The following is a 57,671-nucleotide window of genomic DNA, read 5'->3' as shown; positions in this document are numbered from 1 at the left end:
AAGTCTGCTTTAGCTGATCAGGATATCTATCGATATGCTCATCAAACTGTTATTGAAATTAATGAAATGAAACCACAGTTCGAAGATCTGGATTCTTCACTAGATGATAGTGCTGCTGACTATATTGCTGAGGCAATGATGATGGTGGCGCAGGGTGCAGGATATTTAGATCTTGAGATGGAAGAGCTGGTTATGAATCGAGAGTGGTGATTACTCTCGATTCTCAATATTTTCAAATGCATCTAATAAATGACAAGATGCCTTTGAATGAATTTCGTTTATTTCTTTAATTTTTAACACTAAAACACCATTCTCTTGATAATCGGCATCTGCTAATAAACTGATCCAATAAGTTTCTCGTTTTTGTTGTAATGCTTTGAATTTATCTATGATCTGCTCAGGTGCTTTAATTAAGTAATCATCTTTGGTAATAGAGCAGCGTGAAAAGTACCAGTTGTCATCTTTGAAAGAAATAGTGCCAGAAAAAAGATCTGTAGCGTAAACCTTGGATATAGAAAGGATGCTACACAGAAGTAATAATATTCTTATCATAAAATTCATTTTAATTAGGCATAAAAAAACCAGCTTACGCTGGATTCTTTGTAACACCAAATTCAATATTTGAAAATGGTGCCCGGGGCCGGACTCGAACCGGCACGCTTTGTGGGCGGGGGATTTTAAATCCCCTGTGTCTACCTATTTCACCACCCGGGCATGTGCGCAATAATAGATGACAAGACGGCGATTGGCAAGAGAAAATCGGATAGTTTGCTTTATTTTCAATCAGTTCGTACATGTATTTAAAAATAAGATCTACTTAAGTCATAATTTCTTCATCAAATTGAGATCAGTTGTTCATCTTATCTACTTAAGTTTAAGGCACTCATTGCTTAAAACTTAGGTAGTTGTATGTCAGAGAAAATTTCACGCCGAGAATTAATTCAAAAAAGTCTATTCGGTTTTGGGGCGCTGTCTTTGCCCGTAGCTTTTACGGGTTGTAATGATGGCTCAGATGATGAAAGTGCAGAGGTACAAGCAGATTTTTTACATGGAGTTGCGAGCGGTGACCCTTTGCAAGATAAAGTGATTTTATGGACGCGATTAACACCAGTAGATCTTGGTGCACGCCTTAAAGTTACTTGGGAAATTGCCACTGATAATCAATTTAAGCAGAATTTAAAGACGGGGATGGTTGAAACGACCAAGACTGACGACTTTACGGTGAAGGTGGATGCAGTAGGACTACAGGCGAATACCATTTATTATTATCGTTTCCGTTTTGGGAATAAAATTTCATCTGTCGGTCAAACTAAAACATTACCAATAACTACTAATAAAGTTACTTTTGCCGTATGTTCTTGCTCGAACTATCCGGCAGGTTACTTTTATGTTTACCGTGAAATGGCAAAGCAGAATGTCGATGTCATTATTCATTTAGGTGATTATATTTATGAGTATGGGGCAGATGGCTATGCGGCGGAAGATGCAGCAAAACTTGGTCGAACCTTACCAGCAGATAATAATAAAGAAATTATCAAACTAGATGATTATCGCAAACGTTATGCACTTTATCGTCAAGATAAAGACTTGCAAGCAGCTCACCAGCGTCATCCTTTTATTGTAATTTGGGATGACCATGAGTTAGCAAATGATACTTGGCGTGATGGGGCCGAAAATCATCAAAGTGATGAAGGGTCTTTTTCTGATCGTAAATTAGCTGCTTTACAAGCTTATTTTGAATGGATGCCTATTCGACCAGTTACTAGCACAGATCATTTAAATATTTATCGACAGTTTAATTTTGGTTCATTGGTTGAGCTGACGATGTTGGATACGCGTATTATTGCGCGTGATAAACAGCTTGAATATGCTGATTATATGACAGCTGCTGGTTTGAATGCTCAAAAGTTTCAGACCGACTTAACTGATCCAAAGCGTACTTTAATGGGCTATACACAAAGGGATTGGTTGGTTGATAAATTGAAGCAATCTACAGCAACATGGAATGTGATTGGTCAGCAAGTTCTAATGAGTAAGATGTGGATTCCTGCCGAGTTATTGTTGTCTTTAGGGCAAATTACTTCAGGTGGGGCTTCGGCTGAAACCTTGGCTAAAATGAATGCGCAAATTACAGAGCTAGTCACCTTGAAATTGCGATTAGAACAGGGTGATCCAACATTAACTGCTCAAGAGAAAACGCGAGTCACAACAGTAGTGCCATATAACCTCGATGCTTGGGATGGTTATTATGCTGAACGTGAAACCGTATATGAAAACTTAGCGAGTTTGAATAAGAAAGTTATTGTTCTGGCAGGCGACACTCATAATGCATGGGCATCTTATTTGTATAGCCAAAAAGGTCAATATGTTGGGGTTGAATTGGCGACGAGTTCAGTTTCTTCACCAGGCCTCGAAAAATATTTAAGTATTCCAATGGCTCAACTACAGCAGTTTGAATTTGCCTTTACTACGCTTATTGATGAATTAGCTTATTGTAATTTAAATCAGCGGGGCTATTTATTGGTTATGCTGGATCAAACACAGGTGCAGTCGAACTGGATTTTTGTAGATTCAATTAAAAATGCAGAATATAAAGTAGATACAAGTCGACAATATCAATTGGTATTAGATATGAATTTGACACCTGAAAAAGATAAGCAAAAAACCGCTTAGATATATTGGGTAGGGTAAGGGGTGCTAAGTAGCATCCTTTATTTTTTATAGGCATAAAAAAACCAGCTTACGCTGGATTCTTTATGGCACCATTTTCAATATTAGAAAATGGTGCCCGGGGCCGGACTCGAACCGGCACGCTTTGTGGGCGGGGGATTTTAAATCCCCTGTGTCTACCTATTTCACCACCCGGGCTTTACCAAATTTGGAGGCGGAGGTCGGAATCGAACCGGCGTCCACGGAGTTGCAGTCCGCTGCATGACCACTCTGCCACCCCGCCTACATTTGGTGATGCACATATTAGCAACCTTTACAGAAAAAACAATACTGTTTTTAGTGAAGATGAACATAAAAGCAACATCTAGAATAAAATTGTCCAAATAATCATGTATTATTGGCATATTAAATTCATGTCTACCTTGGAGATGTGCTGTGGCATTGGTTTTAGACGGTCGCGCATTAGCAAAGCAAATTGAAGAAAATTTGTCGGTACGTGTTGAAGCTTTAAAAGCTAAAACAGGTCGTACCCCGATTTTGGCGACTATTTTGGTTGGGGATGATGGCGCATCTGCAACTTATGTACGCATGAAAGGAAATGCCTGCCGTCGAGTAGGGATGGATTCTTTAAAAATTGAATTATCACAAGAAACTACAACAGAACAATTATTAGCTGAAATCGAAAAGCTAAATGCCAATCCAGATGTTCACGGTATTCTTTTACAACATCCAGTACCTGCACAGATTGATGAACGCGCATGTTTTGATGCGATTTCGTTAGCTAAAGACGTAGATGGCGTGACTTGCCTCGGTTTTGGCCGTATGGCAATGGGTGAAGCTGCATATGGTTCAGCAACTCCAGCTGGCATTATGACTATCCTAAAAGAGAACAACATTGAAATTGCGGGCAAACATGCAGTTGTGGTTGGTCGTTCAGCAATTTTAGGTAAACCAATGGCAATGATGCTTTTGCAAGCCAATGCAACGGTAACGATTTGTCATTCACGCACACAAAACTTACCTGAGCTTGTGAAACAGGCTGACATTATTGTTGGTGCTGTAGGTAAGGCGGAACTTATTCAAAAAGATTGGATTAAACAAGGTGCAGTGGTTGTCGATGCTGGTTTCCATCCTCGTGATGGCGGTGGTGTAGGTGACATCCAGCTACAAGGTATCGAAGAAATTGCTTCTGCATATACACCAGTACCAGGTGGTGTAGGTCCAATGACAATTACAACTTTGATTCGTCAAACTGTAGAAGCTGCTGAAAAAGCTTTAGGTTAATTTAATTAACGTTAGGCTGTTATTGATACGCGTAACCGTCATCCGCAATTGTTTGAGGCAGAAATACATTGAAAAATTAATGTTTCTGCGATGCTTTCGATTCTAGAGAGTATCTGCCGAGTTTTGCGGATGACAATGGTTTTGCCTACTTTTCCCGAAAGAAAAGTAGGTCCAACCGAAGGTTATTCTAAAAATTCAAATCATAATGGAATGACTCTGTTATGCTTGTTATAAAAATGAATTAAAAGAAATCTGATGAGCTGCACCTTTCAATTTACCAAAGCCCCTGAACATTTACTTCAAGCCTTGCATGAAGTCATCCCTCATTGTGAATTAATAGCACAGCAGTTGCCGGAAACACCTATTTCTTTATGGTTGATTCCGCCAGTTTTTCCAACTGATCGCTTAGATGATGAGGTGATTCGCCGTATCTGGAATGACACGCCGTATTGGATCTTTTGTTGGGCATCTGGTTTGGCGATGGCGCAGTGGATACTTGCAGAGCCGCATCATGTTAAAGATAAAGTAGTATTAGATTTTGGTGCGGGTTCTGGCGTGGTCGCTATAGCTGCAAAAATGGCTGGAGCAAAACGGGTAATCTGCTGTGATATTGATCAGGTTAGTCTAAATGCTTGCCGTGAAAATGCATTGCTTAATGGTGTAGAGCTGGAATATTTAGACGATTTATATAAAGCAGAGCAAGTTGATATTTTATTGGCAGCCGATGTGTTATATGACCAGTGCAACCGTTTCTTCTTAGATGAATTTTTAAAGTTTGCGCCAGAAGTCTGGGTCGCAGATAGCCGTGTTAAAAACTTTAGCCATCCTAAATATCAAAAGATTGATGAAAGAAGTGCATCAACATGGCCAGACCTTGATGAAGCTAAAGAATTTAGAAATGTAAGTTTTTATAAGACGCTGTAAAAACAGCGTCTTTTTTTTATATTATGAGCAGGTATAACGAACGACTTTTAGCGTACTCGGGCGTGCTTCAAGCGCTTGACGAGTCGCATAATCTTCACCATTATTTAAGCTCGGTGTATTAGATAAACCAAATGAGGCACGAGTTTCACCCAATTGAACACCATAATGTTCTTGTTGAGCCGGATTTGAAATCTCATTAATGCTAAGAACTGACAATTTATAAACTTTTTGAGCACCCAATACATTTTGACAAGCACGTTGCAATTTACGTTCATCTAATTGCTGATTGGTACGGCTAGCCAATGTATAAGCTAAAGTTGCGGAAGTTTTTGTTTGGTTTTCAATCTGATAGCCAGTTGAACCATTATATTGTCGAGGGGTGGTCTGGCAAGCAGTTAAAATAAACATGCTGCTTAATGCCAAACATAAAATACTTCTATTCATCAGTATCATCCTTATATTCTTATCTCTAGTATCTCATAAACACAACGATTGTTGGGGCTTAATCGCACGATTTAAGCTAACATCGGCTGGCGATATTAGCGCTTATTGGTAAAATATTAATGTTCTTTAATTTTTGAATGATGTTTAGTATCTTTCATAAAAATATAAATAATGAGTGAAATGAAGATCATAATAGTTACATAAATAAAGTACCAAGATTCATGACCAGCCTCTTTAAAACTCAAAGCAAAGAACTCTGCTGTACCGCCAAACAAGGTATTGGCAATCGCGTAGGGTAAAGCTACCCCTAAAGCCCGAATATGAGCAGGGAAAAGTTCAGCTTTAACCACGGCATTAATTGATGTATATCCCGTTACCATGACTAGACCTGCCAAACATAACCAGAAAGCAGTCCAATAATTATGTGTGGTTGCAAGGGTATTAAATAAAATATAAGTAAATAAAACCCCAGTTACACCAAAAGTGATCATGAGTGGTTTACGTCCGATACGGTCTGACAAAGCACCAGCTACAGGTTGTAAGCACATGAAAATAAATAGCGCTAAAGTGGTAATTTGAGTGGCTTCGGGTTTTGTAAATCCGGAAGTATTCACTAAATATTTTTGTAGGTAAGTGGTGTAAGTATAAAAAGCTAAAGTTCCGCCAGCTGTTAAAAATAATACTGTAAAAGCTTCTTTTGGGTAGTGCTTGAATAAAGCAAACATGCCTGATTGTGGCTGGTCTTTTTCAGCTTGAGCATTTTTAAAAGATTGTGTTTCTAATAAGCCACGACGAATACGGAACACAACAATGGCAAGTAAAGCACCAATAAAGAATGGAATGCGCCATCCCCAATCATGCAACTGTTGTTCAGTTAATACGATTTGTAATATTAAAAGAACACATAGAGCCGTCAATTGTCCTGCAATTAAGGTTACATATTGAAAGCTTGAAAAAAAACCACGCCGATTTCTTTCAGCCATTTCACTTAAATAGGTAGCGCTTGCACCATATTCACCGCCTACACTTAAACCTTGAATTAAACGTGCGACAACCAAAAGTAGTGGAGCGAATACGCCAATGCTTTCATAGGAAGGGGTGACTGCAATGAGTAGAGAACCCACACACATTAAAGTGACGGAAAGCGTAAGACCTGCTTTACGCCCTTTACGGTCTGAATAGATTCCCATAATCCATGCACCGATTGGGCGCATTAAGAAACCTACAGCAAAAATAGCGGCTGCTTGTAGCAACTGTGCAGTTTGGCTACCTTTTGGGAAAAAAGCATGAGCAAAATAGAGGGTAAATGCGGCATATACATACCAGTCGTACCATTCGACAAGGTTACCAGCAGAACCACCTAAAATTGATTTTAGGCGAGTTTTTGTATCTAAATGAGGTTGTGGAGTTGTTGCTGTAGAGGGTTGATCAACCATGGGTCGCTCCATGTTTCGCTTGGGTTGAATGCTAAAAAAGAGAGAATTTATTCCGTTTTTACATATTATCCAGAGGAGTATTTCACTTTATTTTTTTTATGTCTGTAAAACAATGTTTATTATTTAAGCAAAGGGATAGGTTGAATATTTATGTGATTTCAAATTAGACAATTCGCATGTTCTTATAGCTAAATTTTGACTTACTGCACATTATTTTCCCATAAAGATAAGAAAATTGATCAAGAATGACCAATGTTTAGTTTAAGAAGCAATATATGCGTTAAAAACAATGATATATTCCAAAGAAAATTTTGAATAATGCAGTTAGACATGATGTTTTATCGTCATGAGCTAGTGTGTGTAAATAATGAAAGGGACGTTCAGATGTCAAATTGCCCGAAAAAATATATTGTCGCTTTCGATCAGGGAACAACAAGCTCAAGAGCAATTGTTTTAGATCGTGATGCTAACGTTGTAAGTATTGCTCAAAAAGAATTTACCCAGATTTATCCTCAACCAGGTTGGGTGGAGCATGATCCTATGGAAATTTGGGCGACACAAAGTGCGGTATGGGTAGAGGCATTGGCTCAAGCTGGCATTAAGAGTGAGCAAGTTGCAGCAATTGGGATTACAAACCAGCGAGAAACCACAATTGTATGGGATGAGAAAACAGGAAAACCTATTTACAATGCAATTGTTTGGCAAAGCCGTCAAACGACAGAGATATGTAATCAATTACAAAAGGCGGGTTGGCAAGATCACGTCCGTAAAGTGACAGGTTTAGTAATTGACCCTTATTTTTCTGCCACCAAAATAAAATGGATTCTAGACCATGTAGAAGGAAGCCGTGAACGGGCCGAGCGAGGGGAGTTATTATTTGGTACGGTCGATACATGGTTAATCTGGAAATTAACCAATGGCGCAGCCCATGTCACTGATTTCACCAATGCTTCGCGAACAATGCTTTTTGATATTGAAAAGCTTGAATGGGATGAGAAACTTTTACAAGCTTTAGATATTCCTAAAGCAATGCTACCAGAGGTACGTAGTTCATCGGAGGTGTATGGTTATACACATACAATTAGTGGGCAAGAGGTTGGAATTCCAATTGCAGGTATAGCAGGGGATCAACAAGCTGCACTGTTTGGGCAAATGTGCGTAGAACCTGGACAAGCAAAAAATACTTATGGTACAGGCTGTTTTCTTTTAATGAACACGGGTAAAAAGATTGTCCGTTCAGAGCATGGCTTACTGACGACGATTGCTTGTGGTGCAAATGGTGAAGTGAACTATGCCTTAGAGGGCGCCGTGTTTAATGGAGGCTCTTGTGTACAGTGGCTTCGTGATGAGCTGAAGGTGATTAATAACGCTAAAGACTCGGAGCTTTATGCAACACGTGTAAAGGACAGTAATGGCGTATATGTAGTACCTGCCTTTACAGGTTTAGGTGCTCCATATTGGGACCCGACCGCTCGCGGAGCAATTTTTGGACTCACTCGTGGAGCGAGTATAGAGCATATTATTCGTGCAACTTTAGAGTCAATTGCTTACCAGACAAGAGACGTACTTGACGCGATGCAGCAAGATGCAGAAGAAGAGCTTCGAACACTCCGAGTTGATGGGGGAGTAACTGCTAATAATTTCTTAATGCAATTTCAGGCTGATATTTTAGCCACTCCAGTTGAAAGACCCACCATGAAAGAAACAACGGCTTTAGGTGCTGCTTTCCTTGCTGGACTGGCAACAGGTTTCTGGCAAGATTTAAATGAATTAAGGAATAAGTCTGCAATAGAAAAAGTTTTCGAGCCACGTACCAGTCTTGAAGAAACTGAAGTTATGTATAAGGGATGGTTGAAGGCAGTTCAACGTAGTCAAAATTGGGCAGAGGATTGATTTCCTTTAAACTAATTAAATCGTAGAGTAATCAATGACGAGCTAACCTGATAGGTATTTAAAATTGATTATTCTGCTTTTTTGATTGTTGTTTCATCAATTTGATGTTTTAATTTTTAATAACATAAACAATAAAAAGAAAATGAGAAATGACAGTACAAGCTAATGATTATTCAAAAATATATGATATTGCTGTGATTGGTGGCGGTATTAATGGTGTCGGTATTGCTAATGATGCGGCAGGCCGCGGATTATCCGTATTTTTATGTGAAAAAGACGATTTAGCTAGTCATACCTCATCTGCGAGCAGTAAATTAATTCACGGTGGTTTACGCTATTTAGAACATAAAGAATTTCGGTTGGTTAGAGAAGCTTTAGCAGAGCGTGAAGTCTTGTTGGCTAAAGCCCCTCATATTATTAAACCAATGCGTTTTATTATGCCTCATCGACCACATTTACGTCCTGCATGGTTAATTCGGGCAGGCCTATTTTTTTATGATCATTTAGGAAAACGAGAAAAATTATTAGGATCAAATCTCATTTATTTCAAAGAAGATAGTCCCTTAAAACCAGCTATAACCCGTGGCTTTGAATATTCTGACTGTACTGTAGATGATGCACGTCTTGTCGTATTAAACGCACTACAAGCGAAAGAGAACGGGGCCAAAGTTGTAACACGAACACGATGTATTAAGGCTTATAGACAACAAGAATTGTGGCATCTGGAATTACAAAGCGGGACTGAGTCTTATCAAATACGAGCAAAAGCTTTAGTGAATGCAGCAGGCCCTTGGGTCGAAGAAATTATTAGTGAAAACCTACAATTAAAATCGCCATATCAAATTCGGCTGATACAAGGAAGTCATATTGTTGTGCCTAAACTCTATGATTGTCATAAAGCTTTTATCATGCAAAATGAAGATCGACGGATTGTGTTTGCTATTCCTTATTTAGAAAAATACACATTAATTGGTACCACAGATCAGGAATATACAGGTGATCCACAAAAGGTGGAGATTACAGAAGTAGAAATTGATTACCTTTTAGCAGTGACAAATTCACATTTTAAAAAGCAGCTCACCCGCGCAGATATTGTAAGTCAGTTTTCTGGAGTGCGAGCTTTATGTGATGATGAGTCAGATAATCCTTCAGCAGTGACCCGTGACTATACTGTGGCGTTGCAAGTGGAAGATAAAACCACTCCATTACTGTCCGTATTTGGTGGAAAGATTACGACCTACCGAAAATTAGCGGAATCTGCTTTGGAGCAACTTAGCCCATTTTTCATAGAGATGGGAGAGGAGTGGACCGCAAATGAAGTATTACCTGGCGCAGAGAATTGGACCACACTTGAAGATTTAGTTATAAGAATTCAAAACCAAGTGGAAGGGGTAACTGAGCAGCTTGCTACGCGCTGGGCAAATGCGTATGGCTCTAGAGTTTGGAATATTTTGCATGAGCAAAAAACTCTTGAGCAGTTAGGACAAGATTTTGGTCACGGTTTATTTGAATCTGAAGTTCAGTATTTATGTGAAAATGAATGGGCAAATACGGCAGAAGATATATTGTGGCGTAGAACTAAGCTAGGTTTGGCATTTGATGAAAAACAAGTAAAAAATTTGGAAAGCTATTTGACTGGACGTCGACAAAAAGATGATGCCGCATAATAAAAAAGGTCGCATATAGCGACCTTTTTTATATTTAGCAATTAGAAGCCAGTTTTTACAGCTTCAAGTAAAGCTGTTTGACGTTCTTTTAATGCTTTTGGTAAGCGTTCACCAAGTTTATTGAATAACTCAGTGTGGCTTTCAATTTCAGTAACCCACTGATCTTTATTTTGAGCTGTGATAAGGTCAAATTCTTCTTTAGAGAAATCAGTACCTTCCCAGTTCAAGTCATCGTAAGTTGGAACAAGACCAATTGGTGTTTCAACAGCGTTTGCACGACCTTCACAGCGGTCAATGATCCACTCAAGAACACGCATGTTTTGACCAAAACCAGGCCATACGAAGTTGCCTTCAGCATCACGACGGAACCAGTTTACGTTGAAGATTTTTGGTAATTTATTACCAGCAGCTTCAGCTTTTGTACTTACTTCTTCACCAAGGCTTAACCAGTGATCGAAGTAGTCAGCCATGTTGTAGCCAGCAAATGGAAGCATCGCGAATGGGTCACGACGAACGATACCTTGTTGACCAACAGCAGCAGCAGTGGTTTCTGAACCCATAGTTGCAGCTTTATAAACGCCATCAACCCAATCAAAAGCTTCAGATACTAAAGGAACCGTATCTGCACGGCGACCACCGAAGATAAATGCAGAAATCGGAACACCTGCTGGATTTTCCCAGTCAGCATCGATAGAAGGGCATTGACCAGCAGCAACAGTGAAGCGCGCATTTGGATGAGCAGCTTTTTCACCATTTACGTGAGGTTGACCTTTCCAGTTAGTTAAGTTAGTTGGAATTTCTTTAGAAAGACCTTCCCACCATACTTCACCATCATTAGTCACCGCAACGTTTGTATAGATAACATCTTTGTGAAGAGTTGCCATACAGTTAGGGTTAGTTTTGGTATTTGTACCAGGAGCAACACCAAAGAAACCAGCTTCTGGATTGATTGCGTATAGACGACCATCTTCACCTGGTTTGATCCAAGCAATATCGTCACCTACAGTCTCAATTTTCCAGCCTTCATAGCCTGCTGGTGGAATTAACATTGCGAAGTTTGTTTTACCACATGCAGATGGGAATGCTGCAGCGATATAGTGTTTTTCACCTTGTGGGTTAGTTACACCAAGAATAAGCATATGTTCAGCTAACCAACCTTGTTCGCGTCCCATAACAGAAGCAATACGAAGTGCTAAACACTTCTTACCAAGTAATGCGTTACCGCCATAACCAGAACCATAAGACCAGATTTCACGAGTTTCTGGGTAATGAACGATGTATTTTTCAGGGTTGCAAGGCCATGCAACGTCTTTTTGCCCTTCAGCGAGTGGAGCACCTACGGTATGAATACAAGGAATAAATTCGCCGTCTGTACCTAACACGTCATAAACTGCTTTACCCATACGTGCCATTTTGCGCATGCTAACAGCAACGTAAGGAGAGTCAGTTAACTCAATGCCGATATGAGCAATATGGCTTCCAAGTGGACCCATAGAGAAAGGCACAACGTACATTGTACGACCTTCCATTGACCCTTCAAACAAACCATTTAACTTTTCACGCATAACAGCTGGTTCTTCCCAGTTGTTTGTCGCACCAGCATCTTCTTTCTTTTGAGAGCAAATGTAGGTACGATCTTCAACACGCGCAACATCAGATGGATCAGAATTTGCAAGATAAGAACCAGGATGTTTTTCTTGGTTTAATTTCTGCATGGTGCCGTTAGCGATCATCAAGTCGATTAGACGTTGATACTCTTCTTCGCTTCCGTCACACCATTCGATTTTTGCTGGTTTGGTTAAGTTTGCAATTTCTTCAACCCATGCGATAAGCTTAGGATGACGAACGAATTCTGGTGCGTTCACTGTGGTCATGGTGAGGCCTATTCAAAATATGTACAACAATGTACAAGTCATTCATTGAGGTACAATGAAAGATCAAATAAAAAAGTGGCTGTATTAAAGCATAAAATCATAAAAAAAATAAGACTAAAGAATAAGAAATAGATATTTTGATTTTTTAGTTTTTTTTATTAAAATCATCGGCTTATTGTTTTTTGGTGTATTTTATCCTTTACATTTTTATGTTGTATGTGTGTTATTTATATTATTTATTTATTTTAAAATCAATAACTTGATGTTTAAATTTTTCTTGAGAATTATTATTGATTAAACAAATGATCATCATTCGAAATTTACATAAAGAGACTTTTATTAGGCGATTTTCTATACAAAATATAGGGTAAATCCTCTCTAAGATAATAAAAATGCGGACTTTAAAACCCCTCTCTATCATCTATAACCAGAAATCAGGTTTTCATGCTTCGAAACATGAAGATATGTATGAACAATTAATGACTGTACTTACTGAATTTGGTTTTGAAATACAAGTTTTTGAATTAGCAGAGGGCGTCACCTTTGATGATTTGATGAATAAAGTTATCCATCGGCATAGTCAAAGTGCAAATTTAGGCGTTGTTGTTGCAGCTGGTGGGGATGGGACGTTAAATGCAGTCGCTTCAAAACTTCGACATACCAATATCCCTATGGGAATTTTACCTTTGGGGACTTTTAATTATGTCGCTAAAGTTTTAGATATTCCTTTAGATTTGTTAGAAGCTGCTGAAGTCATCGCTACAGGTACACCACGTTCTGTACATATTGCGACGATTAACGATCATATTTATTTGAACAATGCGAGCTTAGGCCTTTATCCATTGTTTATAAAAAAACGCGAGCTCTACAATAAATACTTAGGTCGTTTGCCTTTACATGCCTATACCTCGGCTTTGGACGTTTTATTAAGAGAAAATAAATCAATGAAACTCTCCGTCACGGTTGATGGTAAGAAATATCCAGTCAAAACACCTCTAATTTTCTTTGGTAATAATCAATTGCAACTATGTGATATGAAACTAAGAATTGCGGATTGTGCTGCACAAGGGCGAGTCGCTGGAGTGGTCATTACAAAAAGTGATAGGCTTAGTTTATTAAACATGTTGTGGCAGTGGATTCAAGGCAAAGTAGAAGAGGCACAAGATGTTTATAGTTTTTGTGCAGACCATGTGATGGTAGATTGTGCAAAAAGATCAAAACTTACCGTGGCTTTAGATGGTGAAATATTAGAGATGAAAACACCATTAAATTTCACTGTAGAAAAGAATGCTTTAAATATTATGGTGCCAAATGTTACTACATCTGTCTGATTTGCATTTTGGAACAGAAATTGAGGCCTGTTTAGATGCGATTCGGCTTTTTTGTACCCAACATAGACCTGAAGTTATTGTTGTGAGTGGAGATATTACTCAGCGTGCCCGATATCAACAGTTTTATAATTGTCGCCAATTTTTAGATAGTCTTAATATTCCTTATCTTATTGTACCGGGTAATCACGATATTCCTTTGTATCATGTCTGGAATCGTTTTTTTTCTCCATTTACTCGCTATCAATATTTTTTTGGTCAGCTTGAGCCAACTTTAGAAACTGAGCATTTTTATATCGTTGGCGTGAATAGTATACGCCGCCGTTATCATACACGTGGGCATATTTCTATTGAGCAAATTCAAACTACATATGAGCGATTACAGCAAGGACCCGCGAATAAAATCAAATTAGTGGTTTTTCATCAGCCTTTTTATACTCCGCCTGATGACGAGCATGGTATTAAAGATTGTCCTGTATTAGGAAAAATGGCACTCGAAAAATGGAGCACAACAGGGCTATTCGGTATGTTACATGGGCATCTACATAAAACGGCTGTATATGATTTAACGCAGATCTATCATTTAGAAATAGATCATCCTATTTATGACATTCATGCAGGGACAGCGACATCTAGCCGTTTGCATTATCATGTTCCGAATAGTTTTAATGTCATTTCAAATGAGGGGAAAATTGATCATTATTGGTTTAATTACGATTTAAAGATTTTTCAATTAATTTAATTTATAAAAATTCTATAAGACATTTAACTTAAGAGTAGATTGATAAAATTTTATCCATTACAATGCCTAAGCTTTAAATTCTATATATGGGGAATAGAAAAACATTCTAAATGTTTTATCATTTTAAAATAATATTAATGGATACATAAAAATTTTTAACTATATAAAAAGCCGTAATTTTTATGCAGCTATAATAAGGGTTTAGTGTTTTATGATCTTTAATAATATTTTATAAAAATGAGTGTCTATTTTACTTAATATTTTAGAAAAACTTAATAATTATTTAAAATTTCATGGTGGAAAAATGGTACAAGTATCATTAATGGCAAATACTGCTTCAAAAAATAATACAGTTGATATTAATGTAGGCCAGACAAAAACTATTGTAGTAGATCCTAAAGAAATCGCAAAAATTGATATAAGTCCAGAAAAAATTGCCTCAATAACAAGAGAGGGAAATAATGCAATTATTCATCTAAAAGATGGAACTGAAATTGTTTTAGAAAACTATTTTATTAGCGAAAATCCGCAAATTCTTTTAAATGAAGGGCAGAGTTATTGGACTGCTAGTTTAGGTGAAGATGCTACCGGACAGACTACTGTTAATTATTTAGAAGTAAAAGATGCAGCAAAGTTTATAGACTCATCATCTTCTGTACCTCTCTGGACTGGGGTGGTCAGTGTTTTGGCTGGTGCAGGAACTATTGCTTTATTGTCACGGAAAGATCCTAAAGACACGACCCCTCCTGAGCCAGATAATTTGATTCTCAAAAATCTTTTGGACTCAGGTGCCTCAACAACGGACCAGATCACTCAAGATAAAAACTTCAATTTAAAGATTGAAGGGCAGGAAAGTGGCACCCGAGTAACGTATTTGGTTTCTACTGATGAAGGAAAGACTTGGCAAGAAACGACAGTAGCTCAAAAAGATTTAGCTGACGGAAGTTATTTTTACAAAGCTGTAGTGACAGACCGAGCTGGAAATGCTTCGGAAACTGCTATACAAAAAGTCATTGTGGATACTACAGCGCCGCAAGCAGGTGAATTGACTTTATCTGATTTAAGCGATACAGGTGCCTCAACAACGGACCAGATCACTCAAGATAAAAACTTCAATTTAAAGATTGAAGGGCAGGAAAGTGGCACCCGAGTAACGTATTTGGTTTCTACTGATGAAGGAAAGACTTGGCAAGAAACGACAGTAGCTCAAAAAGATTTAGCTGACGGAAGTTATTTTTACAAAGCTGTAGTGACAGACCGAGCTGGAAATGCTTCGGAAACTGCTATACAAAAAGTCATTGTGGATACTACAGCGCCGAAAGCAGGTGAACTGACTTTATCTGATTTGTCCGATACAGGTGTTTCGGCAACAGACCAGATCACACAAGATAAAACTTTTAACTTAATAATTAGCGGACAAGAAGTGAATAGCCAAATCACTTACTGGATATCGAAAGATGAAGGGAAGACTTGGCAGGAAACAATAGTAGCTCAGAAAGATTTGATTGATGGAAGTTATCTTTATAAAGCTGTGGTGACAGACGTTGCAGGGAATACATCAGAAACTGCTGTCCAAAAAGTAGTTGTTGATACAACGGCGCCGAAAGCAGGTGAACTAACTTTATCTGATTTGTCCGATACAGGTGTTTCAGCAGCAGACCAAATCACACAAGATAATAGTTTTACTTTGAAGTTAGCCCAACCGGTTGTTATCGGCGAACAAGCAGCTTTACTAGATCATTATGAAATTTCTAAAGATGACGGAAAGACTTGGCAGGAAACAACAGCTGATCAAAAAGATTTAGCTGATGGTGTTTACCAATATAAAACTGTAGTGACAGATCTTGCAGGTAATACATCTGAAACCGCTGTACAAAAAGTGGTGGTAGATAATTCTTTAAATATTCAAGAAAGTACAGTAACTGTTAAATCAATTACTGAAGATAATAAGATAAGTCTAGTTGAAAAAGATCAGATTATTTCGATAAAACTAGAAATCGATAATTTACCAACAGATTTAAACAGCGCGTTGACTACAGTAAATACTACCTTAAATGATGTTCTTTATAACTTTCATTTTGATGAGCTAACCCAAGAATGGGTTGCTGAAATTCCAGCAGAGTTCTTGTGGTCAGAAGAATCGCAAACCAATATATCAATTGATATTAGCCTTACTGATCAAGCTGGCAATACAGCGATTATTAAACAGATTCAAAATTATAATGTAGATCATACTCCGAATTCACCAATACTAGATTCTCTAACTTTTAATAATATAGATGGAGCTATCATTTCGGGTAGCGCATATAAAGGAAGTAAAGTCGATATCTACAATAAAAATGGTGATTGGCTTGCAAGTACAATAACTAATGATGAGGGTAAATTTACTCTACAAGACCTTTCAATTAGTTCAAATGAAGAAGTTTATGCAGTTGCTACTTATAATGGATACAGCAGCGAAAATTCATCAATTGGACTAGTTACTGAAGTTCCAGCTCTTAGTATTTTACGAATTAGTCCAGAAGGTGTGATCACTGGTTATGCGACAGAAGGTAGTCATTTTATTGTAAAAGATCAGAATGGAAATATTCTACAAGAGTTTAACTCTATTGCATTTGAGGGCTCAGGTATTACGCCTTTTAGTGTAATGGAATTAGGTGAAGTCAGACCATTTACTTTATCCCTTGACCAACCTTTGAAGGAAGGTACTCAAATTATTATCTCTACAGATAAAGATAATGTTTCAGGCCATCCGCAATATATTACCGCAGACTATACGCCCGCAGTATTTTTAGAAACTCCACAATTTGATATCAGTGGCGAAACTTTATCAGTACATGTCAATGAACCTAACAGCCTTATTCTTGTGTTTTCCGGAACAGGAAATCTAATCGCTAACGGTGTTACAGATGAACAAGGCTTTGCAAGTTTACCTGTGTTCCAATTTTTAAAAGAAGGTGAGTCGGTTACCGTACAAGTAGTAGATAAAAATCAAAATACGAGTGAAGCCCTAATCGAAGTTCCAAACTTTGCTTATATTCCACATGTTGAACGTATTACACAAGAAGGCTTAATTTCTGGTTTTGCTGAAGATAATAGTACGGTAATTATGCGTGATGCTGAGGGAAATGAATTAGGAAAAGTTACAATAGGTGATGACAATAGTGGGAATGAATTTAGTCATTTTAGCTTGAGTGTAAACCGACCTTTAATTGATGGAGAGCAAATTTCCGTTCAAATTATTGATAATAAAGGTTTGATAAGCCCTGAGCAGAATATTGTTGTAGATCTGACTCCTCCACCTGTTCCAACAGATTTAAATTTCAATGATGCTGGCGATTTAGTTTATGGTCATGCAGAACCTTTCTCTGAAATTTTGGTTAAAGATGGACAAGGAAACATTCTTAATAAATGGTTTTGGAATAACTGGACCGACGAGAGTGGAAGTTTCTCGATAGAATTAGGTATGTTTTTAACCAATGCTGAGACAGTTTATGTCACGGCTACAGATGTAAATGGAAATGTAAGTTTAGCTGCTCAGATGCAGGCGCCTAACTATGCTTTTGCCCCATATGTAGATAGCTTTACTTCAGACGGAGTGATAAGTGGGCAAGCTGAAAATAATAGTACTCTCATTGTTAAAGATGCCAAAGGTGAAGTCGTAGCTGAAATTAAAGTCGGTGAAGATAACGGCTGGAATGGATCAAGTTATTTTAAACTCCAGCTTGACCGCCCTCTTGTTGATGGTGAGCAGTTGTTCTTATCAATTAAGGATGCTCGTGGACAAATAAGCACCGATACTGTAATTACCGCTGATACAGTTCCTCCTACACCAGCCAGTAATTTAGTTTTCTCAGAAGACGGTTCATATCTTACGGGTGTAGCAGAACTGAATACTACGATTCAGGTTTTTGATCATAATGGTCAGCCATTGAATATATGGAATAATACCGTCAACTCGGACGGTACATTTACTGTTTTCTTAGGTAGCAATAATTTACATGGAGAGGCGTTCACGGTCACTGTTAAAGACCAAGCTGGAAATGTGAGTGAAGCTGTTTCAATAAACGCTCCACTTGATGATATTGCGCCGAATCCAATTAAAAATATTTTACTTGATGCAAACGGTCAAAACTTTACAGCACAAGCAGAAGCAAATAGTCAGATCGAAGTTTTTGACTCATTGGGTAATCAGACGGGTTGGGGCTCTACAGATAGTGCTGGTAATGTCTCAGGCTTTTTCAATCAAATCTATTTACATGGTGAAGAGCTTACTTTTGTTGTTATAGATCGAGTTGGTAACCGCAGTGTCGAATTTAAGCAAAATGCTTTAATTGATACCATTGCACCAAATCCGATTGAAAATATCATCTTCAATGAAGATGGCCAAAGCTTTACAGCTCAGGCAGAAGCTGGAAGCTCTATTGAAATATTAGATCAGGCTGGAAATAAGATTACTACTAGTTATACCGATAGCTTAGGTAATGTATTTGGTTATTTCCTGCAAGTTTACTTACATGGTGAGGAACTTACTTTTGTTGTAGTTGACCGAGCGGGTAACCGTAGTACAGAAGTTAAGCAGAATGCTTTGATTGATGATATTGCACCAAATCCGATTGAAAATATTGTACTTGACTCAAACGGTCAAAACTTTACAGCACAAGCGGAAGCAAATACTCAAGTTGAAGTTAGAAATGCTGCAGGTGAGGTCGTAGGTTCTGGTTATGTAGATGACGCTGGTAATGTGTCAGGTTATTTATATCAAGTCTTTTTACATGGAGAAGAACTCACTTTTGTTGTCGTTGACCGAGCGGGTAACCGCAGTGCAGAGATCAAGCAAAACGCTTTAACTGATGATGTTGCACCAAATGCAATTGAAAATATTGTACTTGATGCGAACGGACAGAACTTTACAGCTCAGGCAGAAGCAAATACTCAAATTGAAATCAAAAATGCTGCTGGTGAAGTCATAGGATATGGTTCAACCGATAGTATGGGCAATGTTTCAGGCTACTTATATCAGGTTCATTTACATGGAGAAGAAATTACTTTTGTTGTAATTGACCGAGCTGGTAACCGCAGTGCAGAGGTTAAACAAAATGCTTTAAATGATGACATTGCTCCGAATGCGATTGAAAACATCATTTTCAATGAAAATGGTCAAAACTTTACAGCGCAAGCAGAAGCAAATAGCCAAGTTGAAGTTAAAAATGCTGCGGGTGAGGTTGTAGGTTCAGGTTATGTAGATAGTGCTGGTAATGTCTCAGGATACTTGAATCAAATTTACTTAAAAGGTGAGGAACTTACTTTTGTTGTGATTGATCAAGCTGGTAATCGCAGTGTTGAAGTAAAACAAACAGCCTTTCTTGATAATACTGCACCAGAAAATGCGACTAATTTAGTATTTAGTGAAGATGGCTCATATCTAACTGGTATGGCTGAGCCAAATGCTACGATTCAAATGTTTGATCAGAATGGTCAATTTGTCACCCAGTGGAATAAGAATGTTAATTGGGATGGAACATTTAGCATCCATTTAGACAGCAACTACTTGCATGGTGAAGAGTTTAAAGTAGTTGTAGTTGATCTGGTAGGTAATATGAGTGGTGGGGTTACTATAAAAGCACCGCTTGATGATATTGCTCCTGTAGCTGCAAGTAATCTAGTATTCAATGAAGATGGCTCATCCCTTTCTGGTGTAGCTGAGTTAAATACCACCATCCAGATTTTTGATCAAAATGGTCAACAAATAAATACATGGGTTAATAGCATAAATGCTGATGGTGAATTCACTATTTCCTTTGCTACTTACAATTTACGAGGGGAAGAATTTACAGTCATTGTTAAAGACCGAGCAGGAAATGTGAGTGATGCTGTTTCGATTAAGGCTCCATTTGATGATATTGCGCCAAATCCAATTAAAAACATTTTACTTGATGCAAATGGTCAAAACTTTACAGCATTAGCAGAAGTAAATAGTCAGATCGAAGTTTTTGACTCATTTGGTAATCAGATAGGTTGGGGGGCTACAGATAGTGTTGGTAATGTCTCGGGCTCTTTCAATCAGACCTATTTACATGGAGAAGAACTCACTTTCGTCGTCATGGATCGAGTAGGTAATCGTAGTGGAGATGTCAAGAAAAATGCTTTAATTGATGATATTGCGCCCAATCCAATTGAAAATATTGTGCTTGATATCAATGGTCAAAGCTTTACAGCCCAAGCTGAAGCGAATAGTTTTATTGGCGTCAAAAATGTTGCGGGGGAGTTTGTCGGTTATGGTTATGTCGATAGCACTGGTAATGTGACAGGTCACTTCAATCAGGTTCATTTAAAAGGTGAGGAACTCACTTTTATTGTTATAGATAAAGCAGGTAATCAAAGTGTTGAAGTTAAGCAAAATGCTTTGATTGATAATGTTGCGCCCAATCCAATTGAAAATATCATCTTCGACCAAAATGGTCAGGACTTTACAGCACAAGCAGAAGCAGATAGTCGAATCGAAGTTAAAAATGCTGCAAGTGAGGTTGTAGGTGCTGGTTATGTAGATGCTGCTGGTAATGTGTCAGGTTATTTGAATCAGATTTACTTACATGGTGAGGAACTTACTTTTGTCGTTGTAGATAGAGCTGGTAATCGCAGTGAGGAAGTGAAACGAAATGCTTTAAATGATGGCATTGTACCCAATCCAATCGAAAATCTTCTCCTCAACGAAAATGGTCAAAACTTTACAGCACAAGCAGAAGCAAATACTCGGATTGAAGTCAAAAATGCTATTGGTGAGGTCATAGGGTCTGGTTCAGCTGATCACACCGGCCATGTGTCAGGCTATTTTAATCAAGTCTATTTACATGGAGAAGAGCTTACTTTTGTTGTAATTGATCGAGCAAGTAATCAAAGTATTGAGGTTAAGAAAAATGCTTTAATTGATGATGTTGCACCATCAGTAGCTGTGAATTTTACTTTAACTTCAGACGGATTCTTTTCTGGTCAGGCTGAGCCAAATGCAACGATTGAAATTATTGATCAATATGGTGCAGTTATTACAAAAACTTATGTTGGAAATGATGGAATTTTTAATCTACAGATAGATCTAAGCCAATATCAAACACAAAATTTAAGTATTGTTGTCAAAGATAAAGCTGGTAATCGCAGTGAAGTTACTCATGAATTAGTACCAGTATTTACCAACTCACCAATTGCTGCAACAGAGCTAAAACTGGATGTGGATGGTCATATTTTGACAGGTAAAGCAACGGCTGGAATGATGATGGCTGTTACATCCACCGATGGTCAAAGTCTTAATTGGGTGGGGAACAGTATAGTTAATGAAGATGGTAATTTTAATATTCAGTTAAATGACTATTATCTACAAGGGCAGGTATTACTAGTTCGAGTTTATGATCAGAATACCAATCAATTTAGCATAATCACTGAAATTACTGCGCCTTTAGACAATACTGCTCCAGTGATTGATGAAGTGGTGATTAGGAATGACGGTTATGGCATTACTGGACAAACTGATCCAAAAGTAATTATTAAAGTAATAGATGCGGATGGAGATTTACGAGCAGAATTTCAATCGGATGAAGCTGGATATTTCAATGCTAATATTTATCCACCTCTATTACGTGGAGAGCAATTATTTATCACGGCAACGGATTTAGCTAAAAATATAAGTACTCCATTTAATATTACTTTTAATGCTGACACTAATGCACCGCCATCAGCAGATCATGTTGTTGTTTCTGAAAATGGTTTCTTTATTGAAGGGACTGCTATAGCAAGTAGTTATGTATATGTTTTTGATGTGCATAGTAATTATATTGGTGATGGTTCTGCAGATGAAACGGGGCATTTTAATATTCAGTTATACTCCCCTCAGGCGAATGGACAGACTTTACGTATTGTTGTGGAACAAAATGGCTATCAAAGTGCTTATACCGAAATTACCGCACCTATAGACACTGTCGCGCCAAATGCAGCAACACAGCTTGTCTTAGAAGATGGAAATGTACTTTCAGGGCAGGCGGAAGCATATTTAACTGTTAATATTTTTGATGCTAATAATAATCAGGTTGGTCAAACCACTGTCGGAAGTGATGGAACCTTCACAATACACTTATGGTCACAATATTGGCATGGCGAAACATTGACGGTAAAAGTAGTTGATGCCAATCAAAATGAGAGTGGGGGTACAACGATTGTTGCTACAAATGATACAACAGCACCGAAGATAGCCACACAGCTTGCCATGAATGGATGGGGCGAACTCACGGGACATGCAGAAAGTAAGGCTACTCTTGAAGTTACATATCATTTTGCTGATCAAGAGCCTTTTATAACAAATACTACGGTCATGGCAGATGGAACTTTCTCTATTTATATGTATGAGAATGCAACAACATTTGACCTTACCGTTGTTGATCGAGCTGGAAATCGTAGTGAAACTATCAGTAAAACGGTTAATGATTTACCTATAATCACTGTTGATCAGTTTATAGGTGATGCTACAGATAATATTTATATTGTTGATCATATAAGTGATTTTGTTCAAGAGTATGGGGTTGCTGTTGTTGATGTATTTCAGGATGTCTGGATAGATACAAGTCATTATGAGGAGCAATGGGTAGCTTCTGGTTATACTGATAATATATGGGTAGATACAAGCCATTTTGAAAATGTTTGGATTGACACAAGTTACTCCCAAGATATTTGGATTGATACAAGCTATTATCAAGATACATGGGTCGTTGATGGCGTAATAGACGTCTACATGGACTCAAATGGCATAAATTACTATTCAGATGATGGTTCGTATAATCAATATGTGAATACCTACTATGATTATAATTTAAATCAATGGCAGTCAGGATATGAACTATCAGGTCCTAATACTCTAGAGGTTGGACATCTTGAACAACAACTCGTTCAAGATGGGCACTATGAATCTCAATGGATTGAACAAGGTTATTATGAGCAACAATATGTGTTTGATGGTCATAATGAAGAGGCTTGGGTAGATACGAGTCATTACGAAAGTGTTTGGGTTCAAAGTGGTTATTCGGAAACACAAATAGTTGGGTCTGAACTTAAAGATACGGATTTTGGTGGACACGATAAAATAATTAGCTCTGTGAGTTATAGTCTGGTTGGATATTCTGATTGGTCGACAAATATAGAAAGTGGTCGTTATGTTGAAGACTTGGAGTTGGTTGGTTCTGCTCATCTAAATGCAACAGGCAATACTTTAGATAACCTTTTAACAGGTAACTCTGGTAATAACATTTTGAATGGGCGTGAAGGTAACGATACCTATATGACTAATGATGGTGCTGATACTATTTTGTTTCAATTGCTAAATAGCCAAGATGCGACTGGCGGGAATGGACATGATACGGTATTAGACTTTACTTTAGGTGATGTAAGAACTGACCTCCAAGCTGACAAAATCGATTTAAGTGAACTATTAATTGACTATTCTAAAGATGTGAGCACATTGGCGAAATTTATTAGCGTAGAACAATACGCTGGAAACACAACTATTAGTCTTGACCGAGACGGTGAAGGTACAATGTTTAGTAGTATTTCATTGATTACTTTGAATCATGTAAATACAACATTGGATGAATTGTTAAATAACCAACAACTTGTTGTTTAATATTGTTATTTTTTTTAATAAAAGGGGCTATGAAAATAGTCCCTTTTATTTTGTGCTTTAAATTTAATAAAAACTCTTCACAACCTGTTAAAAAACGACCAAAAAAGATAAGTTTTTTTTCATTTTCCCCTTGAAGCGTTTTTTTTCATCCCCACAAAAGTGACATCTAAATATTTTGTTATTGCTCTGGATTATGGCAATAACGATTAATCAAAAAGACTTAGTCTGGTGGAGTTAATTATGAGCAACATTCGTCCATTACATGATCGCGTTGTAATTCGTCGCGTAGAAGAAGAAACCAAAACTGCTGGTGGTATTTTACTTCCAGGTTCTGCTGCAGAGAAACCTTCGCAAGGTGAAGTAATTGCAGTAGGTAATGGTCAAATCACTGAGAATGGCGTACGTGCTTTGGATGTTAAAGTTGGTGACAAAGTATTGTTTGGTACTTATGCAGGTACAACAGTGAAAGTAAGTGGTGAAGAACTCTTAATCATGAAAGAGTCAGATATTTTAGCTGTGTTGGAAGGCTAATCAATCCATAACTCAATCCATTATCAGATTCAGTATTTAAAAAGATTCGGAGTTTAATATGTCAGCTAAAGACGTAAAATTTGGTGATTCAGCTCGCTCAAAAATGATTGCAGGCGTAAACGTACTTGCAGATGCTGTTAAAGTAACTTTAGGCCCTAAAGGTCGTAACGTTGTTATTGACCGTTCTTTCGGCGCTCCACACATCACTAAAGATGGTGTAACTGTTGCTAAAGAAATTTCATTAAAAGACAAGTTTGAAAACATGGGTGCTCAACTTGTTCGTGAAGTTTCTAGCAAAACTAACGACATCGCTGGTGACGGTACGACTACTGCAACTGTACTTGCTCAAGCAATTTTGAATGAAGGGATCAAATCTGTAACTGCAGGTATGAACCCAATGGATTTAAAACGTGGTATCGATATCGCAGTAAGAACTGTAGTTGAAAATATCCGTTCAAATGCAAAACCTGCTGATGATTTTAAAGCGATCGAACAAGTTGGTTCTATCTCTGCAAACTCTGATACTACTGTTGGTAAACTTATCGCTCAAGCGATGGAAAAAGTAGGTAAAGAAGGCGTAATCACTGTAGAAGAAGGTTCTGGCTTCGAAGACGCATTAGACGTTGTAGAAGGTATGCAGTTTGACCGTGGTTATATCTCTCCGTACTTTGCAAACAAGCAAGATACATTAACGGCTGAACTTGAAAACCCGTTCATTCTCCTTGTTGACAAAAAAATCGGTAACATTCGTGAATTGATTTCTGTTTTAGAAGCAGTTGCGAAAACTGGTAAACCACTTCTTATCATCGCTGAAGATGTTGAAGGCGAAGCACTTGCTACGCTTGTTGTAAACAACATGCGCGGTATTATCAAAGTATGTGCTGTTAAAGCTCCTGGCTTTGGTGACCGTCGTAAAGCAATGCTTCAAGACATCGCGATCTTGACTGGCGCAACTGTTATTTCTGAAGAAGTTGGTATGTCTTTAGAACAAGCGACTCTTCAAGATTTAGGTACTGCACACAAGATCACTGTTTCTAAAGAAAACACTGTGATTGTTGATGGTGCTGGTGATGCAGCTGCAATCGCTGAGCGTGTTCAACAAATCCGTGCTCAAATTGAAGAATCTTCTTCAGAATATGACCGTGAAAAATTACAAGAACGTGTTGCTAAATTAGCTGGCGGTGTTGCTGTAATTAAAATCGGTGCGGCAACTGAAGTTGAAATGAAAGAGAAGAAAGACCGTGTAGACGACGCACTTCATGCAACTCGCGCAGCAGTTGAAGAAGGTGTTGTTGCTGGTGGTGGTGTTGCGCTAGTACGTGCTGTAAATGTATTAGACAACCTAAAAGGTGCTAACGAAGATCAAACTGCGGGTATCAACATTTTACGCCGTGCGATCGAAGCTCCACTTCGTCAAATCGTTTCAAACGCAGGTGATGAGCCATCTGTAGTGATTAATGCAGTTAAAGCTGGTGAAGGTAACTTCGGTTATAACGCTGCAACTGGCGAATATGGCGATATGTTAGAAATGGGTATTCTTGACCCTGCTAAAGTAACTCGTTCTGCACTTGAACACGCTGCTTCTGTAGCTGGTTTAATGTTAACTACAGAATGTATGATTACTGACATTCCAGAAGATAAACCAGCTGTTCCAGATATGGGCGGTATGGGTGGTATGGGCGGCATGATGTAATAACACATCAGCGCTTTAACTAAAAAAATCCCTGCAAATGCAGGGATTTTTTATTTTACGTGATTTTAAGAAATCGTTAAGTTCAATGACTTATATTAAAAAACAGGAACAGCAGCTAGAAGTTCCTCTTTGTTACAGCCATGCTTATTTACTTATAAGCATGGTTTTTTTTATCCTAATAAAATGAACAACCATGTAATGGCAATAATAGAAAGTGCAACAAATTGAGCAGCACTTCCCATATCTTTTGCATTTTTAGAAAGTTGATGTTTTTCAAGAGAAACTCGATCAACCACTGCTTCAATAGCTGAATTGAACAGTTCAACGATCATTGCAAACAAACATACAATAATGAGTAAGACATGTTCACTGCGGGTTACATCAAGAAAAAAACTGACTGGAATTAAAATAAGATTAATAAAAACAATTTGACGGAAAGCTGCCTCATTTTTATACGCTGCTTTAAATCCGGAAATAGAGTAGCCCGTTGCATTTAATATACGCTTAAGACCAGTTTTGCCCTTATAAGGAGAATAGCTATTCATTTACTTATATTTCTGACACATTTCATGCATTATACAATTTGGGTCTTAAAAAATTATTAAATCTTTTTTAAAGATTTTGACTTTATAACTGAATAGAGAAGAAGAGATGAAAAAATTATGTGTAGCTTTGGGTCTTGCATTTTGTAGCATGCATGCAACGTATGCAGAGCAAGCTCCCACCCAACAAGTACCGGGTTATTATAAGCATCAATTTGGCAAATACCGTGTAACCTCTTTACTTGATGGCACGATTTATCTGAATCCTAACTTGTTTAAAAACTTAAATCAGACTCAGAAAACTAAAATATTAACTAAATATGCTGCTGTGAATGAGAAGGGGATTCAAACTTCAGTCAATGCATTTTTAGTAGACGATGGTAAAAGTTTGACGCTTGTAGACAGTGGCGCAGCAAGCTGCTTTGGTCCACAGCTTGGCTCGATTGCAAAAAATATTGAATTGGCAGGTTATCAACTTGCAAATGTAAAAACAGTATTGCTCACACATTTACACCCAGACCATGTATGCGGTATTGCTCAAAATGGAAAAGCTGTATTTCCAAATGCAACCGTTTATGCACATGAACGCGAGGCTGATTATTGGTTAAATCCAGCTTCTGAAAAAACAGTGCCAACAGATAAAAAAGAAAGCTATTTAGGTACTGTGAAAAACGTAAAAACTGCTCTTGCTCCATATCAAGCAAAAAAAGCATTCAAGACATTTAAAGATGGTGATGTTATTCAAGGCTTTGAAGTGATCGATACGCGTGGCCATACGCCTGGTCATCACAGCTTTCGCTTAAAGAGTAATGATCAGCAAATCATTTTTGTTGGAGACATCGTTCACTCACATTCTTTGCAGTTTGATGCTCCAAAAACAGGAGTGGATTTTGATGTGAATTCTGAGCAGGCGATTAATACCCGTTTAAAAATGTTCGCTGAAATTTCAAATAAACAGCAGTGGGTCGCAGCACCACATTTACCATTCCCAGGCATTGGTCATGTTTATAAAGTGAATGCTGAGCAATATCAGTGGATCCCGCTCTATTTTGATAATGTCGTAGAGAAATAAAAAAACAGGGCATTTATTGCCCTGTTTTTTTATTAAAAACTTTAATTATTTTGCGGCTTTTTCATAATTAATAACAGCTTCACGGCCCAATGCTGGGTCATCTGTAAAGACGCCATCAACGCCCGCTTTGAAATATGCTTCAAACTCTTTTAAAGCACCAGTTGGACAGCGCTCAGCTGGTTTATCTTGACTGCATTTTAAAGATGTTGGTAGAAAGTTATTTTCTGGACGGAAAGTATAAGGATGTACTTTTAAGCCAGCCGTATGTGCATCAGAAATAAATGAAGTCTTTTGAACTGAGCCATTGTTATTAAAGTTAAGAATATAGCCTTTACTTGGTCCTACACCGTTTGCGTATTTAGCCACGTCTTTTAAACCTTGTGCTGTGGCTAAATCGGCATAAGTTTTAGTTTCTCCAGATTCAACAAAGTCGGCTGGTTGTGAAGTCTTAGCATCATATAGTTGAATGATTTGTGCGTGTTTAATCGTTTTATGAAGGTCGAGCTGATCTTTTAAATATTTTAAATTACTCACTTCAAAAGACTGTAAATAAACAGGCGCAATATCACGCGTATATTTATATTTGGCTAATGTTTTAAGAAGGGCATCTTCCATTGCCAGATTATGATTTTTAAAGTAAGTAGGATGTTTGGTTTCAATATATAAACCAATAATTTTTCCCGTTTTCTTATAATTTGCTTCAGCCAGCTCAATCACTTGTTCTAGAGTTGGGACAGGGTAAAGGTCATTATAAGCTGTGTTTGCCGGTCGGAACTCAGGAATACGTTCACGCGCTTTAAGTTGCTGTAATTCACTTAAAGTGAAGTCTTCTGTAAACCAACCAGTTAAGTCTTTACCATCAATATTTTTTGTTATTTTACGGTCTGCAAACTGGCTTAAGGTACTTACATTGGTTGTGCCGCCAATCTCATTTTCATGGCGAGTAACCAATACACCATCTTTTGTGGATACTAGATCTGGTTCAATAAAATCTGCACCATCATCTATGGCTTTTTGATATGAAGCTAAAGTGTGTTCTGGACGTAAAGCGCTAGCGCCACGGTGTCCTACTACTAGAATTTTAGGAAGTTGATATTCTGGCGTAGTTGGTGTGTTTTCAGTTTTATCATCGTCATTACAACCAACTAAGCTAATTAAACTTAAGCATAAAATTGCTTTTTTAAACATAATTCTACTCATATTGTTTTAGTCTAAACGAAACTAGTCTCCCGATTGAACTTGACATGATCATGAAGAATTCATGAATTTTTAGTGACACTTGTTAAAACCTTGTTTATGGGTTTGTAGGAAATGCCCATTCTGGCTTTGTTTTTGTCTTAATTGCATTTATTGTGTTAATTCTACTTGTCTTTTATATATCGCTCGTTGATGATCAAGATGCCGAATTCGGTATTGCCACCTGTTAATTGACGACTTAATTCTGAGCAGCCATGCTATCTAAATTCTTTATTCAGCGCCCTATTTTTGCCAGTGTACTAGCAATTATTGTTATGGCATTTGGTATTTTCTCGGTGCTGAATTTACCCGTAGAACGTTATCCTGATATTGCCCCTCCAAAAATTACAGTATCGGCAAGTTATAGTGGGGCAGATGCACAAACGGTTGAGCAAAGTGTTACTCAGATTTTAGAACAGCAAATACAGGGTATAGATCACTTACTTTATTTCAGTTCGACCAGTGACTCATCTGGACGTAGCCGAATTACGATTAGTTTTGATAATGGAACAAATCCTGATACGGCACAGGTACAAGTACAAAATAGTATTAGTGGCGTCATAAGACGTTTGCCCGATGAAGTGCAACGCCAAGGGGTGACGGTAAGTAAGTCACTCGGCGATACTTTTATGGTGGTAGGTTTATATGACTCGACAGGTAAATCAGGCAATATTGAGCTATCGGATTACTTAACTACGCATGTGGTAGATGACCTGAACCGTATTGAAGGGGTAGGCGAGTCGGATGTTTTTGGTTCGCAATATGCAATGCGAATCTGGCTAAACCCCGATAAATTAAAACAATATAATTTAATGCCAAGTGATGTTGCCAGTGCAATCACCGCTCAAAATACACAGGTGGCCGCAGGTGCGATTGGTGATTTACCTGTTATCGATGGGCAATATTTAAATACGAAAGTTACAGCCGGTTCTCGACTAAAAACAGTTGAAGAGTTTAAAAATATTGTAGTAAAAGCAAATCAAACAGCGAGCTATGTCTATTTAAAAGATATTGCCAGAGTTGAGTTGGGTGCAGAAAATTATCAGTCTTTTAATACCATTAATGGCTATCCTGCTGCTGGTTTAGGTATTTCGTTATCTTCAGGTGCGAATGCAATTCAAACCTCTAAGCTTATTCATCAAACTCTAGATCAGGTTACAAGCAAGTTACCAGCCGGATATAAAATTGTTTATCCACGAGATAACACGCCGTTTGTTCAAGAGTCGATTAAGGAAGTAGTGAAGACGCTTATTGAAGCGATTATTCTCGTTATTTTGGTGATGTTCCTATTTTTACAAAGCTGGCGCGCTACACTCATTCCGAGTATTACTGTGCCGGTTGTTATTTTAGGAACTTTTGCTGTCTTATATGTGCTTGGTTTTAGTATTAACACCTTAACTTTATTTGCACTGGTGCTCGCCATCGGCTTGTTAGTTGATGATGCAATTGTAGTCGTGGAAAACGTTGAACGGCTCATGCATGAACAGCACTTAACACCGAAAGAAGCAGCCATTGAGTCGATGGGAGAAATTAGTGGTGCCTTAATTGGGATTACATTGGTTTTAACTGCGGTTTTTATTCCAATGTCTTTTTTAGGTGGTTCAATTGGGGTTATTTACCGCCAGTTTTCTATTACTTTAGTTGCCGCTATGGCGTTATCGCTCGTCGTTGCCCTAGTCCTAACACCTGCTTTGTGTGCCCTAATTTTAAAACCTAACCCTGAGCCTATGCGTTGGGCGGTTTGGTTTAACCAAAAAATTGATCAACTTAAAAATCAATATATCAAGATCGTACAAACAAGCATTCGTTACAGTAAATCGGTTGTTGTGATTTTTGTGGCTTTGATTGCTGTTTTCGCACTGTTCTATAGTGGTTTAAAAAGTGGATTTATTCCTAAAGAAGATCAAGGCATTTTAAGTGTTCAAATTAAGCTTGTGGATAGTGCCCCAATTTCTCAAAGTCAGAAAATTGGTGAACAAGTTCGTCAATATTTCCTGACTCAAGAAGATAAAAATGTCGACTTAGTTTTAATCCGTTATGGCCGAAATTACTCGGGTACAGGACAGAACTTGGCACAAGGATTTATTGCTTTAAAACCATGGGATGTGCGTACAGGAAAAGATGATTCGGCAGACGCTATACAAAAGCGTGCGATGAAATATTTTAGCCGTTTTAATAATGCTCAAATCAATGTGACTTTACCTGCTTCGGTCAATGGTCTAGGTCAAACTGATGGTATGGATTTATGGATTCAAGATTTAAATGGGCAGGGGCAAGATTTTCTAGATAGCACCTTCCGTCAGTTGCAAACACAGAGCAAAAGCTACTCAAGTTTTGAAAACTTTGATAAGCAATCAACCAATAGTAAAGCAAACCTAAATATCAAAATTGACCAGAAACAAGCATTAGCAAATGGCTTAGAACTCCCTGCGATTAATAACACTCTGTCGAGTGCGTGGGGTGGGACTTACGTGAATGACTTTATTGACCGTGGTCGTATTAAGCGTGTCATGATTCAAGGTGATGCTGAGTTCAGATCGAAACCAGAAGATTTATATAACTGGTCTGTACGTAATAACCAAAATGAAATGGTGCCTTTTAGTTCATTTGCTAACTTTAGCTGGGGCGGAGCTCCTGAAATCGTAAAACGCTATATGGGATATAGTGCTTTACAGCTACAGGCAGATGTTGCGAGTGGCAGCAGTTCAGGTCAGGCAATGAAAGATGTTGAACAACTCGTAAATCAGCAAAAGGATGTGGGTTTAGCGTGGACAGGTTTATCTTTTGAAGAACAGAAGTCGACTAATCAGGCCGTCTGGTTATATTTAATTTCAGCGGGCTTTATTTTCTTGTGTTTAGCAGCTCTATATGAAAGCTTGAGCATTCCAGCCGCTGTGATGACATCAATTCCGCTTGGCGTAGGGGGAAGTGTAATTTTCTCTTATATTTTTGGACTGCCAAATGACGTGTATTTCCAAATCGCAATGTTAACCACGATTGGCTTATCGTGCAAAAACGCAATTTTGATTGTTGAGTTTGCAGCCTTGGCTCAAGAAAAGGGTAAGAACGCGATTCAAGCGGCTTTAGAAGGTGCTAGCTTGCGTTTAAGACCCATTCTAATGACTTCCTTAGCCTTTGGTGCTGGAGTAATCCCTTTGGTCTTTGCTCAAGGCGCAGGGGCTGTGAGTCGCCAAGAAATCGGTATTAGTATTTTAGGTGGTGTTATGTTTGGTACTGTGCTGGTTTTATTCTTTATTCCAGTGATGTACGTGTTGCTTCGTTCATTGTTTAGATCGAAAGCTTCTAGTTAAAAGCAAACTATTTTAAAAAGAGGCATTAAATCAAGTATATTAAGTTTAACTTTCCTTAGTGTATTTGATTTAGATGCCTCAAGAAAAAAAATTAACAGAGCAGCAGGTCATCGCACTAGAACGAGACCTTGCCAAGTTTGCCACCATGATGGACAGCGCAGTTCGCATTCCTTTTACAAAGCAGGGTATTGGTGCCGATGCTGCATTAAGTACGATTCCAATTGCTGGTGATGTTGCTGGTTTCGCGCTGACGTGCTATGCCATTTATAAGGCTAAACAGATTGGTGTACCCCAATATAAATTAACTCCAGTCATTAAACTGGCAGTTGTAGATGCTGTAGTGGGCTTTGTTCCAGTTGCAGGAACTATTTTTGATATATTTATACGACCTAGTAGAAAAGCATTAGATGTGGTGCATACGCACATACGTGAAGAATATGCGATTCAAAGTGATATTCATGTCGTTCATCCATATTTACATGAAAAGCTTGAAAAGAAGCAGCAGCACTCAGCCTTCTGGCGTAATCCTGTGGTGAGTTGGATATGGTTACATATACCCGATTTATTAGGTGCTTTTGTACTACTATTAATTGGCTTGGCTGTTTGGTGGGGAGCAAGTTATCTGTGGAGCTTTTATCAATCAATGTAATAAAAATAAAGCCTCCGATTGGAGGCTTTATTTCTTCACGTTAAACGTTTTATGGGCAATCTAATTGATGTAAAGCTGCCACACGTTGTTCAATTGTTGGGTGGGTTTGGAACAAAGCAGCTAAGCTGAAACCTTGTTCTTTACCTTCCGCAATCGCGAAAGCTTTCATTTCTTTTGGCATTTGATCTGGCATTTCTGTCTCAGCTTGTAGACGTAATAATGCAGAAATCATTGCTTGTTTACCTGCTAAACGCGCACCGGCTTCATCAGCACGATATTCACGATAACGAGAGAACCACATCACAATCGCAGAAGCGAGAATACCAAAGACAATATCTAATACCATGGTAATAACGAAGTAACCCATACCCGGTGCTTCATCATCTTGACGACCAAAAACATTACGGTCGATAAAGTCACCGACTACACGAGCAAAGAACATAACAAAGGCGTTCACGACACCTTGGATGAGTGCTAGGGTAACCATGTCACCATTCGCAACGTGACCAATCTCATGCGCAAGCACAGCACGGAGCTCATCTTTATTCATACGCTCAAGTAGACCAGATGAAACGGCAACTAAGGCATCATTTTTATTCCAGCCTGTTGCAAAGGCATTGGATTGATATGATGGAAAAATACCAACCTCTGGCATATTAATACCAGAACGCTGAGAAAGTTCAGCGACTGTTTGCAATAACCAGCTTTCAGCTTGGTTACGAGGAGCATTCGGGTCGATCAGTTCTGTACCGGTCGTTTTCTTAGCCATCCATTTTGACATGAATAACGAGATTAAAGATCCCACCATACCAAACACAAAACAGATCACTAAAAGGTTGCCTAGATTCAAGCCACCCGCGCCATGGTAACTACCGACACCGAAGAGTGACAAAATAATGCCAGCTACAACCAGTACCGCGAGGTTGGTAAGCAAAAACAAACCAATCCGCATCATTGAGAAAACCCTCTTATAAATAAAATGTTATCTGATTTACAAATTCTAAATCATGCAGCTAATATGCGGGGCTTAAGGGAAAAATTCAAGAAAAAAATAAGGAATTGATACATTCTTTCACGAAGTAGAATGTACCTAAATTTAAAGAATTATTGGCTAAATTCGCCTAAATGGTAAGGATCAGGTAATAGATCTTTACAATTTAAAGCACAGAAATTTGACGAAATAGATCCGTCAGTAAAAGTTTTTATTCAATTCGAATATGTGCAATAGCAGTGGCGTTGTTCGTGACATAAGTACCCGTAGGCGCATCAGTAAATGTCCCATTAGATAAAGTCACAATTTGACGAGAAGAAGAATATTTAGGTGCTGGCGCAGCTATTTGAGCTGTTGTGTTTTCCGTTAAATTAGAAGACTGAGAAGATACTTGCGCTGAAGTATTAGAAGAATTAGTAAAAGATGAAAAACCTGAACCAGATGAATACAAGTTTTGATATCGACTGGTTACACGGCGCACGTAATCTTGTGTTTCACGAAAAGGTGGAATACCGCCGTATTTATCAACATTACCTTCACCTGCATTATAAGCAGCAAGAGCCATTTGTGTATTGCCACGAAAACGCTTGAGCAACCAGCTTAAATATTTTGCACCTGCAAAAATATTTTGTTGAGCATCGAAGGCATTGGTCACGTTAAATCGACGTGCAGTCGCAGGCATAAGCTGCATAAGACCTTGCGCCCCGACTGGAGAGCGAGCATTTACATTAAATCCTGACTCGGTATGCATGACGGCCTTAATTAAGCCTTCTGATACGCCGTGTTGCTGTGCAGCCTGTTTAATAATGTGGTCAAAAGCATTTTTATTTTTATTGTAGCTTGGTAGAACAGAGGCCTCTGAAGCTCCCCAGTTCGTATAACTATGAATATTACTGTCAGGGTAATAGGTCACTTTTACTTTTTTAAGTGATTGATCATAACTTTTTCGATTCGTCAGCAATGTACTACCATTTTTATCTTGGTAAATATACATTTGGCCTGCTGAAGTCGACGTTATGCCGACCGAAAAAGTGGTCATCCCCAGTAAACAAGAAAAAAGAAATTGAACCGGTTTTTTCATTTTATGTTATTCACAATTTTAAGATATTCAAAACTTGTCGAAGAGTTTATCAAAAAATATTACAGAAAGAACTTTTGTGTAATTTTTTTTATTTCGACTCTTTCAAAAAATCAAGCTGTTTTGTTCGAATGCTCATCAAAAAAAATTAAAAATTATTTTTAAAATGATTCTATTGACTTGACTAACATGTTGATATTTAAAGGTAAAAAACATTGGTTAAAAAATGATCAATTTAAATAAAACCCTTAACAGAAGGTCTAAACAGTTTGTCAAGTACGAAGAAATCCACAATTTTATCCACAGGTTTTGTGGAAAACTGTGGAAAAGTCCAAAAAGTAAGCACTTTGCACAAATTTTGAACGCGCTAGTCAAAATAGAACACGACTTTTGCATCATGCAGGAGCAATGTGACGACTTCAAGAATTGAAACTATTCTTTTGATGCGATTCTCGTCCGAATCATATAAAATTGCGCGGTATTTTTATTTATGGGTATATCTCGTCTATGTACGCGCCAGTTGAGTCTAATCAGGGATTTAATTTTAAGCCTGAACTTCCAACAAGCTCGGCCTATTACCGTTTGCTCAAGAAGCTTCGCCGTCAAGTTGGGCATGCTATTCGTGACTTCAATATGCTTGAAGAGGGCGATAAGGTCATGGTGTGTGTGTCTGGTGGTAAAGACAGTTATACCTTGCTCGATATCATGTTGCAGTTTAAACGTATTGCACCAATCAATTTTGATGTTGTTGCGGTTAACCTTGACCAAAAGCAACCAGGCTTTCCTGAAGATGTCTTACCTCGTTATATGGAAGAAAATAACATTCCATATTACATTTTAGAAAAAGACACCTATACCATTACTAAGCGTTTAACACCGGAAGGTAAAACCTACTGTGCAGTATGTTCCCGTTTACGCCGTGGTTCTTTGTATGGCTTTGCACAAGAAATTGGTGCGACTAAAGTTGCTTTAGGACATCACCGCGATGACATTCTTGCAACGTTCTTCTTAAATCTGTTTCATGGTGGTAGTTTAAAGGCGATGCCTCCAAAGCTTTTATCATCAGATAAAAAGAATATTCTGATTCGTCCATTGGCATATGTTGAAGAAAAAGACATCATCAAATATGCCGAGTTGCGTCAGTTCCCAATCATTCCATGTAACCTTTGTGGTTCGCAGGAAAACTTACAGCGTGCCATGCTGAATGAAATGCTACGTGACTGGGATAAACAATATCCGAAACGCTTACACAGCATTTTTGGTGCGTTACAAAACGTATCTCCGTCTCAATTAGCGGACCGTGAACTGTTTGACTTCGAAGCCCTAGATTCTCAGCGCGAGCTGGATTTTAAAGATCCAGAAGAGCTTAAGAATCGCTTAGATGTTGTGAACTTAAGTTTTGCTGCTGAGTAAAACTACTTGATAAGTCAATTAAAGGCACTTTATAAACAAGTGCCTTTAATGTATCAAAATACTAAAAAATGAATGTTCCGTACAAAAAGTCATAGCCCTAAATTTAAATTACATGCTATAACAACGCTCAAGCAGAATTGCTTCACATGATGTTGTCTGGATAGGCAACTAGAGAAATTGAACAAATAAATTTGAGGAAGAATCATGCCTGCATTTTTAACTGAAGATTGGTTTGCTACTGTCGAAAAATTAACTGCTGAAGCAGGGGATCTTAATTTGCCACCTGCTCTTGCTAATTTGGCAATTAATTTAGTAGTTACAGATGCTTCTGGAAATACCGAATTAGCTTTAGATGGGGGTAAAATCAAAAAAGGTTTGTCTTCAAATGCCAAAACAACTTTAAACATGGATGCTGAAACTTTACGTAAAGTATTCTTAGAGTTTGATATGGCTGCTGCTATGCAGGCATTCATGACTGGTAAAATTAAAGTTCAAGGCGATATGTCTCAATTGATGGCTTTACAAACAGCAAAGCCAAGCCAAGAACAAAAAGATTTATTTAAGAAAGTATTAGAGCAAACAGCTTAAATTTCAAAGAATTCATATAAAAAGCTTACCCATAGAGGTAAGCTTTTTATTTATACAAACAATGAGTTTATCAACTTTTAAACAATAAAAATTAGATATTGATTCGTGTTTGCGCCGTTTTGATATGTTCAAGATAAGCACGAATACGAGTGACATATTGAACCGCTTGCTTATATCGACCATTACGCGCTTTATTACTTTGCAAATAATTGTAGAGATTAACCCACTGATTTGGATCTTTCCCTTGTGCTTGCAAGCGCTTCTGAATCTGGTTTACCGCACCAGGTCCCATATTATAGGCTACAAGTGCATACCAGTTCCGATCAGGGAAGGGAATATCATCATATTCACTTAGCATCTGGTCGTAATACTTCGCGCCACCTTGAATGCTTTGAGCTGGATCACTACGATTGCTTACACCCATTGCTCGAGCAGTGCTATTGGTCAGCATCATTAAGCCACGAACACCTGTGGGAGAAACAGATTCTGGCTTTAAGTATGATTCTTGATAACCAATGGCAGCAAGTAAATGCCAGTCAAGATCATATTTAGCTGCACTTTGTTTAAAGCTCGCTTTATAAATCGGTAAACGCGTCGTTAAGTCACGCTGAATGGTTGACCAAGCTTCTGGTTTCACCACATTACGATTATAGAAAGAAGCAAGTTGCTGGGTTACACCATTTTGCTTACTTTGGCATACAAAGCCACTAGCAGTTTGGGTAAGAGGGTCATCAGCTTGTTTAAACACCCAGCTTAACTCAGGATTTAACCCATTTTTTTGCAAATCGACTGTGTCACCACAACTTGCAGAAAAGGACATTAAACCTTTGTTCTCGATGGTACTTAAACCTGCGGTCGTCATTGCAAAGTTTGCTTTACCTTGCTGAACCCATCTAAGTGCAGTGGCATTGTCTGCCACGATTTTAAAGTCCAGCTTTACATTAAGGCTTTGTGCATAGTTACGTGCTAAGTCGTAACCAAAACCATGTAAAAACTGATCTTCTTTGAAAACGGTTGTCGGGCTTTCTACCGCAACAACAGTTAGAGTGTTTGTATTTACTACAGTATTGTACTGTAGGGTTTTTCCTGCATTAATACTATGAAATGGAAAAAGCATAGTACTGAGTGCAAGTGCTTTTAACGGGAGAGAAGAAAATAAAGAGTTAAGGCAAAGCCTCGACCCTGAACTTGAATTACTGTGCATGTTGTCTCCGCTACAGATAATTTATGCCCAAAAAGTCAGACAATAAGCTGCCATAACTTTTAAAAGTTGATAAATTCAATAAGGGGTGGGCAGTCATGACGTCATTCAAAATGACATGAAATGAAAAAAACAAACTGTGTAGAAAATCTACATAGTTTTCTAAAAGGTTAAAAAATGCTCAACATTTAATCTGCGCGCATCATAGTATTGAAAAAAAGTATTGTCAAATTTCGTACAATTAAATCTTCGATATATCATCATAAACACATGAATTTCTTAAGGAAGAAAATTTATACACTTCTGATATGAGAAAATAGGGTATAAAATGCTACATCTTGTAAGCGATATGTTGTTGAACAGTGGTTTTTAATCATGAAATCTAACTTAATCACCCGATCAGGGCATGACAAATTAGTTGCTGAATTAAAACAACTTTGGCATGAAGAAAGACCAGAAATCACAAAGAAAGTGAATTGGGCTGCAAGCTTGGGTGATCGCAGTGAAAATGCAGATTATCAATACAACAAGCAGCTACTTAGAAAAATTGATCGACGAGTACGCTATTTAGGAAAACGTTTAGAAGAATTAAAAATCATTGATTACTCCCCTGAGCAAGCCGGTAAAGTTTATTTTGGCGCTTGGGTCGAGATTGAAAACGAAGAAGGTGAGCAAAAAACTTTACGTATTGTGGGGATTGATGAAATTTATGATCATCACCCGCAGCATATTTCGATTGAATCGCCGATGGCCCGTGCACTGCTCGGCAAAGAAGTCGATGATGAGATTGAAGTGCATACGCCATCTGGGAAAAAGCTTTGGTATATCAATACAATTCGCTATGAAAAGAGTGAAAACCCAGAAAACTAAAGCAATTTGTATTTATTTTGAGCGTTTGAATTAAAAGTTAAATAAAAGATTTGCCAACTTGTGTTTTTGTTTATATTATAGCGCTCGTTGGAAGCGTGGCAGAGCGGTTTAATGCACCGGTCTTGAAAACCGACGAGGGTGTGAGTCCTCCGTGAGTTCGAATCTCACCGCTTCCGCCAAATTCTTAAAAAGCCCTTGTTAATGACGAGGGCTTTTTTTTATGCCTATTTTTTTATTTTCTTGGCTTATATCAATTTTGAATAACGCTATTTAATTTTTATAAAAATACGTGCCTATATTTTTCCTTGTTGTCATTCCCGTTTGATTTATAAGTCATAAAAATCGATTGTTCTTCTAAGTTAATAACTCACTCTCTACGCTTAAAATAAAATCTTTAATCTTCATTTAAGTTCAACTCTTTAATTTGTTGCCTAACAATTGATTTCTTTAATAAGTCATAAAAATCCAAACGTGACTGTATTTAAGTTAAATCAAAAACTTAAAGAGAGTTATAAAAATGAACCAATGCGTAACAAGCTCGAAAAATATTATTCGTGGTAAATTTCATCCCGAATTTTTGCAAGATGAAGTACTCGCCGATATTTTTATTCAAACTGCTCAAAATCTCTCAGATAAAACAGCTTTAATTGAAGCAAATAAAACGTTGACGTATGGGGAGTTATATCAGCAAGCCTTAATTATGGCTCAACATTTGACGATAAGAGGGATAAAACCAGGTCATATTGTTGGGTTATGGGTACCTCGTGGTATTGAGCTTTTAAAAGCCCAATTGGCGATTTGTTTGAGTGGCGCAGCGTGGCTTCCTTTTGATATGGATACACCTGCCGACCGTATTGCAGTTTGTCTTGAAGATGCTGAAGCTGTGGGGATGATTACTACCGATGAATGGTATGAACACTTAGCTGACGTGCCACAAACCAAATGGACAAATACTGAACTTCAAAAGCCACTCAGTGAAAATATTCCTTTAGCTAGAACGACCTCCGATCAACCTGCTTATATTATTTATACTTCAGGCTCAACTGGAAAGCCGAAAGGTATTGTGATTACCCAGAAAAATATTTGTCACTTTCTACGTAGTGAAAATAATATTTTAGATATTCAAGAGCAAGATAAAGTCTATCAAGGCTTTTCTGTCGCTTTTGATATGTCATTTGAAGAAATCTGGCTTTCTTATTTGGTTGGGGCAACATTATGGATTGCTCCAAAAAACTTGGTGAGTGACCCTGAACGTTTATGCCAAACATTAAAGCAGGAACAAATTACAGTATTGCATGCTGTACCAACATTACTGGCTTTATTCCCTGAAGATGTACCGAATTTACGTATTATCAACTTAGGCGGGGAAATGTGCCCAGATTCACTCGTTGACCGTTGGGCATTACCTCACCATCAAATGTTTAATACCTATGGTCCAACTGAGACTACGGTTACTGCAAGCCTTGAGCCGTTAGAACGTGGTAAACCTGTCACGATTGGGAAACCTTTACCAAACTATGGCATGTTAGTCATTAACGCTGAAAGAGAATTACTGCCTCAAGGTGAAACAGGTGAGCTCTGTATTTTCGGTCCGAGTGTGGCACCAGGCTATTTAGGGCGACCGGATTTAACGGCTGATAAGTTTATTGAAAACCCTTGGGCAATGAGTGCGGATGAAGAGTTGCTTTACCGTACTGGGGATTTGGCAAAAATTGATGAATTTGGTCAAGTACACTGCCTAGGCCGTGCTGATGATCAGGTGAAAATCCGTGGTTTCCGTGTTGAACTCGGTGAAATTGAAGCGGCACTTTGTGATATTGATGGCATTGGCACAGCAGCAGTAATTCTACGTCAAGAAGACGGAATTGATCAGCTTATTGCTTTTATTGCACCTGAGCTTGATGCTAAACAACCGATAGAAATTAAGCAGCTTCGTCATACTCTAGCTCAACGTTTACCACCTTATATGGTACCGAATCGTTTTGAGATTATTGAAGAAGTACCACGTTTATTATCTGGGAAAATTGACCGTAAGGCATTAAAAGCAAGACCGCTTACTAGTGTGATTGACCGTAGTGAATCTGATCAGCCGCAAAATCCAGCCGAAGAAATTTTATTTGAAATTTTGAACCGCTTGTTTCCGAACATGCCGATTAAACTAGATTCGGATTTCTTTGATGATTTAGGTGGGCATTCACTTTTAGCCGCTGTTTTAGTTTCAAATCTGCGTGAACATCAAGAATATAGCCATCTTACAATTCAAAGCTTATATCAAGCCCGAAGAGTGGGGGCTATTGCAGCTTTAATGTTGGAGCAACCAGAGCCAACGTTATTTGATAGCCAGATTGGGCAAGACAACCCGCGTAATCAAACTTATAAATGGTTATGTGGTATTGCACAGCTTGCGACCATTCCAGTTTTAATTTCGATTAATATTTTGCAATGGTTGGCACCATTCTTTACCTATCACTATTTTACAGGTGGAACCCGAGACAGCATCCCGTATGCGATCTTGTTGTCTCTATTGGTTTATATCAGCGTTATTATTAGTAGTTTTGTACTTTCAATTATGGTGAAACGATTATTAATGCTGGGCATTGGTGCAGGACGTTATCCACTTTGGGGAATGACGTATTTCCGTTGGTGGTTAGCAGACCGTATTAGCAATATTTCACCAGTTTATTTATTGTCAGGTTCAACTTTACTTAACCTCTATTTAAAAGCACTGGGCGCAAAAATTGGACATGATGTCACCATTAGTTCAGTTCATATTCGTATGCCATCGTTATTAACTGTTGAAGATGGTGTGAGTATTGGCTCTCAAGTGAATTTAGAAAATGCCAAAGTCGAACATGGTCATTTGGTGTTGGGTTCAATTCATCTTAAAGAAGATAGTTATGTGGGTTCATATGCTGTATTAGAAGAAAATACAGTGTTAGAAAAACAAGCTCATGTAAATGCCTTAACTTCAATTGAATATGACACGGTTGTACCAGCCGGAGAAATTTGGGATGGTACGCCAGCTAAGAAAATAGGGCATGTAGATGAACACGCTAAAATGCCAGAACGTCCTAAATTATCGTTTATTCGTAAGATTGCTGAATATGGATATTATGGTGTTAGTGCATTAATCATTGCTTGTCTTTTCTTTATTCCAATTTTCCCAAGTTTCCTTTTGGTCGATTGGTTAGATGTAAACGTATTTAATATCAATCCGAATAACCACCTGCAAATCGCACTTTATTATTTTGCTTTAGCGATTCCAGCTAGTGCAATGATGATGATGATTACTGCTGTTATTTCTTCAGCAATACGCAAAATTGCATTGCCTCGTCTTGAGACTGGAACGTACGCTGTTCATGGCAGCACCTATTATCGTAAATGGTTTGCGTCTCAAATTTTAGAAACAAGCTTACAAACATTGCACGGCCTGTTTGCTACGATTTATGCGCCAACATGGTTCCGTATGTTAGGGGCGAAAGTAGGTAAAAATACCGAAATTTCTACTGCAAATGGTGTTATTCCTGAAATGCTGACTTTGGGGGAAGAAAGCTTTATTGCCGATGCGGTAATGTTGGGTGATGAAGAGATCAAAGGCGGTTGGATGACATTAAAATCGACCAAAATCGGTAACCGTAGCTTTGTCGGAAACAGTGCTTATATTGCTGATGGAACTGTTTTACCAGATAACGTTTTAATTGGCGTACAATCAAAAACACCAGATAACCTTGAAATGTATGATGGTCAAACTTGGTTTGGTTCTCCGCCATTATTATTACCTGCACGTGAAGCTGCTGAAAAATATCCTGACCATTTAACGTTTAAACCTAGTGCCAAGCGCCGTTTCATGCGTGGTTTTATTGAAGGCCTTCGCGTTGTATTGCCAGCTGCACTCGCAATTGGCGTAGGTTATATGATTGTATTAGACGTTATTGATGTTATTAATAACTACGGCATAGCGAAAGGACTATTAGCATTAACCATTGCAGGACTGCTCTATGGTGTCGGCTGTTTCATTATTGTTGCATTGATGAAGTGGACTTTAATTGGTCGTTATCAACCGCGTTCAGCGCCAATGTGGACCATGTTTGTATGGTTAAGTGAAGGAGTCACGAGCTTATATGAATCAGTTGCGATTCCAAACTTCTTAAACTACTTAAGAGGAACGCCAATGTTGCCATTCTTCTTGCGTATTTTAGGTGTTCAAATTGGTAAAGATGTCTATATGGATACGGCTGATATTACTGAGTTTGACTGTGTAAGCATTGGTGACCGTGCTGAATTTAATAGCTTTTCAGGTCCACAAACTCACTTGTTTGAAGATCGTATTATGAAAATTGGACAAGTGAATATTGGAAATGATGTAGTCGTAAATTCACGTAGTATTATTTTATATAACGCCAATGTTAGCCACCATGCAGTGTTAGGACCTTTAACTTTAGTGATGAAAGGTGAAAATATTCCTGCTAAATCTGCGTGGATTGGCTCACCAGCTGTGCCTTGGGTTCATAAGTAATTGAAACTGAGCTTAACTAACTAATTTAAAAAGCCTTTGTGAAAACAGGGGCTTTTTTTATGCATAGCCTATAAATTAGCGCCATAGTTAGCTTAAATATTGCTAACAAATCCTGAAAATTTCATATAAATCAAATAAGTACATATTTTAATCAAAACTGTTTTATTTATATAATATGTTTTTTATTATCAGTGCCTTACCAAGAGCGTGTCTATATATCAAAATCGAACAAGTTATTTGTAGAATATTCACTTATTGATATATGATGATCCAATATTTAGAAACTGATTCAAAACATAAGTCTATTGTTCAGCGAGCAATATCAAGGAAGAAATTAGGCTGAATTCAGGCTTCTAAACCCTTATATATCTGGAAATTACTTCCAGCCAAATATTGCATTTCGACCCAATGGTTGGGAATGCCTCGCTCTTTTGTAGAGTAGGCGTTTCCCATTTTAGGATGTATCTATGAAAAAATTATTTAGTGTCCTGTTCAGCGCATCTGTACTCACACTGACTGCATGTAATAAACAACCTGCACAAACTGAAAATACAGCACCAGCTAATGACAAAACTGAGTCAGTACGCACAATTAAACTTGTTTCAACAGGTTCAGACACTGACGTATGGAAATATGTTGCAACGCTTCCTGAGACTAAAGAAGCGGGTATTAAACTTGAAGTGACTAACTTGACTGACTACGTTGTGTTGAACACATCTGTAGCAAGTGGCGAACAAGACGTAAATGCGTTTCAGTCATTTAACTATTTAGCAGCCTATAACGCTTCAAATACTGCTAAAGTTGCTGCTATTGCGACAACTTACTTGGAACCAATGGGTCTTTATGCAAATAAAGTTAAAACTGTTGATGAGTTCCAACAAGGCGCTACAATCGCGATTCCAAACGATACTGCTAACGAAGCGCGTGCATTAACATTATTACAGTCTGCTAAACTCATTAAACTTAAACCAGACTTTGACCCTGTAAAAGGGACGACCAATGACATTGCTGAAAACCCTAAAGGTTTAAAATTAAAACCAATTCAAATGACAACAGCAGTTCGTGTTAAAAACGACGTTGATGCAATTGTATTGGGTAATACATTGGCACTTGAAGGCGGCTTAAACGTTCTGAAAGATTCTATCTTCCGTGAGCCAATTGATCAGTCTACAAAGCTTTATGTAAACTTATTAGGTGTGGCTGAAGCGAATAAAAATGACCCGATCTATACGAAATTGGGTGAACTTTACCACTTACCTAAAGTACAAAAGTTTGTGAGCGAAAAATTTGCAGGTACAAAAGTTGAAGTCAACAAACCTGTTTCTGAGTTTACAGACATCAAATAAGTAATTTTTAATTTAAAATTATTTTAAAGCTAAGTCTCGGTAATCGGGGCTTAGCTTTTTCTATAGTATGTTCTATTTCAGAGTAATGAGCTCTTAACAGATTTAAGAGCCTCTAGAAAATACGCTATTCAGATGCAAATAATGTAATAAATAGATCAAAAGAAATGGCTAAAATATATGAAAATGGGGTTCTTATGATCCAATAATAATTTTAGAGCCATACATAAGCTTATCAATATTAACAAAGGCTTAATCACTCTTGATCCAAATCTTACCGCAAATTTTGCGCCAATCGAAGCCCCAATAAAAGCCCCACCAGCCATTACTAAAGCGATTGGAAAAATGACATATCCTTTAATGATGAAAATAGATAAAGAACCTAAGTTACAAGCCACATTTGCTAACTTGGTATAAGATAAGGCACTCACCAACTTAAAACCTAATAATAGTACAAATGCAACTATGAAAAATGAACCGACCCCAGGACCAAAAACTCCATCATAAAACCCTAGTAACGGTGCGACTAGAAGTGCAAATAGAAAATAAGGAATAAGAGGTTTCTTATCTACATCGCTTAGTTTTGGTGAAAAAATAAAATATAAGGCTACTAAAATTAAAAGTATTGGAACGATAATTAAAAGTACATTTTTAGGCATGAGGGTAACTGAAAGTGCCCCTAATATTCCACCTAAAAAAGACATACAAGCTATAGGGATTGCTTTACGCCACTCGATGAGTCCTTTTCTTGCGAAACTAATGGTTGCTGAAAGTGTTGCAGAGGCAGCTTGCAATTTATTGGTTGCTATTGCAGCTACAGGAGGAACCCCTGATAAAAGCAAAGCAGGCAGAGTTATTAAGCCACCCCCACCTGCAATAGCATCAATAAATCCAGCTACCATAGCCACTAAGCCTAAGATAAGTAGGAGTTCAAAATTCAATTCATTAGCCTTTAACAATAAGAGGATTTTTTTGCAGTACAATATAGTCAAGATTTTTTCTATAACCAAATAAACGAACTAATGTTCTTCGGTTATCTTTAATAGTATCTCGACAATGTAAGCATAAACTATTATTAATAATTAAAACGGTATTAGGATTTAAATTAATAGAATCAATAATACTAGTTTTTCGAACAATTGATTCAAATTTATAAAAAGCATTTTTGATTTTTATAGAGGTATTCTCATTTGGAGTGAATCTATAGGAGTTGTATTTCATGGCTTTATAACCATATTTATCTACTTCTAGGATAGAAACATTTTCTCCTCCAGATCCTTGGCCCTCGTTAAATGTTTCACTTCTTGTAAAATTAAAACTTTCCGTTGTTAGAGCCAGTATCTCTTCAATAGTTAACTGGCTTAATACTCTTGATATTGGAATTAAACTTGTAGGTTCATTTAAGGGATTCCATCTTGCTGTCAAAATTAAGGAAGAAGGAGCTGGTGAATGATTGTTAACAACTTTAGTAACTGTATGGTAAGGAGCTTCGGTATGTGCAGTTAATTCTATACCTGAATGTGAACTCTTATCAGGATTCTCATTTTCAATTTTTGTAGCTCCACCGCCTTTTAAGTTTGCAACAACTCTAACGATTTTACCCACATTATCAATATCAAATGCAAAAGCATCTTCCTCAAGGAGTGCCAATATTATTTGTTCAGAAGAAGCTAATGTTAATATATCTATATCTTTTTCGAGTATTTCAAGGGGTGGTAGTTGAGTTGATTGAGTAATATCAATTTTACTACGATCTAATTTTTTAATATTTAACCCTTCAAGTACTAGGTAAGGTATTTCTCTATGAATATATTTTTCTATCATACTTTTTTCATATGAATTTAACTTTGCACTTAGTATTTCCTTAAAAGCCAGAATCTTTTCTTGAACATATAAAGAATCTGGGCCTCCTAATAACGCCAACTCATATGACATTTCACTAATTAAATGAGAAATCTCGGAAGAAAGGTGAAGATGATAAGTTTCTAAGTTCTTAACTATTTGATTCATGGATAATTTATTATGCTTGAAAATTCCGCTACAGACTAGTCTGTCTTTTTTGAGAAATCAATATTTTTTTTAATATTATAAGTTTTTATATTTTTTAAGAGGTAATGATCTTTATTTTTCTCAATTATTAAATTAAAGTTAGCTTTTCGGATAGAAATTTTTTTAAATGTTTGGACTATCTCATAGGGAATTGGAGAATACTGAGTCATACCATTAATTTCATAAAATCCTTTCGACTTTCCATCATCCGTTTTTACTCCATCCAATTCTCCATATACTATTAATACTTCTCTTTTATACTCCATTAAAAAATGCCAAATTGATGATGAATAAAAACTATAAGGTTTAGAAATTTCATTCTTAAACTCATTTCCATAAATTTTGTTTACTGCTTGATCTGAATATATAGCTGGACATAATAAAATTAATTGATCTATTTGAAATTTTTTTGCTAAATTTATTGCAATATAACCACCCAAACTATATCCAATAACAATATCCACCTTTTTTAAGAGACTGTAAAAAGCAATACTTTCATTTATATTTTGAGATAACGATGATTTTGTTTTACTGGTACTATTTAACCCACTTAAATTAAATGAAAGAGTTCCAATATTTTCCCTTCTAAGTAGATATTCTAAAGGACCTAAAGAGCTTAAGTCAGAGTTGCCTCCATGTATAAGTAAAGCTATTTTTTCTGGAAAACCATCACAATAATTGAATTTGGCTTCTAATTCATAAGTACCAAAATCATGTACAAAGAAGAAAGAGTTTTCATTTTCGACAGGATTATTGTTTTTTAGCTCATGTGTGGGCTGGTTTGTTACTTTAGAAATGGTATTAGAAAGATATCTATGAGCAATTGATATATTATCTTGTTTTTCCATGACTCATTGTTCCTGATAGAAGTGTTAAGGAGTTTATTGTTTATAAAATAAAATTTAAATAAAAAACTTTAACAGCATTCTTAAATTTAATTTTTTGCAAGTTTATATAAGCTTTTAATTATATATTTAATATATTTTTAAACATCAAAAAGATTTATCTTTTTCGTATTGTAACAACTTAATTTGTTGACTAATCATTTCTATTTTTTAATATACATATATACAATTTTCTTAGCGGCCCGCCTAAGAAAAATATGAAATTAAAGATTTAAAAATTATGATACCTGTACAACCATTCTCTCTTTTTGCAATTTTTCTGTTATTTATTACTCCATTGATTGGTGTTGTACTAACACTAGGCCTATTGGTGAAAGCACTATTCTTTTGGCGAGATAAGGCTCAAAAGCCTGTGAGGTTTTTTTCTAAAAAGACATTATTCATTATGCTATTGGCATTGATATGTGACCTATGGGCAGGTTATTTATTTTATATGACTGCATCGGTAAAGTATGAGATCGCACTTAAAGAGCATTACAAGGAAAGTCGTAGTCATTTCGTTTTATCTCAAGATGCACAATATGGCGAACTGTTGATTCCCAAAGGGAGCTTAATTAGTCGTTACGATGCTTTTGACAACGGTGAGCCACAATTACCCCTGAGTTTACGTGGATTACAGGCTGTACGTTTCCCTCATCCTGTACAAGTCGCAGGAATGTGGGTAACTGCGATGGAGCCTCCTCGAATGGAATTGGCGTGGGATCAGCAAATAGGTCCAGTCATGCGCTTTGATCCTAATGAAGAAAATGGTTATGGTAAATGGGTTTACGACACAAAGCGTCCTAAAATCGCCTGTGCTCGTGGAGACATAGTGTTACTTGAAATTCCACTAATTGATTATGATATTGGAAAAGAATTTGGTAAACCTGAACCCGATGGACCAAATGCGCGTTTTCGCCCTAGTGAGTGGGGTGTTCAAGAATGTGAAAAAGGTCAGGAACCAATTAAAGTTAGTCCTGCATATATTGGGGCTAAGCCAAAGAAGCCTTGGTTTCAACTTTACTGAAAAGCTCTTAATGTATCCTTATAAAATTCTAGTAATTTGAGTAAATTTATGTGGGACACGGTCATTTCTATTTCTATTTTTGATCATTGGCTTTCAGAAGTAGAAGCTGATCAATCGAATATCATTTGCTATGACATCTCATTGAAAAATAATAGCTTGGATAAATATTTAAATGGAGAAGAAAAATTCTTAAACTTTTACTATCAACTTTTTGATGAGTATTCTTTTAAAGATAATAAAAAAATAGATTTTGATGAATATAAAGCCACAGTTATACAAAGTCTAAGAGAACATCGGTTAATGGATATTTATGTTCAAAATGGAAGAATAAGGTTACAAGGTGGATTTGATAGGACTGATCAGCTCTTTTTAGCTAATAGATCTTTGATTCCAGATACTATGAAAAAACTAGAAATAAGTAAATTACACGTTTTAGAGATAATGAGTTATGAAGATTATTTAAAATTAACATGATACACCTTATATGAAATCTTTTTAGCTTAAATAAAACAGCCTTTCTAGGCTGTTTTTAACCCTCCTTTATAAACCCTCATTTAATAATAACTCACTCATTATTTATCCTTACTTTTTAATGATCTAATTTAAAACAAATGTCATTTTGTGTGCTTGACTGGAAAAGGGCAGAGCACTATCCTTTGCCTGCTGGCCTACATTGCCAGTCGGTTTTAGCAGACCGTACTCAAGAGCATTGAAAAAACTCGTTTTTTTAATGTGAACTCGTTCGTCTCCCTTTTGTTGCGGTAGGACGGAAGGGGGACACCTTCGGGTGTGCTGGGTCTTGAGCCAGTCTGCTAACCCCCTTTCGTTCTGCCACCATAATTCTTAATTAATGTTCTGGCAGAACTCCCTATAAAAAGGAGTTGGCTTTGCACATTCTTAATTTCTTGGCAGCCTTTGCCAAAGTCTATATCGACACAACTTAAACTTTTAAAGCAGTTTGATGGCCACTAGGCTTTTCAGGCTTTAAATCAATTTGTCTAAAAAACTTAGCAACAATAAAACTTGAGATGTGCCAAGCACAGTCTTTATGGCTTTGCTATGCCTTTTTTCTCCCAAAAAAGGCAGCGGTTTTTATATCTCATTTATATACAACAAAAATTTAATTTATAACGGTAAAACTATGCCACATTCAGATCTTCCATTTCGTGCTTTAAGTGTGCTTCATACCTCCCGATTTCTTTTTAATAAATATGGCTTTCATAAAGTCGGGGTAGACCGCATTATTGAATCTTCGAAAACTCCGAAAGCAACTTTTTATAACTACTTTCACTCAAAAGAACGTCTTATTGAAATGAGCCTGACTTTCCAAAAAGATGGTCTTAAACAAGAGGTCATTTCAATCATCTATGTTCAAAAAGAGTTAACTCTGCTTGAAAAGCTTCGTAAAATTTACTTTTTACATGCAGATTTAGATGGACTTTACCATTTGCCTTTCAAAGCTATTTTTGAGATTTCAAAAACACATCCCAAAGCGTATCAGGTGGTCGTTGAATATCGAAAGTGGTTCATTAATGAAATCTATAATTTACTTTTAACAACCAATGTAAATGCTTCAAAACAAGATGCTCACATGTTCTTGTTTGTGATTGATGGGGCCATGGTTCAACTTTTAGACCCAAATAAGGTAGGGGAAAGGGAGAGATTATTAGATTATTTTCTGATCCAGTTTAAATAGGACTCAAAATCAGATTTATTCTGAATGCCAAATTAAAGGCTTCCAACGATTCATATTAAAATTAAGAAATAGTATGGAAGCCTAAAATCTGACTAAAACCTTAGAATGTATTTTGAATAATTACATCATCAAAAGGAAGTTTGCCCACACGTGGGTAGGGTTGAGTCGCTGATTTACCAACTGCAATCATCAAACACACCACATGATCTTCAGGTAAGTTAATTAACTTCGCCATCGCATCAAAGTCAAAACCATCCATTGGGCAACTGTCTAAACCATGCTCTTGAGCAAGCAACATTAAAGTTTGAGCAAAAATACCTGCACTACGCATCACTTCGTCACGTTGTGTTTGTGGGCGGTCACGGTAATATTGGTCAATTGCACCAACCATAATATTTTGAACTTCCGGAGAAGCTCCATCCCATACACGCTTAGCATCGACTTCCCACGAGCTTACTTTTGCGCATAACACAATGAGTAATGATGCTTCGGTAACTTGAGGTTGGTCCCATGCAATAGTACGAATTTTTTGTCTTAGTTCAGCATCTTCAATCACAACAGGGCGCCAGTGCTGCAAATTAAATGCACTTGGTGCATTTGCTAAAACTTCATGTAATAACTGTTGTTTATTTTCTTCAGATATTTGAAATGAAGGGTCGAAGCGCTTAATAGCACGACGTTTCTGAATGGCATCAATAACGTTCATAAGGCATTCCTATTTGTTGGTTTGACTGTTTTAAAAATAACTAAGTAATTTTTAGCGGTTGTTCATATTAAACTGAATTAATCTCGCAATATCGATTGTTCTTTCGAAAATGAGTTCTGCTGCTGTTTCGCAGGCTTGTTCTAATGTGATTGGACCATTTGTTAGTGAAAAAGCAGCTGTAACACCGTGCTCATAAAGCGCTTGGTAGCCTTCGCCTAAAGTACCTGCAATCACAATAACAGGTACATTTTTCATTTTTGCGACTCGACTCACACCAAAAACTGTTTTGCCATTTAATGTTTGTCGGTCAAATTTGCCTTCACCTGTAATGACCCAATCTGCGTTAGACATCTTATGAGCAAGTTGATTGAGCTCAGCTACAACTTCAACCCCAGCTTTAAACTCTGCATTTAAATAACTTTTTGCTGCAAAGCCTAAACCGCCAGCTGCGCCAGAGCCAGTTTCATCTCTTTTATCGAAACCAAGAAGTTGGGCAGAGACATCGGAAAAATGGGCAAGGGCTGCGTCAAGTGATTTTACTTGAGCAGGGGTGGCACCTTTTTGTGGACCAAAAATATAAGATGCCCCGTTTGGGCCACAGAGTGGATTTGTTACATCGGCAGCCAATAAAAAACGTGTCTGCTGAATACGCGGGTCGAAATGAGTTAAATCAATTTTTGACAGGTTACTTAGAGCGAGGCCACCTGCGGGTAAAACGTTTTGGTTAGCATCGAGTAAAACAGCACCTAAAGCACTGAGTAACCCTGTGCCGCCATCATTAGTTGCACTACCGCCCACGGTTAAAATAATGTCTTTTGCACCTGCGTCTAAAGCATCTAAAATAAGCTGGCATGTTCCAAAAGTTGTGCTTTGGCAGGCATCACGTTCTGAAGGTGGCACTAACTGTATGCCGCTGGCTTGAGCCATTTCAATCATGGCTATTTTTTGTGTTTCTAACCATCCCCATTTTGCCTGAACAGGTTTACCTAAGGGTCCAATTACGGTTTTTTCACGCCATTCACCTTTGCAGACTTCTAACACTGCTTCAAGTGTGCCTTCACCCCCATCTGCCATAGGGCATAGAATTGTTTCGGCCTCAGGAAAAACCTCTTGCCATGCTTGAGCAATTGCCTGTGCTACGCCCAAAGCCGACAGGCTGTCTTTAAAAGAATCTGGCGCAATCACAACCTTCATACGTTCTCTAAATCTGTTTTTTTCAATTAATTTATACTGCTTAAACCAATAAAAACCTACTTAAAATGACGTAAATTTCAGTTCATCACACCATTTCTATTTGTGAAAAATATAAAGTGAATTATGTTTTTATCTGTAAAAAATAGATCTTTCTGATATTAAGTTATTGTTATTATTTAATTTAAATGATTTTTTAGATTTGGCTAAATTATTGTAATTATAAAAAATATGGCACATATTATAAGAATGATTGAGCCAGCTTTTAAAATATTGGGAATAGCATAAAAAGCGGACTCTACCCATAAGCTAGACAGCAGATAGCGTAGATATAACCATAATTAAATTGTGAATTTATTGCATCTGTTGAATGTGTAAAAAGAAATAAGAGGATGACAAAGTGGATAATTCTGAAGAACAAAAGCATATACAAGAAAATAACGGCTTTGCGCGAATTGAACCCTACACTCATCCTGCTGGGGGATGGGGGGCACTACTGAGTGTCGCTCGAAATCTAAAACGACAAGATATTTTAAAAAAAGGTTCAATTACCTTACTCAATATTAACCAGCCTACAGGCTTTGATTGTCCGGGATGCGCATGGCCTGAAAAGAAAAATGCTCATGCGTTTAATTTCTGTGAAAACGGAGCAAAAGCGGTTGCTTTTGAAGCAACCAGTAAAACAGTTACTCCTGAATATTTTGCAGGTCATACAGTCAGTTGGTTGTCTGAACAAAGTGATTTTTTTCTTGAAGATTTAGGTCGCTTAACTGACCCAGTCCGCTACGATGCGGCAACTGATAAATATGTACCCATTTCATGGGATGAAGCTTTTCAGATTATTGCTAAACATCTTCATGCGCTAGACAATCCAGACCAAGCGGCATTTTATACGTCTGGTCGCGCTAGCAACGAAGCGGCATTTCTATATCAACTGTTTGTGCGAAGCTTTGGTACAAATAACTTTCCAGATTGTTCGAACATGTGCCATGAAACGACAAGCGTTGGACTGCTTGATTCGATTGGTTTAGGAAAGGGCACAGTCACCCTAGAAGACTTTGATTTAGTCGATGCAATTTTTAGTTTTGGGCATAATCCCGGAACCAATCACCCACGTATGTTAGGCACTTTGCGTGAAGTGTCTAAACGTGGCGGCAACATTGTTGCGATTAACCCAATTAAAGAACGAGGACTTGAACGTTTCCAAGATCCGCAAGCACCGCTTGAAATGATGACCAATGGCAGTACACCTATTAGCCGTTATTATTTCCAACCTAAAATTGGTGGTGACTACGCACTGATGTTAGGTATTTTAAAGCACTTAAATGAGTGGGATAAAAAAGCCCTTGCCTCAGGAAAACCAAGCGTTTTTGACCGAAACTTTATAGCGGTCAATACTATTGGTTTTGATGAAATGATTGCTGAAGTTGAAAAAACTGAATGGGCAGATATTTATAAGCATTCAGGTTTGTCTGCTGAACATTTAGAAAAACTAGCCAAACTCTTTTTAGATTCTGAACGTTCAATTTTTTGTTGGGGTATGGGAATTACCCAGCACCGCCACGGAACTGCCAATGTACATATGTTAGCGAATTTATTGTTGGCACGTGGTCAAATTGGCAGGCCAGGTGCAGGGCTTTGTCCAGTTCGTGGGCATAGTAATGTGCAAGGCGACCGAACCATGGGCATTAATGAGTTACCTAGCCCTAAATTACTCGACAACATTGACCGCGTGTTTGGAATTAAATCCCCTAGAAAAAATGGACATGGTGTCGTCGAAACCATTAAAGCGATGGCTGAAGGTGAGGTTAAAGTCTTTATTGGTCTAGGCGGAAACTTTGCAGTTGCAACTCCTGATACACCGTATACCCAAGAAGCACTTAGAAAGTGTAATTTAACCGTTCATGTTGCAACCAAGTTAAACCGTAGTCATTTGGTGTGTGGTAAAGAGGCACTCATTTTGCCATGTTTAGGCCGTACTGAAATTGATGAGCAACTTCATGGTCCGCAGGCGATTTCAGTCGAAGATTCGATGAGTAATATTCATTTGTCGGCTGGGCGTAATACCCCAATTTCTGAAAATATTTTATCGGAACCAGACATTGTGGCAAGAATGGCAGAGGCAGTGTTACCAGATAGCCAAATTAAATGGAAATGGTACATCGAAAGCTATGACCGTATTCGTGATTCAATTGCCGATGTCTTTGATGAATTCCATGATTTTAATTTACGGGTCTATGAACCGGGTGGATTCCATTTAGAGCATCCAGCCAATCAGCACATCTGGAATACAAAAAGTGGTAAAGCACAGTTTATGATTACGCCACTTAATGAAGTCTATGGCGATAAAGAAAATCAATATGCTGCTGCCTATACCGAGAGTAAAGTTTATACCTTAATGACGACTCGTTCTCACGATCAGTACAACACGACGCTATATGGTCTTGATGACCGTTACCGTGGGGTCTTTGGTCAACGCCGTGTATTGTTTATGAATCAGGCCGATATTGATGAAGCTGGCTTCGAAGCAAACCAGTGGGTCGATATTGAAAGTGTTTTCTCGGATGGCGTTAAACGTATTGTGCATAGTTTCCGAATTGTGCCTTACAACATTCCACGGGGTAGCTTAGCCGCTTACTATCCGGAAACCAATCCTTTAGTGGCCTTAAGCAGTCATGATAAATATGCCAAGATTCCGGCTTCAAAAAGTGTTCCTGTTATTTTGCATGCCGGTGATGCACCTGAACACTTTAATTTGGCAACAGCAGTTGACCCTGAAGATGCAGATAGAAAAGTAAGCAGCCTTTAAATCAAAGGTGATATTAGAAATGTAATTGAAACAGATGGCGCTCCCAAAAGGCGCCATTCCAATATAAAGGAAATTATTTTGACACCACATTCTTATGGGGTTGAAACATTACAAGTACAGCGGTTTAACAAAACCGAATCTGAAAGTGTTTTAGATAATATTGTTCAAGAGTATCCAATTGCTTTGGTATATAACGGTATTTCTCATGCAGTGATGATGGCAACACCTACTGATGTGAGTTTGTTTGCTAAAGGTTTTAGTCTGTCCGAAGGAATTTTAACAAGCTTAAAAGAACTGTATGCCATTGAGGTGCATCAAAGTGAATTGGGCATTACGGTGGAGATGACCATTTCATCTAGAGCATTTGCCACATTAAAAGAACGTAGACGAATGATGGTTGGGCGTACGGGCTGTGGTTTATGTGGTATTGAGAGCTTAGAGCAATTTCATCTCGATGTTCCTAAAATTACCACCGAACCTTCTAAAGAATGGCTTGCGCAAATTCCGATGGCGATTGCTCATTTAAAGAATCGGCAAGAAATTACTGCTTTAACTGGAGGCGCTCATGCAGCAGCTTGGGTTGTTGATGGCCAAATTGTCGCTTTATTTGAAGATGTGGGACGTCACAATGCTTTAGACAAATTACTCGGTTATTTAGCACAAGAAAACTATGATACCAGTTCTGGTTTTGTTGTCATGACCAGTCGTGCAAGCTATGAATTAATTCGTAAATGTGCTCAGTTAAATATAGGTTTATTGGCTTCAATTTCTGCTCCAACCAGCATGGCTATTCGGTTGGCAAAAATATCGGGTCTAACTTTGGCTAGTTTTTGTCGTGGTGATGGCTTTGTTTTATATACCAAAGTATGAAGCCTTAAAATAGCCATTAAATAAACACTCTCATTAAAAGAATGATCAAAAAGATAGAAATTTACATTTCTATTTTTTCTAATTTTAAGCTAGGCATGAGTTTTATACTTTATTATCAGACTTCGGTAGGTCGGAGTGTGTCCCAATGTCTTGGTTGCAGTCTCTAAAAGATTGGGCAAAACATCTAAAAAAACAAATTATTATGCTGTGGTTTGCGTCGAAGCACCCGCAAATGCCGTGTTTACCAAAAATTATTGCTGTTGTGGCGGTAGCTTATGCTTTTAGCCCCATTGATTTAATTCCAGATTTTATTCCTATTTGGGGTTTGCTTGATGAAGCTTTAATTTTACCCATACTCATTTGGTTAGCTGTTCGCTTTACACCCAAACACGTCATTTTAGAGGCGGAACAACAAGCTGAAGAATGGCTTGAACAACAAGAACGCCGTCCTCAAAATTATTTGGTTGCTGTGTTGATTATTCTAGTTTGGATAACTTTGGCTGTGATGACTTATTTCTATTTTAGTGGTGGTTTATAAGTTCTAAAGGTTCAAGATATAGAGTACTAATTTAAAGGCATTAACATTGTACTTTGCTACAACTCAAAGGATAATAACGTTTTTATAAGCTATGAGTTGCAGACAATGAAAATCGTCGCAGATGAAAATTTGGCATTTACCGATTACTTTTTTTCAGAGTTTGGCGATATTCAACACCATGCGGGACGTACCTTAACTCATGCAGATGTAAAAGATGCAGAGGCTTTACTGGTTCGCTCGGTAACAGCAGTTAACGAGAGTTTAATTCGAGACACTTCAATAAAATATGTAGGTAGTGCCACAATTGGTACCGATCATTTAGATATTCCAGCTTTAGAAAAACAAGGAATTACGTGGGCAAATGCGGCAGGTTGTAATGCCCAAGCAGTTGCTGAATATGTAATTACTGCTTTACTGCATTTAGATGCTAACCTTTTAGAACAACAAGAAAAATTTACCCTAGGCATTGTTGGGCTTGGAAACGTGGGTAAACGTTTAGCATATATGGCTCAGTTGCTTGGCTGGCGTGTGATTGGCTTTGACCCATATGTACAGTTAGATTCAATTGAAAATGTAAGCTTAGAAACGCTCTTGCGACAAGCAAATGCAATTTCAATTCATGTGCCTTTAACCAAAAGTGGTGAGCATGCGACGTATCATCTTTTTGATGAGCAAGCGTTTGCAGCACTTCAACCTAATACAATTTTAATTAATAGTGCGCGTGGTCCAGTCGTTAAAGAAGCGGCTTTAATCGAAGATATTCAGCGTACAAAACGTAAAGTTGTGCTCGATGTATTTGAACATGAGCCAGTCATCTCAGCAGAGCTTATAGACATGTTGGCTTTGGCGACACCGCATATTGCTGGTTATAGCCTCGAAGGGAAGGCCCGCGGTACACAAATGATTTATGAAGCGTTTTGCCAAAAGTTTGGGTTCGATATAAA

Annotated in this window: 40 protein-coding genes and 4 tRNA genes (2 of these 44 running past the window's edge); 27 read left to right on the top strand and 17 right to left on the bottom strand. The window is 37.7% G+C overall.

The genetic code is table 11. From position 1 onward, the window contains the following. Nucleotides 1-210, top strand: the 3' portion of a protein-coding gene (locus tag ACPF64_RS18690) for a DUF5713 family protein (RefSeq protein ID WP_005038721.1). The gene continues 105 nt to the left of window position 1, outside the view; the window shows 210 of its 315 coding nt (coding positions 106-315); its start codon lies off the left edge, out of view; it ends in the stop codon at nucleotides 208-210. On the opposite strand, the gene ACPF64_RS18685 is transcribed toward ACPF64_RS18690, so the two are convergent. Both ACPF64_RS18685 and ACPF64_RS18680 read right to left on the bottom strand, forming a co-directional pair. Continuing rightward, nucleotides 211-552 (bottom strand): hypothetical protein, encoded by a 342-nt coding sequence (locus ACPF64_RS18685; protein WP_198495260.1) that lies wholly within the window; start codon nucleotides 550-552, stop codon nucleotides 211-213. A 76-nt stretch (nucleotides 553-628) separates the two neighbouring features. Continuing rightward, nucleotides 629-714: transfer RNA gene (locus tag ACPF64_RS18680), tRNA-Leu, on the bottom strand. A 195-nt stretch (nucleotides 715-909) separates the two neighbouring features. On the opposite strand from ACPF64_RS18680, the gene ACPF64_RS18675 reads away from it, so the two are divergent. Continuing rightward, complete coding sequence (locus ACPF64_RS18675) at nucleotides 910-2,673, top strand: alkaline phosphatase D family protein (protein WP_426455049.1); 1,764 nt, start codon at nucleotides 910-912, stop codon at nucleotides 2,671-2,673. A gap of 109 nt (nucleotides 2,674-2,782) precedes the next feature. Here the strand turns inward: ACPF64_RS18675 and ACPF64_RS18670 are convergent. Next, nucleotides 2,783-2,868 (bottom strand) — tRNA-Leu (locus tag ACPF64_RS18670). A gap of 11 nt (nucleotides 2,869-2,879) precedes the next feature. Continuing rightward, nucleotides 2,880-2,953, bottom strand: a tRNA-Cys gene (locus tag ACPF64_RS18665). 152 nt (nucleotides 2,954-3,105) lie between these two features. On the opposite strand from ACPF64_RS18665, the gene folD reads away from it, so the two are divergent. After that, nucleotides 3,106-3,954 carry a bifunctional methylenetetrahydrofolate dehydrogenase/methenyltetrahydrofolate cyclohydrolase FolD gene (folD, locus tag ACPF64_RS18660; RefSeq protein ID WP_003650084.1) on the top strand — a complete coding sequence of 283 codons (849 nt, stop codon included), beginning with the start codon at nucleotides 3,106-3,108 and terminating at the stop codon, nucleotides 3,952-3,954. A 255-nt stretch (nucleotides 3,955-4,209) separates the two neighbouring features. After that, the gene (locus tag ACPF64_RS18655) at nucleotides 4,210-4,878 is read left to right on the top strand and encodes a class I SAM-dependent methyltransferase (protein WP_426455047.1); all 669 of its coding nucleotides are present in this window, start codon (nucleotides 4,210-4,212) and stop codon (nucleotides 4,876-4,878) included. 21 nt (nucleotides 4,879-4,899) lie between these two features. Here ACPF64_RS18655 and ACPF64_RS18650 read toward each other — a convergent pair whose 3' ends face one another. Continuing rightward, nucleotides 4,900-5,322 (bottom strand): hypothetical protein, encoded by a 423-nt coding sequence (locus tag ACPF64_RS18650; RefSeq protein WP_003650088.1) that lies wholly within the window; start codon nucleotides 5,320-5,322, stop codon nucleotides 4,900-4,902. 116 nt (nucleotides 5,323-5,438) lie between these two features. After that, nucleotides 5,439-6,770 carry an MFS transporter gene (locus ACPF64_RS18645; RefSeq protein ID WP_080027650.1) on the bottom strand — a complete coding sequence of 444 codons (1,332 nt, stop codon included), beginning with the start codon at nucleotides 6,768-6,770 and terminating at the stop codon, nucleotides 5,439-5,441. Between the two features lie 372 nt (nucleotides 6,771-7,142). On the opposite strand from ACPF64_RS18645, the gene glpK reads away from it, so the two are divergent. Both glpK and glpD read left to right on the top strand, forming a co-directional pair. Further along, nucleotides 7,143-8,651 (top strand): glycerol kinase GlpK, encoded by a 1,509-nt coding sequence (gene glpK, locus ACPF64_RS18640; protein WP_426455044.1) that lies wholly within the window; start codon nucleotides 7,143-7,145, stop codon nucleotides 8,649-8,651. 149 nt (nucleotides 8,652-8,800) lie between these two features. Then, nucleotides 8,801-10,318 carry a glycerol-3-phosphate dehydrogenase gene (gene glpD, locus ACPF64_RS18635; RefSeq protein ID WP_426455042.1) on the top strand — a complete coding sequence of 506 codons (1,518 nt, stop codon included), beginning with the start codon at nucleotides 8,801-8,803 and terminating at the stop codon, nucleotides 10,316-10,318. Between the two features lie 41 nt (nucleotides 10,319-10,359). Here the strand turns inward: glpD and ACPF64_RS18630 are convergent, their stop codons facing one another. Then, complete coding sequence (locus ACPF64_RS18630; RefSeq protein ID WP_005038731.1) at nucleotides 10,360-12,192, bottom strand: phosphoenolpyruvate carboxykinase (GTP); 1,833 nt, start codon at nucleotides 12,190-12,192, stop codon at nucleotides 10,360-10,362. A 392-nt stretch (nucleotides 12,193-12,584) separates the two neighbouring features. On the opposite strand from ACPF64_RS18630, the gene ACPF64_RS18625 reads away from it, so the two are divergent. The 5 genes from ACPF64_RS18625 (at nucleotide 12,585) to groL (ending at nucleotide 26,147) form a co-directional block, all read left to right on the top strand. Beyond that, nucleotides 12,585-13,523, top strand: a complete 939-nt coding sequence (locus ACPF64_RS18625) for a diacylglycerol/lipid kinase family protein (protein WP_198077517.1) — start codon at nucleotides 12,585-12,587, stop codon at nucleotides 13,521-13,523. After that, nucleotides 13,504-14,262, top strand: a complete 759-nt coding sequence (locus ACPF64_RS18620; protein ID WP_045429255.1) for a metallophosphoesterase family protein — start codon at nucleotides 13,504-13,506, stop codon at nucleotides 14,260-14,262. Before ACPF64_RS18625 ends, ACPF64_RS18620 begins: the two co-directional genes overlap by 20 nt. A gap of 304 nt (nucleotides 14,263-14,566) precedes the next feature. Continuing rightward, nucleotides 14,567-23,923 (top strand): Ig-like domain-containing protein, encoded by a 9,357-nt coding sequence (locus tag ACPF64_RS18615; protein WP_426455038.1) that lies wholly within the window; start codon nucleotides 14,567-14,569, stop codon nucleotides 23,921-23,923. A 240-nt stretch (nucleotides 23,924-24,163) separates the two neighbouring features. Further along, on the top strand, nucleotides 24,164-24,454 hold the full coding sequence (locus tag ACPF64_RS18610; RefSeq protein WP_002120604.1) for a co-chaperone GroES: 291 nt from the start codon (nucleotides 24,164-24,166) through the stop codon (nucleotides 24,452-24,454). A 58-nt stretch (nucleotides 24,455-24,512) separates the two neighbouring features. After that, nucleotides 24,513-26,147, top strand: coding sequence for a chaperonin GroEL (gene groL, locus ACPF64_RS18605; protein WP_005038745.1), 1,635 nt, complete (start codon nucleotides 24,513-24,515; stop codon nucleotides 26,145-26,147). 170 nt (nucleotides 26,148-26,317) lie between these two features. Here groL and ACPF64_RS18600 read toward each other — a convergent pair whose 3' ends face one another. Beyond that, the gene (locus ACPF64_RS18600) at nucleotides 26,318-26,692 is read right to left on the bottom strand and encodes a diacylglycerol kinase (protein ID WP_056481643.1); all 375 of its coding nucleotides are present in this window, start codon (nucleotides 26,690-26,692) and stop codon (nucleotides 26,318-26,320) included. A gap of 106 nt (nucleotides 26,693-26,798) precedes the next feature. Between ACPF64_RS18600 and ACPF64_RS18595 the strand changes: the two genes are divergently transcribed. Then, nucleotides 26,799-27,761, top strand: a complete 963-nt coding sequence (locus ACPF64_RS18595; RefSeq protein WP_426452848.1) for an MBL fold metallo-hydrolase — start codon at nucleotides 26,799-26,801, stop codon at nucleotides 27,759-27,761. Nucleotides 27,762-27,806: 45 nt separating this feature from the next. Here the strand turns inward: ACPF64_RS18595 and ACPF64_RS18590 are convergent, their stop codons facing one another. Next, the gene (locus ACPF64_RS18590; protein ID WP_426452846.1) at nucleotides 27,807-28,949 is read right to left on the bottom strand and encodes a glycerophosphodiester phosphodiesterase; all 1,143 of its coding nucleotides are present in this window, start codon (nucleotides 28,947-28,949) and stop codon (nucleotides 27,807-27,809) included. 263 nt (nucleotides 28,950-29,212) lie between these two features. Here ACPF64_RS18590 and ACPF64_RS18585 point away from each other — a divergent pair, with 263 nt between their 5' ends. Continuing rightward, nucleotides 29,213-32,308: a multidrug efflux RND transporter permease subunit gene (locus ACPF64_RS18585; RefSeq protein ID WP_426452844.1), complete on the top strand. Its 3,096-nt coding sequence runs from the start codon at nucleotides 29,213-29,215 to the stop codon at nucleotides 32,306-32,308. A gap of 73 nt (nucleotides 32,309-32,381) precedes the next feature. Then, entirely contained in the window at nucleotides 32,382-32,957 is a 576-nt protein-coding gene (locus ACPF64_RS18580) for a DUF4112 domain-containing protein (RefSeq protein ID WP_426452842.1), read from the top strand. Nucleotides 32,958-33,006: 49 nt separating this feature from the next. Here ACPF64_RS18580 and htpX read toward each other — a convergent pair whose 3' ends face one another. Both htpX and ACPF64_RS18570 read right to left on the bottom strand, forming a co-directional pair. Then, nucleotides 33,007-33,912, bottom strand: coding sequence for a protease HtpX (htpX, locus tag ACPF64_RS18575; RefSeq protein WP_003650116.1), 906 nt, complete (start codon nucleotides 33,910-33,912; stop codon nucleotides 33,007-33,009). A gap of 247 nt (nucleotides 33,913-34,159) precedes the next feature. After that, a complete protein-coding gene (locus ACPF64_RS18570; RefSeq protein WP_215901093.1) occupies nucleotides 34,160-35,029 on the bottom strand; it encodes a lytic transglycosylase domain-containing protein in 870 nt (289 codons plus the stop codon). Between the two features lie 504 nt (nucleotides 35,030-35,533). Between ACPF64_RS18570 and ttcA the strand changes: the two genes are divergently transcribed. Next, on the top strand, nucleotides 35,534-36,439 hold the full coding sequence (gene ttcA / locus ACPF64_RS18565) for a tRNA 2-thiocytidine(32) synthetase TtcA (protein ID WP_003650120.1): 906 nt from the start codon (nucleotides 35,534-35,536) through the stop codon (nucleotides 36,437-36,439). A gap of 204 nt (nucleotides 36,440-36,643) precedes the next feature. Beyond that, the gene (locus ACPF64_RS18560; RefSeq protein WP_003650124.1) at nucleotides 36,644-37,027 is read left to right on the top strand and encodes an SCP2 sterol-binding domain-containing protein; all 384 of its coding nucleotides are present in this window, start codon (nucleotides 36,644-36,646) and stop codon (nucleotides 37,025-37,027) included. A 91-nt stretch (nucleotides 37,028-37,118) separates the two neighbouring features. Here ACPF64_RS18560 and ACPF64_RS18555 read toward each other — a convergent pair whose 3' ends face one another. Continuing rightward, on the bottom strand, nucleotides 37,119-38,231 hold the full coding sequence (locus tag ACPF64_RS18555) for a transglycosylase SLT domain-containing protein (protein ID WP_023274147.1): 1,113 nt from the start codon (nucleotides 38,229-38,231) through the stop codon (nucleotides 37,119-37,121). Between the two features lie 372 nt (nucleotides 38,232-38,603). Between ACPF64_RS18555 and greB the strand changes: the two genes are divergently transcribed. The 4 genes from greB (at nucleotide 38,604) to ACPF64_RS18535 (ending at nucleotide 44,960) form a co-directional block, all read left to right on the top strand. Then, entirely contained in the window at nucleotides 38,604-39,098 is a 495-nt protein-coding gene (greB, locus tag ACPF64_RS18550) for a transcription elongation factor GreB (RefSeq protein ID WP_092709468.1), read from the top strand. An 89-nt stretch (nucleotides 39,099-39,187) separates the two neighbouring features. Beyond that, nucleotides 39,188-39,277: transfer RNA gene (locus ACPF64_RS18545), tRNA-Ser, on the top strand. A 338-nt stretch (nucleotides 39,278-39,615) separates the two neighbouring features. Continuing rightward, complete coding sequence (posA, locus tag ACPF64_RS18540; RefSeq protein WP_426452837.1) at nucleotides 39,616-43,614, top strand: delta-poly-L-ornithine synthetase PosA; 3,999 nt, start codon at nucleotides 39,616-39,618, stop codon at nucleotides 43,612-43,614. Between the two features lie 467 nt (nucleotides 43,615-44,081). Next, a complete protein-coding gene (locus ACPF64_RS18535; RefSeq protein ID WP_426452835.1) occupies nucleotides 44,082-44,960 on the top strand; it encodes a MetQ/NlpA family ABC transporter substrate-binding protein in 879 nt (292 codons plus the stop codon). Nucleotides 44,961-45,115: 155 nt separating this feature from the next. On the opposite strand, the gene ACPF64_RS18530 is transcribed toward ACPF64_RS18535, so the two are convergent. From ACPF64_RS18530 to ACPF64_RS18520, 3 genes are read right to left on the bottom strand one after another with little or no spacing between them, the layout of a single operon-like run. Beyond that, nucleotides 45,116-45,859: a TSUP family transporter gene (locus ACPF64_RS18530; RefSeq protein WP_426452852.1), complete on the bottom strand. Its 744-nt coding sequence runs from the start codon at nucleotides 45,857-45,859 to the stop codon at nucleotides 45,116-45,118. A gap of 43 nt (nucleotides 45,860-45,902) precedes the next feature. Then, nucleotides 45,903-46,967: a hypothetical protein gene (locus tag ACPF64_RS18525; RefSeq protein WP_426452833.1), complete on the bottom strand. Its 1,065-nt coding sequence runs from the start codon at nucleotides 46,965-46,967 to the stop codon at nucleotides 45,903-45,905. 35 nt (nucleotides 46,968-47,002) lie between these two features. Then, the gene (locus ACPF64_RS18520; RefSeq protein WP_426452831.1) at nucleotides 47,003-47,854 is read right to left on the bottom strand and encodes a YqiA/YcfP family alpha/beta fold hydrolase; all 852 of its coding nucleotides are present in this window, start codon (nucleotides 47,852-47,854) and stop codon (nucleotides 47,003-47,005) included. A 277-nt stretch (nucleotides 47,855-48,131) separates the two neighbouring features. On the opposite strand from ACPF64_RS18520, the gene ACPF64_RS18515 reads away from it, so the two are divergent. The 3 genes from ACPF64_RS18515 (at nucleotide 48,132) to ACPF64_RS18505 (ending at nucleotide 50,613) form a co-directional block, all read left to right on the top strand. Further along, nucleotides 48,132-48,917, top strand: a complete 786-nt coding sequence (locus ACPF64_RS18515; RefSeq protein ID WP_426452829.1) for a hypothetical protein — start codon at nucleotides 48,132-48,134, stop codon at nucleotides 48,915-48,917. Nucleotides 48,918-48,965: 48 nt separating this feature from the next. Then, nucleotides 48,966-49,391: a hypothetical protein gene (locus ACPF64_RS18510; protein ID WP_426455036.1), complete on the top strand. Its 426-nt coding sequence runs from the start codon at nucleotides 48,966-48,968 to the stop codon at nucleotides 49,389-49,391. Between the two features lie 667 nt (nucleotides 49,392-50,058). Beyond that, on the top strand, nucleotides 50,059-50,613 hold the full coding sequence (locus tag ACPF64_RS18505; RefSeq protein ID WP_426455034.1) for a TetR/AcrR family transcriptional regulator: 555 nt from the start codon (nucleotides 50,059-50,061) through the stop codon (nucleotides 50,611-50,613). A 100-nt stretch (nucleotides 50,614-50,713) separates the two neighbouring features. Here ACPF64_RS18505 and ACPF64_RS18500 read toward each other — a convergent pair whose 3' ends face one another. Both ACPF64_RS18500 and ACPF64_RS18495 read right to left on the bottom strand, forming a co-directional pair. Beyond that, nucleotides 50,714-51,319 carry a nitroreductase family protein gene (locus tag ACPF64_RS18500; RefSeq protein ID WP_005045729.1) on the bottom strand — a complete coding sequence of 202 codons (606 nt, stop codon included), beginning with the start codon at nucleotides 51,317-51,319 and terminating at the stop codon, nucleotides 50,714-50,716. 51 nt (nucleotides 51,320-51,370) lie between these two features. Then, a complete protein-coding gene (locus ACPF64_RS18495; RefSeq protein ID WP_426455032.1) occupies nucleotides 51,371-52,513 on the bottom strand; it encodes a glycerate kinase in 1,143 nt (380 codons plus the stop codon). Nucleotides 52,514-52,910: 397 nt separating this feature from the next. On the opposite strand from ACPF64_RS18495, the gene ACPF64_RS18490 reads away from it, so the two are divergent. The 4 genes from ACPF64_RS18490 to ACPF64_RS18475 form a co-directional block, all read left to right on the top strand. Next, nucleotides 52,911-55,319 carry an FdhF/YdeP family oxidoreductase gene (locus tag ACPF64_RS18490; RefSeq protein ID WP_426455030.1) on the top strand — a complete coding sequence of 803 codons (2,409 nt, stop codon included), beginning with the start codon at nucleotides 52,911-52,913 and terminating at the stop codon, nucleotides 55,317-55,319. Nucleotides 55,320-55,397: 78 nt separating this feature from the next. Beyond that, nucleotides 55,398-56,189, top strand: a complete 792-nt coding sequence (gene fdhD / locus ACPF64_RS18485; RefSeq protein WP_426455028.1) for a formate dehydrogenase accessory sulfurtransferase FdhD — start codon at nucleotides 55,398-55,400, stop codon at nucleotides 56,187-56,189. 145 nt (nucleotides 56,190-56,334) lie between these two features. Further along, nucleotides 56,335-56,727, top strand: a complete 393-nt coding sequence (locus ACPF64_RS18480) for a YkvA family protein (protein WP_426455026.1) — start codon at nucleotides 56,335-56,337, stop codon at nucleotides 56,725-56,727. Nucleotides 56,728-56,832: 105 nt separating this feature from the next. Next, on the top strand, nucleotides 56,833-57,671 hold the 5' portion of the coding sequence (locus ACPF64_RS18475) for a 4-phosphoerythronate dehydrogenase (protein ID WP_426455024.1). Its footprint extends 229 nt past the window's final position; 839 of the gene's 1,068 nt are visible here — the first part of the coding sequence; its start codon is at nucleotides 56,833-56,835; the stop codon falls past the right edge of the window.

Origin of the sequence: Acinetobacter sp. KB005 (assembly GCF_049949095.1) — a bacterium.
GTDB classification, from domain to species: domain Bacteria; phylum Pseudomonadota; class Gammaproteobacteria; order Pseudomonadales; family Moraxellaceae; genus Acinetobacter; species Acinetobacter calcoaceticus.
Note: the sequence above shows the minus strand (reverse complement) of the source record. Positions and strands in the feature narration are given on the sequence as shown.

Bases quoted from the DNA above. Each gene is read 5' to 3' on its own strand.
- ACPF64_RS18675 (WP_426455049.1), top strand. From the start codon at position 910: ATGTCAGAGAAAATTTCACGCCGAGAATTAATTCAAAAAAGTCTATTC.
- ACPF64_RS18685 (WP_198495260.1), bottom strand. From the start codon at position 552: ATGATAAGAATATTATTACTTCTGTGTAGCATCCTTTCTATATCCAAG.
- ACPF64_RS18625 (WP_198077517.1), top strand. From the start codon at position 12,585: ATGCGGACTTTAAAACCCCTCTCTATCATCTATAACCAGAAATCAGGT.
- ACPF64_RS18535 (WP_426452835.1), top strand. From the start codon at position 44,082: ATGAAAAAATTATTTAGTGTCCTGTTCAGCGCATCTGTACTCACACTG.
- ACPF64_RS18570 (WP_215901093.1), bottom strand. From the start codon at position 35,029: ATGAAAAAACCGGTTCAATTTCTTTTTTCTTGTTTACTGGGGATGACC.
- greB (WP_092709468.1), top strand. From the start codon at position 38,604: ATGAAATCTAACTTAATCACCCGATCAGGGCATGACAAATTAGTTGCT.
- glpD (WP_426455042.1), top strand. From the start codon at position 8,801: ATGACAGTACAAGCTAATGATTATTCAAAAATATATGATATTGCTGTG.
- ACPF64_RS18610 (WP_002120604.1), top strand. From the start codon at position 24,164: ATGAGCAACATTCGTCCATTACATGATCGCGTTGTAATTCGTCGCGTA.
- ACPF64_RS18600 (WP_056481643.1), bottom strand. From the start codon at position 26,692: ATGAATAGCTATTCTCCTTATAAGGGCAAAACTGGTCTTAAGCGTATA.
- ACPF64_RS18580 (WP_426452842.1), top strand. From the start codon at position 32,382: ATGCCTCAAGAAAAAAAATTAACAGAGCAGCAGGTCATCGCACTAGAA.
- ACPF64_RS18515 (WP_426452829.1), top strand. From the start codon at position 48,132: ATGATACCTGTACAACCATTCTCTCTTTTTGCAATTTTTCTGTTATTT.
- glpK (WP_426455044.1), top strand. From the start codon at position 7,143: ATGTCAAATTGCCCGAAAAAATATATTGTCGCTTTCGATCAGGGAACA.
- ACPF64_RS18520 (WP_426452831.1), bottom strand. From the start codon at position 47,854: ATGGAAAAACAAGATAATATATCAATTGCTCATAGATATCTTTCTAAT.
- ACPF64_RS18555 (WP_023274147.1), bottom strand. From the start codon at position 38,231: ATGCACAGTAATTCAAGTTCAGGGTCGAGGCTTTGCCTTAACTCTTTA.
- ACPF64_RS18615 (WP_426455038.1), top strand. From the start codon at position 14,567: ATGGTACAAGTATCATTAATGGCAAATACTGCTTCAAAAAATAATACA.
- ACPF64_RS18510 (WP_426455036.1), top strand. From the start codon at position 48,966: ATGTGGGACACGGTCATTTCTATTTCTATTTTTGATCATTGGCTTTCA.
- ACPF64_RS18650 (WP_003650088.1), bottom strand. From the start codon at position 5,322: ATGAATAGAAGTATTTTATGTTTGGCATTAAGCAGCATGTTTATTTTA.
- ACPF64_RS18530 (WP_426452852.1), bottom strand. From the start codon at position 45,859: ATGGTAGCTGGATTTATTGATGCTATTGCAGGTGGGGGTGGCTTAATA.
- posA (WP_426452837.1), top strand. From the start codon at position 39,616: ATGAACCAATGCGTAACAAGCTCGAAAAATATTATTCGTGGTAAATTT.
- groL (WP_005038745.1), top strand. From the start codon at position 24,513: ATGTCAGCTAAAGACGTAAAATTTGGTGATTCAGCTCGCTCAAAAATG.
- ACPF64_RS18585 (WP_426452844.1), top strand. From the start codon at position 29,213: ATGCTATCTAAATTCTTTATTCAGCGCCCTATTTTTGCCAGTGTACTA.
- ACPF64_RS18595 (WP_426452848.1), top strand. From the start codon at position 26,799: ATGAAAAAATTATGTGTAGCTTTGGGTCTTGCATTTTGTAGCATGCAT.
- ACPF64_RS18500 (WP_005045729.1), bottom strand. From the start codon at position 51,319: ATGAACGTTATTGATGCCATTCAGAAACGTCGTGCTATTAAGCGCTTC.
- ACPF64_RS18480 (WP_426455026.1), top strand. From the start codon at position 56,335: ATGTCTTGGTTGCAGTCTCTAAAAGATTGGGCAAAACATCTAAAAAAA.
- ACPF64_RS18505 (WP_426455034.1), top strand. From the start codon at position 50,059: ATGCCACATTCAGATCTTCCATTTCGTGCTTTAAGTGTGCTTCATACC.
- ACPF64_RS18645 (WP_080027650.1), bottom strand. From the start codon at position 6,770: ATGGAGCGACCCATGGTTGATCAACCCTCTACAGCAACAACTCCACAA.
- ttcA (WP_003650120.1), top strand. From the start codon at position 35,534: ATGTACGCGCCAGTTGAGTCTAATCAGGGATTTAATTTTAAGCCTGAA.
- htpX (WP_003650116.1), bottom strand. From the start codon at position 33,912: ATGATGCGGATTGGTTTGTTTTTGCTTACCAACCTCGCGGTACTGGTT.
- ACPF64_RS18630 (WP_005038731.1), bottom strand. From the start codon at position 12,192: ATGACCACAGTGAACGCACCAGAATTCGTTCGTCATCCTAAGCTTATC.
- ACPF64_RS18495 (WP_426455032.1), bottom strand. From the start codon at position 52,513: ATGAAGGTTGTGATTGCGCCAGATTCTTTTAAAGACAGCCTGTCGGCT.
- ACPF64_RS18620 (WP_045429255.1), top strand. From the start codon at position 13,504: ATGTTACTACATCTGTCTGATTTGCATTTTGGAACAGAAATTGAGGCC.
- ACPF64_RS18525 (WP_426452833.1), bottom strand. From the start codon at position 46,967: ATGAATCAAATAGTTAAGAACTTAGAAACTTATCATCTTCACCTTTCT.
- ACPF64_RS18560 (WP_003650124.1), top strand. From the start codon at position 36,644: ATGCCTGCATTTTTAACTGAAGATTGGTTTGCTACTGTCGAAAAATTA.
- ACPF64_RS18655 (WP_426455047.1), top strand. From the start codon at position 4,210: ATGAGCTGCACCTTTCAATTTACCAAAGCCCCTGAACATTTACTTCAA.
- ACPF64_RS18590 (WP_426452846.1), bottom strand. From the start codon at position 28,949: ATGTTTAAAAAAGCAATTTTATGCTTAAGTTTAATTAGCTTAGTTGGT.